This window comes from Maribellus luteus (assembly GCF_003576475.1).
GTDB classification, from domain to species: Bacteria; Bacteroidota; Bacteroidia; order Bacteroidales; family Prolixibacteraceae; genus Draconibacterium; species Draconibacterium luteum.
Window position 1 is genome coordinate 1 of the sequence record NZ_QWGR01000006.1, and the last position, 57,671, is coordinate 57,671.

The 57,671-nt window shown below is 44.9% G+C and carries 49 protein-coding genes (1 of these 49 running past the window's edge); 23 read left to right on the forward strand and 26 right to left on the reverse strand.

Going from position 1 to position 57,671, the window contains the following annotated elements; all coding sequences use genetic code 11:
- Positions 1-1,084: 1,084 nt before the first annotated feature.
- From D1614_RS11915 to D1614_RS11945, 7 genes are all read right to left on the reverse strand, one after another.
- Positions 1,085-2,395: a DUF3570 domain-containing protein gene (locus D1614_RS11915; RefSeq protein WP_119438175.1), complete on the reverse strand. Its 1,311-nt coding sequence runs from the start codon at positions 2,393-2,395 to the stop codon at positions 1,085-1,087.
- Between the two features lie 11 nt (positions 2,396-2,406).
- Positions 2,407-2,622 (reverse strand): DUF4266 domain-containing protein, encoded by a 216-nt coding sequence (locus D1614_RS11920; RefSeq protein WP_119438176.1) that lies wholly within the window; start codon positions 2,620-2,622, stop codon positions 2,407-2,409.
- Positions 2,619-3,602, reverse strand: coding sequence for an FAD:protein FMN transferase (locus tag D1614_RS11925; RefSeq protein WP_119438177.1), 984 nt, complete (start codon positions 3,600-3,602; stop codon positions 2,619-2,621). The genes D1614_RS11920 and D1614_RS11925 overlap by 4 nt, the downstream gene beginning before the upstream one ends.
- Complete coding sequence (locus D1614_RS11930; protein WP_119438178.1) at positions 3,599-4,051, reverse strand: thioredoxin family protein; 453 nt, start codon at positions 4,049-4,051, stop codon at positions 3,599-3,601. The genes D1614_RS11925 and D1614_RS11930 overlap by 4 nt, the downstream gene beginning before the upstream one ends.
- Before the next feature lie 290 nt (positions 4,052-4,341).
- Positions 4,342-5,232, reverse strand: coding sequence for a mechanosensitive ion channel family protein (locus D1614_RS11935; protein WP_119438391.1), 891 nt, complete (start codon positions 5,230-5,232; stop codon positions 4,342-4,344).
- Between the two features lie 57 nt (positions 5,233-5,289).
- The gene (locus D1614_RS11940) at positions 5,290-7,509 is read right to left on the reverse strand and encodes an APC family permease (protein WP_119438179.1); all 2,220 of its coding nucleotides are present in this window, start codon (positions 7,507-7,509) and stop codon (positions 5,290-5,292) included.
- Between the two features lie 75 nt (positions 7,510-7,584).
- A complete protein-coding gene (locus D1614_RS11945) occupies positions 7,585-8,034 on the reverse strand; it encodes a thermonuclease family protein (protein WP_119438180.1) in 450 nt (149 codons plus the stop codon).
- A 149-nt stretch (positions 8,035-8,183) separates the two neighbouring features.
- Between D1614_RS11945 and D1614_RS11950 the strand changes: the two genes are divergently transcribed.
- From D1614_RS11950 to D1614_RS11960, 3 genes are all read left to right on the forward strand, one after another.
- A complete protein-coding gene (locus D1614_RS11950) occupies positions 8,184-9,722 on the forward strand; it encodes an SLC13 family permease (protein WP_119438392.1) in 1,539 nt (512 codons plus the stop codon).
- Between the two features lie 106 nt (positions 9,723-9,828).
- Positions 9,829-11,316, forward strand: a complete 1,488-nt coding sequence (locus D1614_RS11955) for a Gfo/Idh/MocA family protein (RefSeq protein ID WP_119438181.1) — start codon at positions 9,829-9,831, stop codon at positions 11,314-11,316.
- A 69-nt stretch (positions 11,317-11,385) separates the two neighbouring features.
- On the forward strand, positions 11,386-12,816 hold the full coding sequence (locus tag D1614_RS11960; RefSeq protein ID WP_147384187.1) for a hypothetical protein: 1,431 nt from the start codon (positions 11,386-11,388) through the stop codon (positions 12,814-12,816).
- Between the two features lie 51 nt (positions 12,817-12,867).
- On the opposite strand, the gene D1614_RS11965 is transcribed toward D1614_RS11960, so the two are convergent.
- The 8 genes from D1614_RS11965 to D1614_RS12000 form a co-directional block, all read right to left on the reverse strand.
- Entirely contained in the window at positions 12,868-14,319 is a 1,452-nt protein-coding gene (locus D1614_RS11965; protein WP_241558104.1) for a monomeric [FeFe] hydrogenase, read from the reverse strand.
- A 142-nt stretch (positions 14,320-14,461) separates the two neighbouring features.
- Positions 14,462-15,226 (reverse strand): hypothetical protein, encoded by a 765-nt coding sequence (locus D1614_RS11970; protein WP_119438184.1) that lies wholly within the window; start codon positions 15,224-15,226, stop codon positions 14,462-14,464.
- A 400-nt stretch (positions 15,227-15,626) separates the two neighbouring features.
- Positions 15,627-16,895: an NADH:ubiquinone reductase (Na(+)-transporting) subunit F gene (gene nqrF, locus D1614_RS11975; protein WP_119438185.1), complete on the reverse strand. Its 1,269-nt coding sequence runs from the start codon at positions 16,893-16,895 to the stop codon at positions 15,627-15,629.
- Between the two features lie 21 nt (positions 16,896-16,916).
- The gene (gene nqrE / locus D1614_RS11980; RefSeq protein WP_119438186.1) at positions 16,917-17,534 is read right to left on the reverse strand and encodes an NADH:ubiquinone reductase (Na(+)-transporting) subunit E; all 618 of its coding nucleotides are present in this window, start codon (positions 17,532-17,534) and stop codon (positions 16,917-16,919) included.
- 20 nt (positions 17,535-17,554) lie between these two features.
- On the reverse strand, positions 17,555-18,199 hold the full coding sequence (locus tag D1614_RS11985; RefSeq protein WP_119438187.1) for an NADH:ubiquinone reductase (Na(+)-transporting) subunit D: 645 nt from the start codon (positions 18,197-18,199) through the stop codon (positions 17,555-17,557).
- Positions 18,200-18,202: 3 nt separating this feature from the next.
- Positions 18,203-18,901 carry an NADH:ubiquinone reductase (Na(+)-transporting) subunit C gene (gene nqrC, locus D1614_RS11990; RefSeq protein ID WP_119438188.1) on the reverse strand — a complete coding sequence of 233 codons (699 nt, stop codon included), beginning with the start codon at positions 18,899-18,901 and terminating at the stop codon, positions 18,203-18,205.
- Positions 18,902-18,913: 12 nt separating this feature from the next.
- On the reverse strand, positions 18,914-20,095 hold the full coding sequence (locus tag D1614_RS11995) for an NADH:ubiquinone reductase (Na(+)-transporting) subunit B (RefSeq protein ID WP_119438189.1): 1,182 nt from the start codon (positions 20,093-20,095) through the stop codon (positions 18,914-18,916).
- Between the two features lie 120 nt (positions 20,096-20,215).
- The gene (locus tag D1614_RS12000) at positions 20,216-21,562 is read right to left on the reverse strand and encodes a Na(+)-translocating NADH-quinone reductase subunit A (RefSeq protein ID WP_119438190.1); all 1,347 of its coding nucleotides are present in this window, start codon (positions 21,560-21,562) and stop codon (positions 20,216-20,218) included.
- Positions 21,563-21,986: 424 nt separating this feature from the next.
- Here D1614_RS12000 and D1614_RS12005 point away from each other — a divergent pair, with 424 nt between their 5' ends.
- Positions 21,987-23,273, forward strand: coding sequence for a type IX secretion system plug protein (locus D1614_RS12005; RefSeq protein WP_119438191.1), 1,287 nt, complete (start codon positions 21,987-21,989; stop codon positions 23,271-23,273).
- 315 nt (positions 23,274-23,588) lie between these two features.
- Here D1614_RS12005 and D1614_RS12010 read toward each other — a convergent pair whose 3' ends face one another.
- Positions 23,589-25,646, reverse strand: coding sequence for a sensor histidine kinase (locus tag D1614_RS12010; RefSeq protein ID WP_119438192.1), 2,058 nt, complete (start codon positions 25,644-25,646; stop codon positions 23,589-23,591).
- A gap of 359 nt (positions 25,647-26,005) precedes the next feature.
- On the opposite strand from D1614_RS12010, the gene pruA reads away from it, so the two are divergent.
- From pruA to D1614_RS12025, 3 genes are all read left to right on the forward strand, one after another.
- Entirely contained in the window at positions 26,006-27,643 is a 1,638-nt protein-coding gene (gene pruA / locus D1614_RS12015; protein WP_119438193.1) for an L-glutamate gamma-semialdehyde dehydrogenase, read from the forward strand.
- Between the two features lie 102 nt (positions 27,644-27,745).
- Positions 27,746-28,051, forward strand: a complete 306-nt coding sequence (locus D1614_RS12020) for an FtsB family cell division protein (RefSeq protein ID WP_119438194.1) — start codon at positions 27,746-27,748, stop codon at positions 28,049-28,051.
- 85 nt (positions 28,052-28,136) lie between these two features.
- Positions 28,137-28,727: a YqgE/AlgH family protein gene (locus tag D1614_RS12025; RefSeq protein WP_119438195.1), complete on the forward strand. Its 591-nt coding sequence runs from the start codon at positions 28,137-28,139 to the stop codon at positions 28,725-28,727.
- A 115-nt stretch (positions 28,728-28,842) separates the two neighbouring features.
- On the opposite strand, the gene D1614_RS12030 is transcribed toward D1614_RS12025, so the two are convergent.
- From D1614_RS12030 to D1614_RS12040, 3 genes are read right to left on the reverse strand one after another with little or no spacing between them, the layout of a single operon-like run.
- Positions 28,843-29,130, reverse strand: a complete 288-nt coding sequence (locus tag D1614_RS12030; protein ID WP_119438196.1) for a co-chaperone GroES — start codon at positions 29,128-29,130, stop codon at positions 28,843-28,845.
- 30 nt (positions 29,131-29,160) lie between these two features.
- The gene (locus D1614_RS12035) at positions 29,161-29,667 is read right to left on the reverse strand and encodes a thioredoxin family protein (RefSeq protein ID WP_119438197.1); all 507 of its coding nucleotides are present in this window, start codon (positions 29,665-29,667) and stop codon (positions 29,161-29,163) included.
- Between the two features lie 11 nt (positions 29,668-29,678).
- Positions 29,679-30,257 (reverse strand): glutaredoxin family protein, encoded by a 579-nt coding sequence (locus tag D1614_RS12040; protein ID WP_119438198.1) that lies wholly within the window; start codon positions 30,255-30,257, stop codon positions 29,679-29,681.
- A gap of 168 nt (positions 30,258-30,425) precedes the next feature.
- Here D1614_RS12040 and D1614_RS12045 point away from each other — a divergent pair, with 168 nt between their 5' ends.
- Both D1614_RS12045 and dpp5 read left to right on the forward strand, forming a co-directional pair.
- A complete protein-coding gene (locus tag D1614_RS12045) occupies positions 30,426-31,130 on the forward strand; it encodes a NigD1/NigD2 family lipoprotein (RefSeq protein ID WP_119438199.1) in 705 nt (234 codons plus the stop codon).
- 140 nt (positions 31,131-31,270) lie between these two features.
- Entirely contained in the window at positions 31,271-33,358 is a 2,088-nt protein-coding gene (gene dpp5, locus D1614_RS12050; RefSeq protein ID WP_119438200.1) for a dipeptidyl-peptidase Dpp5, read from the forward strand.
- A gap of 52 nt (positions 33,359-33,410) precedes the next feature.
- Here dpp5 and D1614_RS12055 read toward each other — a convergent pair whose 3' ends face one another.
- Positions 33,411-34,235, reverse strand: a complete 825-nt coding sequence (locus D1614_RS12055) for a glycoside hydrolase family 16 protein (RefSeq protein ID WP_119438201.1) — start codon at positions 34,233-34,235, stop codon at positions 33,411-33,413.
- Positions 34,232-35,488: a M14 family metallopeptidase gene (locus D1614_RS12060; RefSeq protein ID WP_119438202.1), complete on the reverse strand. Its 1,257-nt coding sequence runs from the start codon at positions 35,486-35,488 to the stop codon at positions 34,232-34,234. The genes D1614_RS12055 and D1614_RS12060 overlap by 4 nt, the downstream gene beginning before the upstream one ends.
- Before the next feature lie 180 nt (positions 35,489-35,668).
- On the opposite strand from D1614_RS12060, the gene D1614_RS12065 reads away from it, so the two are divergent.
- From D1614_RS12065 to D1614_RS12090, 4 genes are all read left to right on the forward strand, one after another.
- Complete coding sequence (locus D1614_RS12065; RefSeq protein WP_119438203.1) at positions 35,669-36,772, forward strand: Gfo/Idh/MocA family protein; 1,104 nt, start codon at positions 35,669-35,671, stop codon at positions 36,770-36,772.
- A complete protein-coding gene (gene malQ, locus D1614_RS12070) occupies positions 36,759-38,243 on the forward strand; it encodes a 4-alpha-glucanotransferase (RefSeq protein ID WP_206610003.1) in 1,485 nt (494 codons plus the stop codon). Before D1614_RS12065 ends, malQ begins: the two co-directional genes overlap by 14 nt.
- A 1,811-nt stretch (positions 38,244-40,054) precedes the next feature.
- Positions 40,055-40,606 (forward strand): helix-turn-helix domain-containing protein, encoded by a 552-nt coding sequence (locus tag D1614_RS12085; protein WP_119438207.1) that lies wholly within the window; start codon positions 40,055-40,057, stop codon positions 40,604-40,606.
- 11 nt (positions 40,607-40,617) lie between these two features.
- On the forward strand, positions 40,618-42,273 hold the full coding sequence (locus D1614_RS12090) for an AMP-binding protein (protein WP_119438208.1): 1,656 nt from the start codon (positions 40,618-40,620) through the stop codon (positions 42,271-42,273).
- An 88-nt stretch (positions 42,274-42,361) separates the two neighbouring features.
- On the opposite strand, the gene D1614_RS12095 is transcribed toward D1614_RS12090, so the two are convergent.
- Together D1614_RS12095 and D1614_RS12100 are read right to left on the reverse strand one after the other, a co-directional pair.
- A complete protein-coding gene (locus D1614_RS12095; protein WP_119438209.1) occupies positions 42,362-43,165 on the reverse strand; it encodes an alpha/beta fold hydrolase in 804 nt (267 codons plus the stop codon).
- A 43-nt stretch (positions 43,166-43,208) separates the two neighbouring features.
- Positions 43,209-43,922, reverse strand: a complete 714-nt coding sequence (locus D1614_RS12100; protein ID WP_119438210.1) for a pyridoxine 5'-phosphate synthase — start codon at positions 43,920-43,922, stop codon at positions 43,209-43,211.
- Between the two features lie 67 nt (positions 43,923-43,989).
- On the opposite strand from D1614_RS12100, the gene D1614_RS12105 reads away from it, so the two are divergent.
- The 10 genes from D1614_RS12105 (at position 43,990) to murI (ending at position 55,174) form a co-directional block, all read left to right on the forward strand.
- Positions 43,990-44,655 carry a CBS domain-containing protein gene (locus D1614_RS12105; protein ID WP_119438211.1) on the forward strand — a complete coding sequence of 222 codons (666 nt, stop codon included), beginning with the start codon at positions 43,990-43,992 and terminating at the stop codon, positions 44,653-44,655.
- Positions 44,656-44,667: 12 nt separating this feature from the next.
- A complete protein-coding gene (locus D1614_RS12110; protein WP_119438212.1) occupies positions 44,668-45,549 on the forward strand; it encodes an NAD kinase in 882 nt (293 codons plus the stop codon).
- 314 nt (positions 45,550-45,863) lie between these two features.
- The gene (gene porG / locus D1614_RS12115) at positions 45,864-46,616 is read left to right on the forward strand and encodes a type IX secretion system protein PorG (RefSeq protein ID WP_162304481.1); all 753 of its coding nucleotides are present in this window, start codon (positions 45,864-45,866) and stop codon (positions 46,614-46,616) included.
- A 2-nt stretch (positions 46,617-46,618) separates the two neighbouring features.
- Entirely contained in the window at positions 46,619-47,365 is a 747-nt protein-coding gene (gene uppS, locus D1614_RS12120; protein ID WP_119438214.1) for an undecaprenyl pyrophosphate synthase, read from the forward strand.
- A gap of 4 nt (positions 47,366-47,369) precedes the next feature.
- Positions 47,370-50,051 carry an outer membrane protein assembly factor BamA gene (gene bamA / locus D1614_RS12125; protein ID WP_119438215.1) on the forward strand — a complete coding sequence of 894 codons (2,682 nt, stop codon included), beginning with the start codon at positions 47,370-47,372 and terminating at the stop codon, positions 50,049-50,051.
- 67 nt (positions 50,052-50,118) lie between these two features.
- Entirely contained in the window at positions 50,119-50,631 is a 513-nt protein-coding gene (locus D1614_RS12130; RefSeq protein ID WP_119438216.1) for an OmpH/Skp family outer membrane protein, read from the forward strand.
- A gap of 43 nt (positions 50,632-50,674) precedes the next feature.
- Positions 50,675-51,199, forward strand: a complete 525-nt coding sequence (locus tag D1614_RS12135; RefSeq protein ID WP_119438217.1) for an OmpH/Skp family outer membrane protein — start codon at positions 50,675-50,677, stop codon at positions 51,197-51,199.
- Between the two features lie 371 nt (positions 51,200-51,570).
- The gene (locus tag D1614_RS12140; RefSeq protein WP_119438218.1) at positions 51,571-52,212 is read left to right on the forward strand and encodes a porin family protein; all 642 of its coding nucleotides are present in this window, start codon (positions 51,571-51,573) and stop codon (positions 52,210-52,212) included.
- Positions 52,213-52,520: 308 nt separating this feature from the next.
- Entirely contained in the window at positions 52,521-54,332 is a 1,812-nt protein-coding gene (locus D1614_RS12145; protein WP_119438219.1) for a glycosyltransferase, read from the forward strand.
- An 11-nt stretch (positions 54,333-54,343) separates the two neighbouring features.
- Positions 54,344-55,174, forward strand: a complete 831-nt coding sequence (murI, locus tag D1614_RS12150; RefSeq protein ID WP_119438220.1) for a glutamate racemase — start codon at positions 54,344-54,346, stop codon at positions 55,172-55,174.
- Positions 55,175-55,212: 38 nt separating this feature from the next.
- On the opposite strand, the gene D1614_RS12155 is transcribed toward murI, so the two are convergent.
- The 3 genes from D1614_RS12155 to D1614_RS12165 all read right to left on the reverse strand — a co-directional run.
- The gene (locus D1614_RS12155; RefSeq protein ID WP_119438221.1) at positions 55,213-56,301 is read right to left on the reverse strand and encodes a phosphotransferase enzyme family protein; all 1,089 of its coding nucleotides are present in this window, start codon (positions 56,299-56,301) and stop codon (positions 55,213-55,215) included.
- Positions 56,302-56,340: 39 nt separating this feature from the next.
- Positions 56,341-57,240: a nucleotidyltransferase family protein gene (locus D1614_RS12160; protein ID WP_119438222.1), complete on the reverse strand. Its 900-nt coding sequence runs from the start codon at positions 57,238-57,240 to the stop codon at positions 56,341-56,343.
- A gap of 244 nt (positions 57,241-57,484) precedes the next feature.
- On the reverse strand, positions 57,485-57,671 hold the 3' portion of the coding sequence (locus tag D1614_RS12165) for a gamma carbonic anhydrase family protein (RefSeq protein WP_119438223.1). Its footprint extends 329 nt past the window's final position; only the last 187 of its 516 coding nucleotides appear in the window; its start codon lies off the right edge, out of view; the stop codon is at positions 57,485-57,487.

A 57,671-nucleotide genomic window follows, 5' to 3' on the forward strand; every position in this document is an offset into this window, starting at 1 on the left:
GTAGTTTGTTTTTTACTCCGCGATATTTGTTTTAAAAATTTTGATCATTGATTGACTTTAATCCACAATTGTTCGGGTCCGTTCGTATTCGCTGTAAAATTCGGTGATGCACTGCTGCTGTATTTTACTCGAAGCTTGTCGTTCAGAGTTCAGGGCTCAGTGTTGCCGTGCAGCCGTATTGCTGTGATGCTGTATCTTGCTCGAAGCTAGTAGTTCAGAGTTGAGCTCTTCGCCCTTCGCTCCATGCTCCATGCTCCATGCTCCATGCCCTGTGCAATTTAACAGTTTTGCAGTTTGACAATTTTCTTCGAAAGAGCTGGCTTCGCACGCTCGCCATGTCACCAAGGAGGAGGTGTTCCGGCAGCGGACAGCAGTTGACAATTTCCGGTTACGACACCCTATGTCCGCTGCCAAACGAAAACAAAACCGGACGTCATTGCGATTCGTCCGGCAGCCGACGGACGGAGAAGCAATCTGAAGGGTTTTGCGGTACTGCCGTGTTGCTGTATTCTACTCGCAGCTCGTAACTCACAACTTGCAGCTTATTCCCGCATTAAAGCATTTATGCATTTTAGCATTGCCTTCGCAAGGACTGAAGGATTGAAACGGAAAAATTTTCAATGATAAATATTCAATTTCCAATAGCTTGAAGCTCGTGGCTCGCAGCGCTTCTTCTTTGTCCCCATTTTCGAGGGGGACGAGGAATTCCGGAGGCTTCGACGAAGGAATGACGGAGGGGGTGCTGCAGTCGCAGTTTACAGTCTCAGTATTCAGTTAAAGGATAGTACGTGGGAAAAACTCGAAGCTCACAGCTCACAGCTCGAAGCCTGTAGTTCAGAGTTCAGGGGTCAGAGTTGTCCTCCATGCCCTTTGCCCCATGCCCTCTGCAATTTAACCGTTTCACAATTTAGCAATAGCCTGAAGTTCTGTGTTGCTGTGTTGCAGTTTTGTACTCGTAGCTCGTAGCTCGTGGCTTGCGGCTTGCAGCTTATTCTTGCATTCAATCCTTCCATCCCTCAGTCCTTGAACTGATCAGTCCCTCAATCCCTCAGCCCCGCATGCGAATGAACTCATTTTTATCTGATTAGTTGTCAAAAACAAATTTCAACCCGAACGAAAACATCGAGGCGCTAAACTTCGAGTTCCGGTCGTATTTGTTGTATTTCAGATCGACACTTTTCAGCCCGAATTTGTAAATGTGCTTGCTGGTAAACACATCGGTATAGGAGACCCCAATTCCAAAATTGTTGGCATGAAACTTCGACAAGTCGTAATCCGAAGTGTAATATTGTTCGGTTGACAGATGCTGGTTGTAAGGCGCAAAATAATCCGCTGCCGTTTGATCGTAATATCGGTACGACGGATAGATCGTGAATTTGTCCGTAATCTTTACCGGGATTTCGATACTTGCCGTGTTGGAGCTGATTCCCCAGTCGTCGAAATAATAGCGGTAGTAAGTTCTGAGCGTTATCCGCTCGTTTACAAAATAATTGATTCTGCCGCCCAATGCGGTTTTAAAACGCGAGTTGGGCAAGCGTTCAATGCCTTCAGCCAGGTGAAAGTTTTCGGCAAAGGCGTCTTCCACGTCGCTGAAATAAATGCGGTGGAAGGGTGTTGAAAGCAAACCGTCCTGGAGAATAAAATCAGCCGACAAATAGGCATTCATCCGGGACGATAGGATTTGCGAAAATCCAAATCCCGCCGAATAAGAGTTCCTGCCTTTGCTGCTTATCTCCGTAAATTGCGGCTGGTAATTTCCCTGTATCTGAATTCCCTGTATCAACTGATTTCCGGGAGTTCCGCCAATCATCGACGGCCGTAATTCAACCGGATAGATCAGGCTCCAGGTGTCGATGTAAACATTTCCGTGAAGCGAGAATTCGGTGTTCTTTTCGTTGAACAACCAGGTATAGGAGCCGCCGCCGCCCACCGAAGTATAGTCAAACTCGGCAGAAAACGAAAGATCAGCCGACCAAACACGGTTCCGGTCGTCGGAGCTGTGACTGTATCCAACAATGCCGTTGACCCATACATCGCTTCTGGAAGCACCGCTGCTTGCCACAAAAGGATCGGCCGGTTTTTTCCCGTCAAACGGGTCGATGTTGCTGGACGAGGCCGACGAATAAGCCGAGATATTTGCCTGTACTGTCAGTACATCGTCGTCGTTCAGCGGTACACTAACCAGGATAGTGGGAGAGAGGTCCTGCAGGTCTTCGGTTCCTTTTCCGCCGGTAACCGCCGCATTTTCTCCGCTCTGGTCGTAATAGTTCATCAGGAACTCGACTTCGGCACTTTCCAGGACCCGTTTTTTATACGACCCGTTGTTATCTGTTTCGGATTGGGCCAGTAAAGCGCCCGATAAAAGAATTAAAAATAAGCTCAGTACTACTTTCATGCTACCTGAATTTAGTTGCAGCCACATCCTCCGCCGGTTTTGCCACCGTTGGCCCCTGATGCCGCTTCGCGGTACGATTGAAAACTGTTTTGAAATTTATCGATCGAACGCTGGCTCAATGCCATGTCCGGATCGTTGATGTTCACCTTTTCATACTCTTTTAGCACGGTACACGAACTAAAAAGCAGAAGGCCTGCAACCATCCATACCAAAAGTTTTTTTCTCATTCTGTTTCAATTTTTATATTTTCTGATTGATGAATCTTTCCCTGATCATCTACTATAATGCATTCGATATGCGGAAGCTGGTTAATGCGGTCGATACCTGCTTCAATTCCCATTACAAAAACAGAAGTGGCCAGCGCATCGGCCAGTTCGGCTTTTGGCGCAAAAACAGTGGCACTGATAATCCCGGTGGCGGGGTAACCGGTTCTGGGATCAATGATGTGTGCATACCTTTTTCCATTGAAATTCACATATTTTTCGTAGTCGCCTGAAGTAACCACAGCCCCATGTTCGATGGGAAGCAAGGCAAAAGCTTTGTTTTTATCCATCGGGTTGGTAATGGCCACCATCCAGTCTTTTCCGTTGGGCTGCTTACCCCAGGTGTTCATATCGCCCGAGGCATTGATGATTCCTGCCACAACCCCTTTGCTAATCAGCAACTCTTTGGCTTTGTCGGCAGCATAACCTTTGCCGATGGCGCCAAAACCTATTTTCATGCCTTCCTTTTTCAGAAAAACCGTTGAGTTGGCTTCATCCAGAACAATGTTCTGATAACCGACTTTTTCCACCGATGCTTTGATCATTTCTTCTGATGGCATTTCTTTCATGCTGCCGTCAAATTTCCAGATGCGATCCATGGAGGCATAAGTGATGTCGAAGGCCCCGTCGGTTAATTTTGAAACACTGATGGCTCTTTGTATCAGCTTAAAAAGCTCGGGCGAAACTTTTACCGGTTTTTTGCCGGCTGCGGCATTTACGGCCGATGTTTCGGAGTTCGGATCCCACGATGAGATCAGTTTTTCAATGCGTGTAATTTCTTCAACAGCCATATCCATAAACTGGTTGGCTTCGGTTTCGCTGTTGGCCACTACGGTTATTTCAAAACGGCTGCCCATTAATTTGAGCGTGCGTTTATAAGGTTGATTGGCCAGTGAAAAACCGGTCAGAAAAACCAATAATATGGGCCATGCCAAACGCATCATTTCTTGCTGATTGATTCCAGATGTTCGAGGTATTCCCCGGGCGACAGTTTTTTGTATCCTGTTTCCCCGAGTACCTTACCGTTTTTGTCCAGCATGGCTACAAAAGGGAAAAATCCTTTGGGATTGTACTTCTCGGCCAAATGCTTGTTAAATGTAAGCTGTTCGCTGTCGGGCTGGTTTTGTTTTTTACGCGGAAAATCAGCCTTGTAAACCACCCAGTGATCGGCTGCGTAAAGTTTAAATTCATCCGAGCTCCAGATTTCCTTTTCCAGTTTCATACAGGGGGCACACCAGTCGGAGCCCTGAAAAATGAGCAGAATGTTTTTGTTTTCGGCAGCTGCTTTTGCCTTGATCTTGTCAAAGTCGCTTGTTTTTTCCTGGGCTGAAAGTGTGAGGGTAAAAAGTACGAATAGAATACCAATCAAAACTTCGTTTTTTTTGAAATGCATTGTCAGTGGTATTAAGTGAATGATTTTTACGAAATTTTGTTCATATAAACCCCGTTTGGAAGGAATTGTTTTTCCAAACGCTGGATTTAACGTTTCTTAGTGTTATGTCACCTTAATTCAGCTTGCGGAATTTAACAGCCCACAGATAACGCAGATTTACGCAGAAAATGATTTCACCCATTTGAGTGAAATAAAATTTGCGGTAATCAGCGCAATCTGCGTGAAATAATAAGTTCTTACGGAATTAAGGCACCAATTGTTTTTCGGAGAGAATCTATTTTGAGGAACTATTATTCTCCCGCAGTAAAAAAACGCGTGGTAGGATAGGCGAAGTGAATATCTTTTTCTGTGCCAAAGGCTGTTAAAATACGTTGCCAGATCTGGTTTTCAGAACCGCGGCGGGTACGCGGATGGCAGAGATAACGAATGGTCAGCCGCACACCAAATTCTTTTACCGAGGTGTAAACGATGGGAGTGAGGTGTTTGTAGTAAATCATGTAGTTTTTGCTGGCTTCCAATATCTCTTTTTTTGCCTTTTCAGGAATGCCTTCTTCCAGTTCGTTAATGATTTCTTCCAGTATTGTTTTGGCCTTTTCCCAGTTGCTTTCGAAGGTGATGTTTACTTTTATTTCGTTCCAGATGTATTCAAAACCGGCGCTGTAGTTGGCCTGCGGTTCCAGAAAAACCTTTCCGTTGGGGATGTGGACAATGCGCCCGGTACTTTGGTCGGCTTCCACCCAGTTTCCAATTTCCAGGATGGTGAACTGGAACAAACGGATGTCGATAACATCGCCTACGTTGTCGGCAATCTGAACCCGGTCGCCCACGCCGAATGGTTTTCTGAAAATGATAAAAAGCCAGCCGGCAAGGTTGGTTAACGGATCTTTCAGTGCAATGGCAATACCTGCGGTAAAAAGTCCGAGGAAAGTCCCGAATTCCTCAAAAGCCTTAATCCATACTGCCGCAATCATCAACAAACCGATAAAGGGCAAAGTCATCGAGAGCGATCTTTTCCACTGGTAACGCACTTTTACGTCTTCGGTGCGGCGCCAAACCAGTTTTAAGATCAGCAGGCGAAGCGCCGAAAGAAAAATAATGATCAGCACAGAAACAACTACTTTGCTGAATGTCTCTGTGTTTAACCCGATGTGGTGTGTGATAAATTCGTTGAATTGATTCATAATAACCATGTCAGTACAGTCGGTTTAAAATACAAAAAAACAGTTTGAAATTTTAGCTTATTCTATGGCTTTTTGGTTTTTGGAATGAACGAATAGTACCGTTCCCAAATCATCGTATCCCTTGAACAGATCTTCTTTTCCGTGTTTTACCAGTTCTTCCCGAAGACCAATAAGAGTGAGGCCTGCTTTTTGCGAATGTTCCGCAATAATTGTTTTGGCCGAAACACCGGCAGGTTGTAGTATCACCCTTACGTTTTTCTCGTTAATAGGTAACCGCCCAAGAATTATCAGGTTTTTAAGTTCGGTTTTTGTGGTGTTCAGCTCATTTTCTTTGCAAAGTGCGAAGATTTTGATTTCCGTTTTTTTCAAATCGGGGTGTCCCAGGATAATAAAGCTCAACAAGATCATCAGGTTGGAGTTTTCGGTGTCGAGCGAGTTGATCCAGATGTGAATGCCGTTTCGCATGTTCATGGGCTTTTCGGAGCAGGCCAGGATACAAATGTCAAACCTGCCGCTGTTTACCAGTGCAAAGTTTTCCACCACTTTTTTTAGGTTGTCGGGCTGTTCCTTGTCATATTCAAAAATGATCATGTTGTTTTCCATCCCGGCAACACCCGGTATTTGAATGGCCTGCGAAATAGCCGAAGTATAAGACGGAGAAATGATGGTATCCACATAAACAAAGTTGTCCACTTCATTAATGGCCTCCAGAATGTCAGACAGCTTTTTCTCGGCCAGTTTAACCGTATTTTTTGAATAATAATCTTCGATCAGGTGCAGGTAAGTTCCAAAACCATATTTATACGAAATCCAGTTTAGCAGCTGAAAGGCTTTGTTTTTATGAATGGGTTTGCTCGATATGCAGATCGCACTCGGGCGCCATTCCTGTTGCGATACTTTTGTCCGTCTTTTCTGCAACATGATTTGGATGTCGCGGTTCAGCTGAAAAATGGCATTGGCAAAAATGGAAGCAAAGCCCTTCCTGTTTTTATGATAATGGTTGATGTACAGGTAAATCAAGGTCATAACCACAATGGCCAGCAAGGCATAGGCCGTACTTATTTTAAACATTACCCAACCCGAAACCAGGAAGCCCACCAGCGAAATGTACCAGCGCGATTTAAACGTAGGCCGGTACGATGGTGACGATCCAAAATGATTCAGAAAGGATATTAAACAGAGCGATCCGTAGGTGACCATAAAAAACATGGAGATGATGGATGCTACAGCGTTTACGTTACCCAGCGCCACAAATACAAAGGCAATAACCGAAGTTACCAGCGAGGCGTTTTGAGGTTCATTGTCTTTGGGATTTCCCCTCGACAGCCACAGGTTTATTTTTTTCGACGGGAACGCTTTGTCTAAAGCCAGTGCCTGCAACGTACGGGGGGCAACCATAAACGACCCCAGGGCCGAAGAGAAAGTCGACGCTGCCAACCCTAAGGGAATCACTACCGCTCCTGCAATGGCAATGTCTCCCATCACCAATTGCTTGTTCAGCAGATCCTCAACCGGTGCCGATGCCGCCAACTTGAAAATCACAAAAAAGTAAATGATCATTCCGGAAAAGGTTGCCAGAATGGTGCCGAGAGGGATGGATTTTGACGGCTTTTTGAGATCGCCCGAAAGCCCAACTCCGGCGGTCATTCCGGTAAAGGCCGGGAATATAATGGCAAACACCAGGAAAAAGCTTTCAGAGTTGCGAAATTTACTGTCGGCCAGCGAATAGTCGGCATTGGCAGCATGGCTGGTGTCACCAAGAAAGAACATGATCAGCGAAATAAATAAAATAGCCACCACAAAATAGAGCGCTTTTACTCCCAGGTTGGCGCCTTTTTTTACGATCATAACCGCCAGTCCCAGCATTACAGGAAGGCTGATCACCTGACGAGGCAGGATTAGATCAAACTTGCTGGCGAGGAAATTAAAGAAGAACTCAAAAGCTTCAGTAAAGGCAATGGTGTAAAAAGCCACACTGATGGCTTGCGAAAAAAACAATGCGATGCCAATGGTGGCTCCGATGTTTAAGCCAAACGACCGTGAAATAATAAAATATTCGCCACCACCCTCCACGCGCTTGTTGGTGGCAATTTCAGAAATAGCCAGAGCTGTTGGAATGGTTACCAAATGTCCCAAAAGTATGATCAGTACAACTCCCCAAAAACCAAGTGTCCCGACTGCAAATCCGAAACGCAGGAACAGTATCGCTCCGAGTATGGTAGAAATTGCCGTGAAAAATACCGGAGCCGTGCCAAATTGTTTTGTCTGATTTATCATAAAAGAATCAATCTTGTAATACTATAAGACAGATCGAAGATAAAATGTTTTATGTTATTCTGTCAATTGTCCCGATCAATATTCCGCAACAACAGCAAGGCCTTTCTCCACCAGATCGTCGTTTAAGCTTATCAAACTGTCGGCTAAACGAATTACCCCGATGTAACGCCCAAACTTACCCACATCCTTATTGGTTTCAACCATCACTTCGTACTTGTTTTCCTCCATGCGTTTAAGTACGTATTCCTTTGCTTCCATTCCTCTTTTGTATTCTTCGCTGTCTTTCTTTACGTTGTATGTTTCAGGGGTATTAATTCCGCGAAGCCGGATGCGTTGAAGCGTTGTTATTTTAAATCCAAGATCGATCACCAGGTCCAGTGTATCTCCGTCCACAACGCGGTCAACTTTTGCTCGATAAGTGTACATGGTAATGTTTTTTGTATGATTTGTTTTTAGCACATAATTTAAATCAAGATAAGGAATGTAGCGGTAAATAGTAAATTTCCGTTCATATATATTTTTCATAGAAGGAACTCAGAAGCCATTCGTTTTACATTTGATCTTACGGATTTTGTTGGAAAGTGGAGAAGAAATTTCCAATTGTCTTTATCTCTTTTATTGATGTATAACTTATCTTTTACTAACTTATGGCAAATCAAACTGAACGATCTGTTATGCCTAAACTTGCTGAACCGGCTAAAAAGAAATCATCGATCCTTGCATTGGTAGTTGCCCCGCTAATCAGTTTATCCATTATTCTGTTTGCTGATCTGGATCCCGGAAATCCACAGGTTACTTATTGTTTTGCAATTGCCCTGTTAATGGCTGCGTGGTGGATCACAGAGGCTATTCCATTGGCAGTTACAGCTTTGTTGCCGGTGGCTTTGTTTCCGCTTTTGGGAGTGGTGGATGGAAAAACGGTTTCGTCCATGTATTTCAATCACCTGATCTTTCTTTTTATTGGTGGATTTCTGATGGCATTTGCGATGGAACGCTGGAATTTGCACCGGCGTATTGCACTGAAAATTCTGATTCTTTTCGGAATTAGTCCGGGCCGGATTTTACTGGGTTTTATGCTCGCCACTTCCTTTTTGTCGATGTGGATGTCGAACACCGCAACTGCGATGATGATGGTGCCGATTGCTTTGTCAATAATTATGAAACTGGAAGAAAGCCTGGGGAAAAAGAAGATGGGGAAATATGCCATTGGCTTGTTGCTGGGTATTGCTTATTCTTCTTCCATTGGCGGAATTTCTACGCTGGTGGGTACACCTCCCAATCCTTTGCTGGTTAGTGTGGTGGATATCATGTTTCCTGAAATGCCTGAAATATCGTTTGCCGACTGGCTTATTTTTGCATTGCCGGTTACGGTACTGATTTTTATTATCGCCTGGTTGCTGCTTTATTTTATGTACAAGCCCAAAAAAAGCTGGGAGAAACTGCAAATCGATGATTTTAAAAAAGAACACAAGGCTTTGGGAAAAATGAAGACTGAAGAACGCATTGTATTGGCGCTTTTTTCAATACTGGCATTTTTATGGATCTTCCGAAGCGGGTTTAGTATTCAGTCGTTTGTTATTCCTGGGTGGTCGCAATTGTTCGAAAACCCTTCCTATATCAACGACGGAACAGTGGCTATTTTCATTTCTTCGATACTTTTTATGATTCCTTCAAGGTCTCAAAAAGGGGAGCGGATCATGGATTGGGAAACCACCCGGAAGATGCCCTGGGGAATTATTCTTTTGTTTGGAGGAGGATTTGCACTCGCCGAAGGATTTGTGGAATCGGGTTTATCGGTTTGGTTTGGGCAGCAAATGGCCGGTTTAGCGGATGTACAGCCCATTGTCATTACCTTTGTTGATGTTGCACTAATGTCGTTTCTAACTGAGCTAACCTCCAATGTGGCCAGCACCGAAATGATTTTACCGATTCTGGCAGGTTTGGCAACTACCATAAAAATAAACCCGCTGTTGTTGATGATTCCTGCTACATTGGCGGCTTCGCTTGCGTTTATGCTTCCGGTAGCCACGCCCCCCAATGCTATCATTTTCGGCACCAAACGGATCAAGGTAAAAGACATGGTTCGTACCGGTTTTCTGCTAAATCTTGCGGGGATTATTATTGCCACCCTTATTATGTATTTCTGGGGAACGGTGGTTTTTGATATCGACGTTTCCGTTTTTCCTGATTGGGCTGCCGCTGCAATCAAGTAGAGGGTGTATAAAAGTCATAAATTTTTTCATTGATTAAAGTAATCTTTGGAAAAAATTTAATAAGTTTGACATATATTCTGTATAATATCTATAATTTATTATTGTAATGAGTACAAATCGTAGAACGTTTCTGAAGCACATTGGTATGGGAGCCGGTGTTGCTGCAACCACTCCTTTGTTGAGTTCGTGCAACACAACATCGGATGAAGAAAAGGTAAAATTCATCCGCGAATCAGCGGAGCGTGTTCCGGCCATGAATTTCAATATGTGTGGTTATGCTGCACCAAAACTCGATAAAGTGCGGGTTGGTTTTGTTGGAATTGGCGACCGCGGCTCGGGTGCTGTAAAAAGAATGACTTACATTGATGGCGTTGAGATTGTGGCCTTGTGCGATGTAAGACAATCGGCTGTTGACGGAGCGCAAAAAATACTTGCCGAAGCCGGTTTGCCAAAAGCCAAAGAATATGTTGGCAGCGAAACTGAATTTAAAAAGCTGGCAGCAGACGGAATCTGCGATTTGATTTATACCGCTACTCCCTGGGAATGGCACGTGCCGGTAGGAATTGCTGCTATGGAAGGTGGCGCACACGCTGCGCTGGAAGTGTCGGCTGCTAAAACCATGGACGAGTGCTGGCAGATGGTTGAAACGTCGGAACGTACAAAAAAACATTGTGTTATTCTCGAAAACTGTTGCTACGATTTCTTTGAACTGCTTACTTTGAACATGGTTCGCCAGGGTGTTTTTGGTGACCTGATTCATGGTGAGGGTGCCTATATTCATGATTTGGATTACTGGCATTTCAACAAACCGAAGGACGAACAAATGTCGGATGGTGCTTATTACAAAATGTGGCGTTTGCGCGAGAACACCCACCAGGCCAATGTTTATCCAACTCACGGACTTGGCCCTATTTGCCAGGCAATGAATATCAACCGTGGCGATAAAATGGATTACCTGACAGCCATGATCTCAAACGATTTTACGCTAAAAAACAGAATAGAAGAAAAGGCGAAGGAAGATCCGTTCTTTGAACAGTTTGTGGGGCTGGAAATGCGCGGAAACATGGACATGCAAATGATCCGCACCAACAAGGGAAGAACCATCCTTATTCAACACGATATTTCATCACCCCGTCCGTATTCAAGAATACATATGTTAAGCGGTACCAAGTGTTTTGCCCAGAAATGGCCTTTGGAGCATATCGCTTTTGGTCACAGCGTGGCTGACGAGGCCAAAAGAAAAGAGCTGGAGGAAAAATATACTCCGGAAATTGTTCGCAGGGTAGGCGAAATGGCCAAACAAGTAGGCGGACACGGAGGTATGGACTTTATCATGGACTGGCGTTTGATCGATTGCCTGCGCAACGGGCTTCCGGTTGATATGGATGTATACGATGCTGCAGCCTGGAGTAGTATTTGGCCTCTAAGTGAATGGTCGATCGCCAATGGCTCAAAACCAATTGAAATTCCTGACTTCACACGTGGAGCATGGAAAACAAACAAACCGGTTGAACCTGATTTCTCAGCCGGCGGAGGAAACACTAAAGTACGCAATCTTGTAGATGCCAACGCTGAAGGACAGCTAAGCGTTTAGTAGTATAATTTTCATAGAAATTAATGGGAGCCGTTTCCTTTTGGGAACGGCTTTTTTTTACTGAAAAATATGAATATAACTAAGTATGTTTTAATAATGATGTGCATTGCTCAGGTTGCCTGTACTAATGCAGATAAAAAGCTGAAGAAGGCGGATAGAATACATGTTGTAACCGATTTGTCGCACGAGTTTTCGTTTTATGCCGATAACCGGTTTCATCAGCAATATTTGCCCGGACAAAAATGGGCAACCAACTGGTGTAACTTACACAATTTCGATTTTTCGAATGCAAACCTGCTCGTTTTACTGGATTGTGATGACCGGATTGCGTACAACGAAAAAGATTTAAATACAATTTCTGATTTTCTGCACGACGGAGGAGGTGTAGTTATATTCGGTACCGAAAGCAGCAAATCGCAAAACGATTTATTACGAACATTTGGTGCCGGGTTTACCGGTGTTGCCCAATTACCGTTAATAGGATCGGAAGCAATTGCACAAAGCGAATTTATTTCGAATGGGGCATCAGTACTGTCACTTGAAAAACCTGCAAGCTGGGAAGTTTTGATTCATGATGCCGTTGATAAAGCGGTGTTGGCCCGCAAAAAAGTAGGGAAAGGAACCTTGCTGGTATCGTCGCGTTCTTTAGCCGGAAATCACCCCAGTGCCCGCGATTCGATCAATAAAGAAATGTGGGTGCCATTATTGCAGGAGGTTGCCTCCGGGAAAAGTGTCGATCCATTAAAAGCTTTCAATTCGAGAGGTATTGAAGACCTGGAACACAACGACGATCATGGTACATTTGAATTGAGTTACAATGATTATATGCAACCGTATGCAGAAGCCATGGTTAATGTATACAAACGTTCTTTTCCTTACATTGAGAAAAGAATGGGTGTCGCACTTTCTCCGGGAATGGCATCAAAAATAACTTTGCTGGCAACTGGCGGTGGCGGTTTCTCGAGTGGCTCTGTTGTTGCGCTTGCGGTTTGGTGGGGAGGCTTTCCGGATAAAGAAGACAGCATGATTGAATTCCTGACGCATGAATCAGTGCACTCATGGGTGTTGCCATTTGCCGAGGTTTGGAATGAACCCATTGCTACGTATGTTGGCAACCTTGTTATGATGGATATGGGCTACGGCGAAGAAGCCTTGAAACGTATTGAGCAAACCATTCAACGTGCTATGAAATACGACCCGGATATGAAAAATTATGATATCAGGGGCGAATTGACCGGCAAAGGAGAAGAGCTTGATAAAGGTGCTAAAAACAATATTCATTGGGGAAAAACTTATTGGGTATTTGAGCAGCTGCGAAAAGAAAATCCCGATTTTCTGGCTGATTACTTCAGGTTGAAACGTCAGTACGCCACCAAAGATAAAATTAGTGAATACGATATGAATAACACCGTTGCCTTACTAAGTATGGCCATGAAAAAAGACTTGTTTACATGGTTTAACAAACATGGAATGCCTGTGTCAAAAGCAAGGCAGAAATAGAGGTTGTGCTGTAGTTTCGTACTTCTATGTAGAGAGCGAACGGAACTAAAATTATTTCAAATTCACATTAAACAACTTACGGTTTCCGGCCAGTTCACCTAACGAGGCCGGGCCGTTTATACAGCCACCTTCGCAACACATAACCTCAATAAAATTGGCAGGCGCTTTTCCTTTGGCGTAGGCTTTCAGCATTCCCAACGCTTTTTTATCGATGCCGTTTATGGCCAGTTCGTCAATTTTTATGTCGGGGCGCTCGGCTTTCACCGCAGCAGCTACTCCGCCTGACAAGGCAAAGCCACGGTCCAGTGTTTTGGCGTTATTGCGTTTTTCATTGTCGGGCAACTTGCCAAGGTCGATATCCAGTGCCACAATCATCGCATTCAGCTCTTCAAACGACAATACCAGGTCTACTTTATCGTTTTTGCGGGCTTCTTTTCGTTTGCCAATACAAGGGCCGATAAAAACGGTCTTGGTTCCCGGATACTCTTTTCGGGCAATGTCGGCAGCGTACATCATGGGCGACGGAGTGTCAGACACAAAGGGGCGAAGACCGGGAACGTGCTTGTCGACGGCTTCCACGTAACTGGGGCAACAACTGGTGGTCATAAAAGGCTGTCCGTGTTCAATACGCTCGGCAAACTCGGCCGATTCATGAATTACGGTTTGACGGGCTCCATCGGCCACTTCCACCACTTCGTTGAACCCGATTTCTTTCAGCAGGCTTTCAATCTGTCCGGTGGTAAGGTCGAACTGTCCGTGTATCGCCGGTGCAAACAAAGCAGTGAGGTGTTCTTCGTTGCGGATGGCCATCATCACATCAATGATTTGGCTGACTTCGAAAATACTGCCAAACGGACAAGCTACGAGGCATTTCCCGCAATAGATACACTTTTCATCATCAATGCGCTCAACACCGTATTCGTCTTTCGAAATAGCACCAACCGGACATGCCGCTTCACACGGAATAGGCACGTGAATAATGGCGTGGTACTGGCACTGTTTCTTACAAATGCCACAATTGATACAGCTCGCCGGATCGATTTTTGCCTGTCCGTTTTGCATGCTTACTGCGCCTTTCGGGCAATTCATGATACAGGGGCGTGCCACACAGCCACGGCATAAATTACTTACCACGTACTGCGCTTTCACACAGCTGGTGCAAGCTTCGTCAACTACGGTAAGTATTTCGTTTTTTAACGATGGACGTTCTTTGGCCTGCTTAGCATAATAACGAAGCGGCGTAAGTTCGTCTTGCTCTTCATCGACTGTAAATCCAAGCAGGGGAAACATTTTGTATTTGATCACTGCTCTTTCCTTGTGGATACAACAGCGGTGCTGTGCAGGCTTTCTTTTGGGCGCCATTTTTATCGGAATCCGATCAATCTCGTCTTCCAGCCGGCCATCGGCAAAAAGTTGTACAATCTGTCGTAGTAATTCACGGCGGATGATGTGTGTGTTGCTTGTATAGCCCATTTCCCTGCTTTGATGTTTTTGATGGCGCAAAAGTAGTATTTTTTAAACTACGATCATTCGATTCGCTAATTTGCCGATACTAGTTAAGACTGGGTTAACGAAATTGTATTTTAAGTTCACTTAAATGAATAATACCCTGATTTAATACTTAATAGCCCTTTTTTTTCGCCTGTTAAAAATGTTGCACCAAAGCTGATCTCCACCATGAAAAATAAGTGGACTCCAATTCTTTTTGGCTGGGAAAAGGATAGAATAAAAAGTTGCTGCTGTCGCCGATAAAAAAGCCGTCTTCAATGGTGCGGTAGGGCAGTTCGCTTTGTCGCACCCGAAGCACGGTTTTAGTAAGCCGTTCCGAAGTCTCATTTAACTTTACCAGGCATTCGCGCAGGTGGGCCGGATTTCGGTACGGCAGGTTATTAAGTGGCAGGGTAGGGTCGTTGGCCAATTGGTTGAGCTGTAACTCTACAAAGAACAGTTTGGGCACCGAAACCGGTGTTGAACCATTGGTGAGGTGTTGAATAAACTCGGCCGGATTGAGCTTACTGGCTACCATGGTAGAAAACGGATTGTATTGCTGGTACAAATGGATGTCTTTTGGGGTTTTGGCTGCATATTTAGCGGCGCGTATTTCCAGCACTTTACCATCGTCGGTGGCCAGGTAGAGATTCTTCAAGGCATCGAGCGGAATGGATTCAAACACACGATAGATCGATAAATAAACCGATCTTTTGGGTTCTCCGTTTTCATACGGTACCAGCTTTTCTCTTACATAATCCAGCGGCAATTGAACTTTCGAAGGATCGATTTCAAAGTATACCGACTGCGAACGCAGGTTTTTCTTGGTACCTACGGCCAGGTAGTTCCCAAATTCAAACGGCCTTAGGTGCGATGCGATCAGCGACTCGGGAGTAGCAACCAGGTAATAATGATTTTCCATGGCTATGAATTTTAGTTAGTTGATACTTTGTTCATCTGCACCCTCAAAAAAGAGAAGTGCAATGCACCCGGGTTTACGAAAATGTGGCCGGTGAGGTTAGAAAAAGGGTGGGAGAGTTTTTATAGCAGTTCATTGGATGAGGATTGGGAATAAAAGAATCATGATTCCGGGGAGTCATCAACAGAAATGAAAGTAAAGATGGATAGTCGTATCCGGGATCTGTTTTTATTTTTTAATGTAGAATATTCAATGTTGAATTCCCAATATCCAATTTCCCGGACTTTGTTGGATATTTTACATTAACAATTGAGAATTGGATATTTTTTTGAATTGACTTTCAGAAAAAAGCCACCTCTCAATTGAGAAGTGGCTTTTATATTTTTTGAAATACTTAGCTGAATTAGCTTCCGAAATCGTCGAACAGTACGTTTTCATCCGGAACACCCAGGTTGTAAAGCATTTTTTGTACGGCATCGTTCATCATTGGCGGCCCACACATGTAGAAATCGATTTCTTCGGGCTCTTCATGCTGACTCAGGTAGTTGTCGTGAATTACCTGGTGCACAAATCCTGTTTTATAGCTAACACCCAATTCATCGGCAACAGGGTCCGGTTTGTCGAGTGCCAGGTGGAACTCAAAATTCGGGAAGTTCTTTTCTATTTCTCTGAACTGGTCATAATAGAAAACTTCTTTCCACGAACGTGCTCCGTACCAGAAAGTAACTTTCTTTTTGGCTTCTTTAACCGTATGGAACAGGTGGAATAAGTGAGAACGCATCGGGGCCATTCCGGCACCACCACCCACAAACATCATTTCGCTGTCGTTGTCTTTCAGGAAGAATTCTCCGTAAGGACCCGATATGGTTACTTTGTCACCCGGTTTCAGGTTAAAGATGTACGATGAACATACACCCGGATTTACCTTTTTAAAGCCGTTGCTGGCACGGTCCCACGGTGGTGTTGCAATACGGATGTTCAGCATTACAATGTTTCCTTCAGCAGGGTGGTTGGCCATTGAATAAGCACGGAAGGTTGGTTCCGGGTTTTTCATTACCAAATCAAACATGCCGAATTTTTCCCACTCTTCGCGGTATTCTTCCTCAATGTCCATGTCTTTGAAGTTGACATCCACTTTTGGAACATCAATCTGGATATATCCTCCTGATTTAAAGTCGAGCGTTTCGCCTTCCGGAAGTTTCACCACAAATTCTTTGATGAAGGTTGCCACGTTGTGGTTCGAAACCACGGTACATTCCCATTTTTTCACGCCCATCACTTCGTGCGGCACTTCAATGGCCATGTCTTCCTTCACTTTTACCTGGCAAGCCAAACGCCAGTTTTCGTTTTGTTCTTTGCGGGTGAAGAAGCCGGTTTCGGTAGGAAGGATAGACCCGCCTCCCGATTCTACCTGGCAACGGCACATGCCGCAGGTACCACCGCCACCACAAGCTGATGGCAGAAGAATTTTATTGTTTCCCAACGTAGTAAGAAGGGTGTTTCCCGGTTCGGTTTCCAAAACTACGTCTCCTTCGTTGATGTTTACCTTAACAGATCCCGACGGAGTAAGTTTTTTCTTGACATAAAGCAAGATGGCCACCAAAAGAATAATAACGCTCAGGAAAACCACTACACTGGCAAGAACTACAGTTGTTGTCGATAGTATTATCATTGTCCGTTTGTTTATTCAATTTTACAATTTAATACCCATGAATCCCATGAATGCCATCCCCATCAAGCCTGTAACAATGAAGGTGATTCCCAGCCCACGCAAGGGAGCCGGTACATTGGAATATTCAATTTTTTCACGGATAGCGGCAACGCCAACAATAGCCAGGAACCAGCCTACGCCCGAACCTAAACCATAAACCGACGCTTCGCCAATGTTTACAAAGGCTTTTTGCTGCATAAATAGCGAACCTCCCAAAATTGCACAGTTAACAGCAATAAGAGGAAGGAAAATTCCCAGTTGGGTGTAAAGAACCGGAGCGAATTTCTCCACTACCATTTCCACCAGCTGTACCATTGATGCAATGATGGCAATAAACATGATAAAAGACAAGAAGCTTAAATCCACGTCGGCCAGCGAAGGGCTGAGCCAGGTAAGTGCTCCTTCTTTTAATACGTAGTTTTCGAGCAGGTAGTCAACCGGAACGGTAATACCCAACACAAAAATTACTGCTATTCCCAATCCGGCAGCCGTACTCACTTTTTTCGAAACAGCAAGGTATGAACACATGCCCAGGAAGTAGGCAAATACCATGTTTTCGATGAAAATCGACTTAACAAATAAATTTATTAGATTTTCCATGATAATCTGATTTCTATGGGTTAGTTTTCAATTAGTTTACGATTACGGCTACGTTGTACCCATATAATAATTCCAACAGTGATCAGTGCCATCGGAGGCAGGATCATCATACCGTTGTTCGCATAGAAACCACCGTTTGTAATGTACCAGCTGTCAGGAATAACCTGGAAGCCAAATACCGAACCGGAGCCAAGCAGCTCGCGGAAGAAACCAACAATGATTAATATTACTGCATAACCGGCACCGTTTCCGATACCATCGAGGAACGATTGCCAAGGCCTGTTACCCAGGGCAAAAGCTTCGAGCCGTCCCATGATGATACAGTTGGTAATAATCAAACCAACAAATACCGATAATTGCTTGCTTACATCGTAAACATAGGCTTTTAGAATCTGGTCAACCAGAATTACCAATGAAGCGATAACCACCAGCTGAACAATAATACGAATCCGGTTAGGGATGGTATTTCTCAACAACGAAATAATAACGTTTGCAAAAGCTAAAACGATGGTAACCGAGATCGACATTACCACGGCAGGTTTTAGCTGGGCTGTTACCGCCAGTGCCGAACAGATCCCTAATACCTGCACGGTAATCGGGTTGCTGCTATTCAGCGGATCGGATAACAGTTTTAAATTTTTCTTTGAAAATAATGGTTCGCTCATGGCTTAAGATTTTTTCTTTTTTAAGAATTCTTCATATCTGGCAAAGTCGTCGAGGAGCATTTGCTCAAGCCCTTTACTGGTGATGGTACCTCCTGAGATGCCATCTACTTTGTGGTCGGCGGGAGCATCCTGTCCAACTTTTGCTACGATAATGGAAACCAGTTGACCTTTGTTGTCAAAAAGTTTCTTACCAATAAATTGTTTCTCGAATACCGGGGTGGAAATTTCAGCACCCAATCCGGGAGTTTCCCCCTGGTGGTCGAAGTTGGCACCGTAAATGGTGTTCATGTCTTCGTCTAAGGCAACAAAGCCCCAGATAGGTCCCCAAAGACCTGCCCCGCGCAGCGGAAGCACATATTTGATGCCCTGTTCTGTTTGACATTCAAAAACCGGCAAATGCATTTCTTCGACGGGTTTTGCGTACTCCCTTTTCAGGTCGGTGTTAAACGCATCGCCTTCTACTTTTTCGCCGCTTACATTTACAACGTATTCGTTTACTATCTTTTCAGCATAGATCTTTTCTGCATCAGCAGGAGTACTGGCAATGTTTACCGATGCCAGGATACTTTGCTTTTTCTCCACCTCGATGTTCCGTACCTGTTGGGGCTTAAGCGCCATGGCAACGGAAGCCAGAATCGCTGCAACCAGGACTACCATGATTGCGGCGTATAAAACTGTATATGTATTACCGTTTCTGTTCATGATCTTTAATTTTTAAGCAGTTCTTCCACTAACGGTTGCACGTTTCAGTCTTTTCTTAATGTGGCCCTGAACAACATAATGGTCGATCAGCGGTGCAAAGGTGTTCATTAACAGAATGGCAAGCATCATTCCCTCCGGATAGGCGGGGTTGACAACGCGAATCAATACTGCCAGAATACCAATAAGGAAACCATAAATCCATTTTCCGCTTACGGTTTGCGAACCTGAAACAGGATCGGTGGCCATAAAAATGGCGCCAAACATAAATCCACCCAAAATGAGGTGATGCCAGAACGGAATTGCAAAGAATACCTGGTTGGCTTCAGAAAGGGAAGCGCTACCGGCAAAAGCATTCAGGATAAGTCCCATAACTGCACCACCGGCAATGGTCGAAAGCATGATCCTCCAGCTTCCGATTCCTGTAACGATTAGAAGGACTGCACCGATTAAAATAGCCAGTGTTGAAGTTTCGCCGATCGATCCGGGAACCAGTCCGAAGAAAGCATCGGAAGCAGTGTAGGAAATAACTCCGGAAGCTGCATCGCCCAGCGGAGTCGCACAGGTGATGGCATCAGTTGCCTGACTGCCGGCTACCCACACTTTAATACCCGACATTTGCGCCGGGTAGGCAAAGAACAAAAAGGCACGTGCTACCAGAGCCGGGTTCCAAATGTTCATTCCGGTTCCACCAAATACCTCTTTCCCGATGACCACTGCAAAGGCTGTTGCCACGGCAATCATCCAAAGCGGCGTTTCAACTGGCATTACCAGCGGAATAAGCATCCCGGAAACCAGGAATCCTTCCTGTATTTCGTGGCCGCGAATTTGCGCAAACACAAACTCGATACCCAAACCAACGCCGTACGAAACGATGATGATCGGAAGTACTTTCAGCAAGCCGAAAAGGAAAATTTCAAAAAAACCGGTTGAAGCAAGTTCATCGATTGCTTTGAAGTGTTGGTACCCGGTATTGTACATCCCCATAAGGATGGCCGGCACCAGTGCCAACACTACCATTCCCATGGTACGCTTCAGATCGATGTAATCGTGAATGTGCGTTCCCGATTTGGAAGTGTTCTTTTGAACAAAGAACAGTGTGAAGAAACCATCGTGTACGGAATGAAGCCAGTGGTACTTGGCGCCTTTCTGCACATAAGGTTTCGTATTCTCAAAAATGTTTTTTATAAAATTCATTTCATTTTATTGTTTACATTCCATTGTATTCGATAAAACTTGCCCGTGTATTCGTCATTTCAGAATAACAGTAAACAGGTTTGCTTCATCTTTTAAGATTGAATTGATTACGTGTAAAAATTAACCAAGTTCTTTAATCATAATGTTGATCCCGTCGCGGAGAATCTTTTGCACTTCAACTTTTGAAGTACAGGCATATTCACAAAGGGCCAGGTCTTCTTCTATTACCTCGTAAATACCCAGTTGCTCCATTTTATCGATATCGTTCACCAGGATCGCTTTCAGCAGGTGAACCGGCAAAATGTCGATCGGAACCAGTTTCTCGTACTGACCTGACATGACAAATGCACGCTCGCCACCGTGTAAATTGGCGTTAAGTGTGTATTCTTTTTTCGGGAACAGTTTGCCTAAAAATGCTTTGGATGCACTGAATTTATCAAAACCAGGCGATGCCCAGCCCATAAATTCATATTCATCACCTTCCGGAATCACAGTTATCTGCGAGTCGTAGAACCCAAAGTATTGCTGAGGACCTACTTTTTTACCGGTAAGCACGTTTCCGCTGATAATACGCAGATGGTAGTTGGCTTCCACCAGTCTTTCCTGTACAAGCGAAGCTACCGGTGCACCCACAACCGTTTGGTAATACTTGGGCGCTGATACTTCCGAGCCGGTTAGCGCTACAATTCTGCTGAAATCCACATTTCCGGTCTCAAAAAGACGGCCGATCAGCAGAACGTCCTGTACGTTTAATGTCCATACCACTTCGCCTTTGTTAAGCGGCTTGGTATTGGCAATTTGTACTCCAACGTTTCCGGCAGGGTGCGGCCCTTCGAATGTGTTGATCTCTACATTTTTTACGCCGGTAAATGCTGAGTTTGCATTTACTCCCAGGTAAACTTTTCCCTCGGTAAGTTTGGCAAGGGCGTTTACTCCGGTCTGAAACGTCTCAAGCTGTCCTGCAATTACAAAATTGTAATCGGGTGCCAGTGGCGCCGTGTCGAATGTTGAAATGTAAATCGATAGCGGTTTTTGATCGGGAGATGCAATCACTCCGTACGGCCGCTTTTTAATAAATGGCCACAAACCACTTTTCAGTATCTGCTCTTTAACCTCTTCTCCGGATAAAGTGTTCGGGTCAGCTTTCTTGAAAGAAGCGGAACCTGCATCTTTATCTGTCTCAATTACTACTTCCAAAATTTTACGACGCTCACCACGGTTGATTGAAACCACTTTACCGCCAACAGGGGCCGTAAAGACAATTTCAGGGTGGTATTTATCGTAAAAAAGCGCATCGCCTGCCTTTACAATGGCATCGGCTTTAACACTGAGTTTTGGAGTAAGTCCGGGAAAATCGGTTGGTTTCAGAGCGACTGTTGCCGGGACCGGCAATTTTTCGAGTACCTTTTCAGCACTGCCTTTTAGCTTAATGTTCAGCCCTTTTTTTAACCTAATCACTTCTGACATATTGATTTAAGACTAAGAATTATTTCAGGTTGGCAAAAGTAATAATTAATTGCTGTTAGACAATGCGAAATAGTAAAGAGTTGTTATCAAAGTATGTGAATATATTAATAAGTTAAGTTGATTTGGAAACTGTCAAATAATCAGTGCATTTATATCTTTTGAAACAGGAGAAAAGGCTTCAGATTAAATTAACATTTTTGAGCTTATTGTATTTTGGAATATATTTTGACAGATTTACCGCTTTTATTTGAAATTCATAAATTTGATATTTGCAGAAAAATAAATGAAAACGGAACGAATTTTTATTTTGTAAGCAGTGGTGTGCAACAGTTTAAACTTTAGTTCGTTTGACTTTTTGAGTAGTTTTCTGCCCGGTTTTATTTCTCCGATATTTGGAGAAAGATACTATAAAATACAACTGAAAATGAGAAAATTCCTGACTCTGATAATGGGTTGTTTGGCCCAGTTCGCTTTTGTGAATGCTCAAACCAACGATTTTTATTATGAAACAGCTGTTTACAAGGAAGAAATAAAGTCGGCTAAAATGTTTCGTGAAGGCTTTGTTTTGTCGAATCCGGTTCTGGGATTAAACGAAGACCAGCGGTTGGTGATGAAATTTGACGATCTTGTGACAGATGTAAAAGACTATTATTATACCATCATCCATTGCGATGCCGACTGGAAAGAGAGTTTTATTCCGCAACCTGATTACCTTGAAGGTTTCCCGGAAAATCCGGTGGATGATTATGCAAAGTCGTTTAATACCACTTTCGATTACATTAATTACCAGATCGTACTGCCCAACGAACACGTGCAATTCAAAGTTTCAGGAAATTACGTTTTGGTGGTGTTTGAGGATAACGACAAAGAGAAGGTTGTGCTGACGCAACGGTTCTACATTTACGAAGAAGTGGTTGATATTGCCGGTACTGTGAGGCGGGCAACTACCGATGCATTTAAAGGCGAAAGCCAGGAGATAGATTTTACGATTAATCATCCCAACCTGGCCATTTTGAATCCGCAGGAAGAAGTGAAAGTGGTGATTATGCAAAACGACCGCTGGGATAATGCCATAAAAAATCTAAAACCGCTTTATATCCGCGACGGGCAATTGGTGTATGATTATAACCGCGAAAATGTTTTCAAAGCAGGCAACGAATTCCGGTATTTCGATATTCGTTCCAATCGGTTGAACGGGGAAAATGTGTTTTCTACCGATTTCTTTCGCCCGTATTTCCACAAAACGCTCAAAACAGATGAAATCAGGGCCAATAAAAGGTTTTTCCCTTACAAGGAAATGAACGGAAAGTATTCCGTCGAAAGTCAGGATCAGGAAGTGCGCGATTATGATACCGAATGCGATTATGTGTTTGTTCATTTTAGTTTGCCCATGGAATCGCCGCTGGTAGGAGGGACCGTTAATGTGTTTGGTGCACTCACCCAGTGGAACGCGAACAAAGGAAACGAGATGACCTACAATTTCGACAATAGCACCTACGAATTAACACTCCTTTTAAAACAAGGCTACTATAACTTTATGTATGTGTATGTGCCGCAAGGGGCGCGGGTAGCCGATCATACCAATATCGAAGGCAGTTTTTGGGAGACCGAGAATGATTACCAGATTTTTGTGTATTACCGCGATTTGGCGGGGCGCTACGACCGACTGGTGGGTTATCGTCAGTTAAATTCGGTGGTAAACAGGTTTTAGACAACATTCATAATTTTATCTATAGTTGGCCTGCATTTTTAGGCGGAAAGTACCTTTGTTTCTGCCTTGTTTTAAATTGTCCTTACACAAATATGAATTGGAAGAAGCTGGAGAATAACAAATAAACAATAAGGAATAAAGAATGGGGAAGTGTTTGTGGATGAGTGATTTGTGCTAATGCTTCTTGATTTTTTATTCCATATTCGTTATTAAAAAACATTCCTGTTTTCTTCAAATTCCGGAAAGAAAAAGATATGTAATAGAAGGGGGCAAAAGAAAGATAACAGAAGTAGACAAGCGTTGAAAGGCCGAGAATCAACTTACGATCTTCATATAGCCTTGCCCGTCGCTGAATGGTATTGAAAACCAGAACTGGCTTCCCTGTTCCAGGGTGGAATCAAACTCGAGTTCGCCTCCCAAAAGTGCCACGTAATGTTGGGCAATCGGCAAGCCGATTCCGGAACCTGAGGTCGTTTGGTTGATGGCATTGGGAATCCGGTAAAAACGACTGAAAATGTTTTCAAACTCTTCTTTCGGGATGCCAATACCGGTATCAGCAACCACAAATTTTATGTATTCGTTCCTGATCATTTCGTAACCAATGGTTACAGTTCCTTTGGTGGTGTATTTTACAGCATTATCGAGCAAGATCATTAATGCCTCTTTTAGCAGTTGGTTGTCGGTGCTAAAGCCAAAATCGGGGTTGTGAACATCCAGGTTCATGCGAATGCGAACGTCTTTTGAGTCGGGGATGTGTGGCGCGTATTGGTTGTAAATGTCGCGCAGCAGCCCGTTAATTCTGCAAAATGCATGCTTCACCTCAATCGCTTCCGTTTCAATTTTGGAGAGATGGATGGTGTTGTCGATCATGTTCAGCAATTGTTTCCCGTTTTCGGTGATGGCGTCGGTCAGTTCCAGCCGGTCAGTCTGTTCCATCTCAGCGTCCGACAACATCCGGGTAAAATTGGTGATGATGTTCATCGGTGTCCTGATCTCGTGCGACAGATTGGCCAGGAAAGCCGATTTTAAGCGATCCGATTCCTCGGCGCGTTTCAATGCCTTTTCAAGTTTGAACTCCGCAGTTTTTCGCTTGGTAATATCCCGGGCCACCGAAATAACCGAATGCGCATTCAGTTTGGCCAGCCGCATTTCAAACAAAAAAGTTCCGTTGGGTGTATTCAGCGAATATTCGATACTCTCGATCGAGTTGGACCGGATACAATTCTGGATACAGGCATATATTTTATTGGCCAGGTTCTCGGGAAAACCCGTGTTGAATATCGAGCTTCCGATAATGTTGGCATCTTCCACTTTAAACAGGTCGCTTTCCTTGATCACAAAGTCTTCGTAAATGCCGTCCTTGTCAATAACAAAGAAAATATCGGGGATGGCTTCCAGCAACACTTTGTAGCGTCGTTTGTTGGCTTCCAGTTCTGCCATTTTCTTTTTTACCTTGGTGATGTCTTCAAAAATCAGGTAGTATAGATTGTAGCTTGGGTTTATAACATGGATTTTAAACCATTTGTCGATATGTGGCGCCTGTATTTCCGAAATTCCCTTTCGGCTGAAAAGCACCGTTTTGTTCACGTCCAGCTTTCCTTTAAATATAAGGTTGAAAACATAATGTGCATCCTGTCCCTGAACTTCGTGCAGGTTAAGTTTGAAAGCTGCTTCAAAGGCATTGTTTACTTTGTCGATTACCAGCCTTACCACATTTCCGCCTTCATCGCGCTCGGCACTAATGCGCGAGATCAGAAAAGGAGAATTCTGAATAACCCTGTTTAAGCTTACGGTCTGTCGCTGAAGTGCTTCTTTCAGACGTTCAATAGCGTGATTAAAGTGTCGTCTGAGATAAAAAGTGGACAGGAAAAACGCGAGAAAAACAAAAAACGGATTGGTAACAATGGGATCAAAGTAGCTGAACGAATCCAGCAAATGATCGGCTATGAATAATTGAAGTCCAATGGTTGCTACCGATAATAAAAAGTAAAGCAGAATTTTACTGTCGTTATTGGAAAAGAAATAGAGGAAAACCAGCCCAGCAATAAGCCACCAGGTGGAATAATGAATGGTTTCGACCGGGGGAAGGTGAGCGCTGAATTCTGAAATATAGTAACCGTAAATAAATACCGGTGTAAGAAAAACGATGTTAATGGCGCAGTTATTTTTCCCGTTTAGCACACACACAACCGATAAAATAGATGCGGCCAGCAAAAGAAAGTCGCAAATGAGACACAAAGTTGCATTGGGAACAAAAAGATGACTTATCAAAATAGCAAGCATGATACCGCCGATCGAACTCCATATCATCAGCAGGTAAAAAAGCTGCTTTTGTTTAGCCTCAGGGAGCGCAGCCCAAAACCTATCACTCAATATTTTAGATAATCTTTTTAACAATAAGGTAAAGGTATTAAAAATGTGTCAAATCACATTCAGAAGATTTTATTTCGCTAATATATAATTTCCATTGGTGAAAATAATGGATTTGTGCACTTCTCTGTGAAGTCAGTTTAATCCGCCTGATTGGGTTGGAATCGCACGGAAAATTGCCCTAAAAGTTGCCTGGGTATTCTACTCCGCTGTGGGCGAAAGTTTTATGTTGCGTTGTATTGCCTGATAATTGGTTATTCCGGGGAGTTTTTGGCAAGCCCTGATATTTGTTATGATTTGGGCGGGCGCTATTTTATAGTTTTGTAGCAAACGAAGGAATTTTGTAACAAAATAATAGAATTATGCCAAAAGGAATTTTTAATGTACCGGTTGCCAAAAACGAGCCGGTTTTGAGTTATGCTCCCGGATCGCCGGAGCGAAAAGAGTTGCAGGCAAAATTAGCCGAATTGCGTGCACAGGAAATTGATCAGCCCATGATTATCGGAGGAAAAGAAGTTTATACCGATCGTAAGGTTCGGATGTCTCCTCCGCACGATATTAAGCACACGCTGGGGTATTTCAACCAGGGAGATGCTTCGCATGTGGAGATGGCGATTGATGCGGCTTTGGTTGCACGTGAGAAATGGGCGAACATGTCGTGGCAGCACCGTGCTTCTATTTTTCTGAAAGCAGCCGATCTTCTTGCAGGTCCTTACCGTGCAAAAATCAATGCGGCCACTATGCTGGGGCAATCAAAAAATGCTTTTCAGGCCGAGATTGACGCCGCTTGTGAATTGGCCGATTTCTTCCGCTTTGGGGTACAGGTAATGACTGATATCTACAAAATTCAGCCGGAATCTGCCAAGGGAATGTGGAACTACAACGAATACCGTCCGCTCGAAGGATTTGTATATGCTTTAACACCTTTCAATTTTACGTCGATTGCCGGTAACCTTCCGGCAGCACCTGCATTGATGGGGAACGTAGTTGTTTGGAAAGCTTCAAAAACAGCCGTTTATTCAGCAGGGGTAATCATGGAGATTTTCCAGGAAGCCGGTTTGCCGGATGGAGTTATCAACCTGGTTTTTGCTTCAGGTCCTGCTGTGGCAGATATCGTTCTTACGCATCCTGATTTTGCCGGAATTCATTTTACCGGTTCAACGGGAGTTTTCCAAAGCATCTGGAAAAAGATTGGCGAGAACATTTACAAATACAAAACTTACCCAAGAATTGTAGGGGAAACCGGCGGAAAAGATTTCATTTTTGCTGATAATACCGTCAACAAACGGGCACTTGCCATTGCCATGTTACGGGGGGCTTTCGAGTACCAGGGGCAAAAATGCTCTGCTGCTTCGCGCGTTTATGTTCCTGAAAGTATCTGGCCCGAAGTAAAAGAAATTTTCGGTGCCGAGCTGGCTACCGTTAAAATGGGACCTCCGGAAGACTTTACCAACTTTGTTAACGCGGTAATCGACGAAGATTCTTTTGACAAACTAAAAAGTTTTATCGATGGCGCGCGTGAAGACAAAGATGCGGAAGTGATTTTTGGCGGAAACTGCGACAAATCAGTAGGTTACTTTATCGAACCAACGGTAATTCTTGCTAAAAAGCCGGATTATATTACGATGCAGGAAGAGTTGTTCGGTCCGGTGCTGACCGTTTACGTTTATGACGACGAAAAACTGGATGAAACTCTGGACATCCTGGACAAAACATCGATCTATGCCTTGACCGGTGCTGTAATGTCGCAAGACCGTTACAACATCGAGAAGATCACGAAACGCCTCGAAAATGCTGCCGGTAACTTCTATATCAACGATAAGCCAACAGGAGCCGTGGTTGGACAACAGCCATTTGGCGGAGCACGTGGTTCGGGTACCGACGACAAAGCCGGTTCGATCTTTAACCTCCTTCGCTGGACCTCTATCCGTACCATCAAGGAAACCTTTGTTCCACCGGTAGAATATACCTATCCGAATTTTCAACAGGATAACGAATAAAACATACCAACTTTAAGTTGTTCATAAAGAGGAATCGAATTATTCGCTTCCTCTTTTTTTTGAGCCAAACGATCCTTATTTTTGTGCATCAATTTGTTATAAATGATCAGGGAACTGTTACAGTCGGGGGCTTCTAAAATTTTGGGCAATAAGTATTTAATTGCTTCGGTTGTCTTCTTGGTATGGATTCTTTTCTTCGACGAAAACAGTATCACGCGTCATTTAAAAGACCGGCGGCAGCTGAGCGAACTGGTTCAGCAAAAAGAGTATTACGAAGAGCGGATTGCAGCCGATAAGCGAAAATACGAGGAGCTTCACAAAGGAAAAGCTGAACTGGAAAAATTTGCCAGGGAGCAGTATTACATGTCCAAACCCGACGAAGATGTTTTCATAATTGTGGAAGAATAGAACATTTTTGGGGCCTGCCTGTTTCTACTCAGTAAGAATAATCAACTATTTGATGCATAGTAATATTTTCTTATATTGCTGTTAAATGGCTAGTAATCTCGACATATTCAAAATTAAAACGAACAACGTTGCACCACAAAAAGGGCGTATTCTGATTGCTGAACCTTTTTTGTCGGGCAACTATTTTAACCGCTCGGTGGTATTGCTGGTAACGTACAGCGAAAAAGGGGCAGTGGGTTTTATTTTGAATAAAATGGTCGAGTTCCCGATCAACGAAGCGTTTCCCGATTTCCCAGATTTTGATACCCAGGTATACCTGGGCGGGCCGGTGGCTACCGATTCCATTTATTTTATTCACAAGCTGGGCGACCGCATACCCGGAAGTATCCATGTGATGGGGAACCTTTACTGGGGGGGAGATTTTGAGGTTATAAAACGGGAAATACGCTTGGGTACCATTGATTCTTCCGAGATACGTTTCTTCCTGGGCTATTCGGGTTGGGATGCCGGGCAGCTGGAAGAAGAACTAAAAGATGACTCGTGGCTGGTGACCGATGTCGATCAGGAGTCGGTGATGGGAGAGATGGATCCCAATTCCTGGTTCCGCTTTGTAAAAAGGGCGGGAGCCCGCTATTCGGTCTGGAAAAACTTTCCGGAAAATCCTTCGATGAATTAATTTCTGAAAGCTTTCAATTTGATCCAATAAAAAAGCCGCTCCCGGTAAAGGAACGACTTTGTATGTCGATATCTGAAAAATGTTTTGGCAGATTTTGTAAAATCCTGAATTCAGCTTAAATCGATTCGGTAACTACAACTTTCGACAGGATTTCGGAATACGGCAACAACAGGAATTTTTTTCCGTTGAAGTCGATTTCGGTACCTGCATACCTTTTGTAAAGAACCTCGTCACCAGGTGCTATCTCTGCATTTTCGATGTTACTGATTGCGACAACCTTCGCAACTTCCTGTTTTTCTTTGGCAGAGTCGGGAATAATAATCCCTGAAGCGGTTGTTTGTTCTGATTTGTCTTCAGTGAGTTCCAACAACACATTCTGGTTAATGGGCTGTAATTCTTTCATTTTACACGTGATTTTAAAAATTATACCGTTTTAATTATTCGCCAAAAGCAATTTATCGATGTTTTGTGCAAACATCTTCTTTGTGTCTTCTTTGGTGCGCGCAATGCCCGAAGTCATGGTTGGTTTGCCGCTCATCGGGATGTAAAGAAAAGCCGGAATTCCTTTCACGCCAAAAACAGCAGCCAGTTCGCGCTCTACCTGTGTATCAATTTTGTAAATGTGAACTTTCCCGTTGTAATCTTTGGCAATTTCTTCCAGGATTGGGGCAGCTGTGCGGCACGGGCCACACCAGTCGGCATAAAAATCAATAAGTGCCGGCTTGTCACCCTTGTATTTCCATTCCTGCGGCGATGCTTCATAATCCCATACTTTTTCCAGGAACATGGCTTTGGTAAGTTTTACACTGCCTCCTTCTTCTGCAGCTGCAATAACAGCAGACTTTTCTCCGTCGTTTTTATTTTCCGATTTTGCCTGGCAATTGCTAAATCCCAACAAGATTCCACCGGCAATAACAATGCTTAAAAGTGCTTTTTTCATCTTATTTATATTTAATTTATTTCGAGTAAATTGTTAATTGTTGCTTTGTCAAATCCTACCACCATCCGGCCGTTTATTTCGGTTTGCGGCACTCCCTGCTGTCCGCTTTTTTTCATCATTTCGGTGGCTGCTTTTTCATCTGCCGCTACGTTTATTTCGCGGTAAGCAATGCCATGTTCCTGAAAATGCCTTTTCACCGCTGTGCACCAACTACAGGTAGGAGTGGTGTAAACTAGTACGTTTTTACGCGCTTTCGAAGTTACATTTTCTTTTGAAACCGCGCCTGCCTGCACCGCCAGGTTTTTATATTGTTCCGGGGTTTGACACCCCCTGACAATGTTTTTCAGCTTCCCTTTTTCGAAACATAAAAGGGAAGGAACACCTGTTACCTCATATTCGAGGTGAATGTCGCGAACATGATTCACATCAGCCGAACAAAGAACTTTTTGGATGGGCTCCGGGGTGAGTTCGCTAAGGTTTTTATACGCGCAATCACTTTGCTCCGAGCCTTTTCTATACAACAAAAGCCACACACTTTCGTTCTTTGCCAGTTCATCTTTTAACGATTGAAAAGAGTCAATTTCTTTCATTTGACAAATATATGTAAATATTTAGATGTGTGCATAACAATTGTTGTGCCATAGTCTGAGCAGCACTTTTACCTGCCAAAATGATAAATAAGCAGATTTTTTTTTCAGATGACGCAACCTTTTGGTCAGAATTTAAATCTTGGTGATGAGAATTAAAATTAAACAGTGATGAAAAAAGTAGTATTTGGGTTATTGATCGCGATGAGCTTTACGCTCGTATCGTGTCTCGATGATGATGACGGATATTCATTGGGGAATTATTGGATAGGTTTTGGGATTTTACAGGAGGAAGATGGGACTTCCGTTTTTGCCATGGATGATGACACTAAACTAAAACCCATAGGTTGGGATCATCATTCGGGATGGAATGATGATTTTACGCCTGGGTCGCGGGTTTGGATCAACTATACCGTACTGGGGGATGATAAAGACGAAGACGGAAAGATCTCTACTTATTTTGTAAGAGTGAACGAAGTACGCAAGATTTTGAAAAAAGGAATTTTGGATCTGACTCCTGAAAATGCTGATAGTATCGGGAATGATCCGATTATCGTGCAGGATGTTTGGATGACAGACAGTTTGCTGAATTTCCAGTTAAAATACTGGGGATACCACAAAGTTCATTTTCTGAACCTTGTTAATAATCCTGACAATACGTCTTCGGAAGAAGGGACAGTGAAACTTGAATTGCGTCATAATGCCAACGGCGACGCAGAGTCTTACCCGTATTCGGCATTCGTGTCGTTTAGTTTGAACCAATTGCGTGTGGAAGGCATGGATTCCATTAAAGTGGAAATTACATCCACTGACTATGAAGATGTAGACCACACTTATAAAAAGGTGTTCAACTATTCGGATCTCGAGTTGCCATAGCCATAAAAACAATTAAACATTCGATTAGAATCAGGGAAGAGGTATCGTGAGGTACCTCTTTTTTTGTTGATAATGATGGCAGTAATCATTGTTAAGCTGCCTGTATTTTATTTAATTTGAAACTTCATTTCGAAATAAATATGATGAGAACTATCGCAACAATTTTTATGCTGACGGTACTTTTGTACAGTTGCCAGCAAAAACAACAGGTAAAGGAAACAACAAAAAACTACGTTCCTGAAACCCCTGTCCTTGAGTCCGACAAAATGACACCGGAAGTATTGTGGTCGTTTGGCCGGTTGGGAGGTGCACAGGTTTCGCCCGACGGGAAAACAGTGCTTTACACGGTTACTTATTACAACATTGATGAGAACAAATCTTACCGGGATGTTTATACTGTTCCGGTGTCGGGCGGTGAGGCAACAAACATTACCAACTCGGTGGGGAACGAATCGAACGTTGTTTGGCGGCCCGACGGGAAGAAGATCGGATATCTATCCGGTGCTTCGGGCAGTGTGCAAATGTGGGAAATGAATCCCGACGGAAGCAGTGCCAAACAGATCTCGGATATTGAAGGTGGCATTTTCGGATTTCAGTATTCACCCGACCAGGCTAAAATTTACTACCTGAAAAGCGTAAAGCTCGATCCGAGCGTTCAGGACCTTTTCCCCGATCTGCCAAAAGCCAATGCACGAATTGAAAACGATATTATGTATCGTCACTGGGATACCTGGCACGATTATACCTACCAGCACATTTTTGTGGCCGACTATTCAGGAAAGATCCGCGAAGGAAAAGACATTATGGAAGGCGAGCGTTTTGATGCGCCAATGAAGCCTTTTGGCGGTACCGAACAAGTAGTTTGGAGCACCGACAGCAAAACCATCGCTTACACCTGTAAGAAGAAGGTGGGAAAAGAATACGCACTTTCAACCAACTCTGATATTTATTTGTACAATACCGAAACCGGGAAAACCATCAATTTCACTTCAGGAATGATGGGTTACGACCAGAACCCGGTGTTTTCGCCCGATGGCAAATACATGGCCTGGGAAAGCATGGAGCGCGACGGCTACGAGGCCGACAAAGTGCGGCTGTTTGTGGCCGAGCTTGAAACGGGCGAGAAAAAAGACTATTCCGAACATTTTGATCAGAATGCAGCTGGCTTGAATTGGAGTGCCGACAGCAAATCCATTTATTTTATCAGCGATATTCATGCTACCGAAGAAATTCACCGGCTTGATTTGGCAGATGGTTCGATTGCACGCTTAACAAATGGTGTGCACGATTACCACAGCGCAACGCCGGTAGGAGATAAGCTTTTGGCTGAAAAAGTTTCGATGTCGCAACCGGCAGAACTTTATTTGGTTGACCCGCTAACGGGTAAAGATGAAGCCCTGACAACGGTTAATAAAGGCATCTTGGATCAGCTGACCATGGGTAAAGTAGAAAAGCGCTGGATGGAAACCACCGACGGAAAACAAATGGCCGTTTGGGTGATTTACCCGCCGCATTTCGACCCGGCAAAAAAATACCCGACTTTGCTTTACAACCAGGGCGGTCCGCAGGGGACGGTAAGCCAGTTTTGGTCGTACCGCTGGAATTTCCAGATGATGGCGGCCAACGATTACATTATTGTAGCGCCCAACCGCAGAGGATTACCCGGTTTTGGTCAGGAATGGAACGAGCAGATTTCAAAAGATTATGGCGGCCAGAATATTGAGGACTTGCTGACAGCTATCGACGTAATGGCCCAAGAGCCTTATGTGGATGAAGCACACCTGGGAGCGGTTGGGGCCAGTTACGGAGGTTTCTCTGTAATGTACCTGGCCGGTCATCACCAGGGGCGTTTTAAAGCTTTTATTGCACACGACGGTATTTTTAACTTCGAGCACATGTACACCTCCACCGAAGAAATGTGGTTTGTAAACTGGGACTACGGCGGTGCTTACTGGGACAAAACCAATGCAGCCGCTCAGCGTTCGTACTCTTTCTCGCCTCACAAATATGTTCAAAACTGGGATACTCCGATCCTGATCGTTCAGGGTGAAAAAGATTACCGCGTTCCGGCCGAGCAGGGAATGGCGGCATTTAATGCTGCCGTGTTGCGCGGCGTGCCTGCACAAATGCTGTATTTGCCCGAAGAAAACCACTGGGTACTGCAACCACAGAACGGAATTCTGTGGCAACGCGTTTTCTTTAACTGGCTGGATAAGTATCTGAAATAAACAATTTCACAGCATAAAGAGAATCGTCATCTGTAAAAGGGTGGCGATTTTTTTATTGGTACACTTTTACCCAATCCACGATCATGCTCACCGGCAGGTCTTCGGGGGTGATTTCGCCCACCCAGGAACCGCCAAGCTGCTGGTCGATCAGGATGTAAAAGGGTTGATCGTAGGGCCACTGAGTGGAATCAACATCCGCAACCCGCGGATAGGTGAAGGTATTTTCCCCGTTCAATAAAAACTCGAGTCTGTCGGGATACCATGCCAGCCCGAACACGTTAAAAGCAGCCGTGTCGATTTCAGCGGTGCCGTAATGCGGCGGATTGTCTTTCTGCCCAAGCTCGAGCGTGTAATACGAATGCGTGGTCTGGTATATTTTTGTATCGTAATTCAGGTGTTCCATTATGTCGATCTCTCCGTTTCGCGGATAATTACCGTATTTCTTTTGTTCGGCCAGCATCCACATGGCAGGCCAGGCACCACGGGCATTTTCCAGCTTGGCACATATTTCAATTTTTCCGTACTGAAAAGCAAATTTTCCCTTGGTGTAGATACCTCCGGTTAAATAAGGCCGGGGATCGCTGATGGTGTCCGTATTCTGAATGCCGTTCAAGTAAATACACCCGTTTTTGAAAGAATAGCAAGCCGGATCATCCGACATATGTTTTCCCCAGTCGGCATTGTTGGGGACTATTTTTGTCCATTTCTGCGTATCAAGTTCGGCCGCGTTAAAGTCATCTTCCCAAACCAATTCCCATTCTTGGTCACTACGGTCGGCATTCTGTATAAAAATGTACAGGTTTTCGACGGTATACGGCTTTTTTTGAATACAGGAAGTGAAGAGAAGTAAGAACAGGAAGACTGGAAATAATTTCATTTTGACTCTGGTTTTAGTAGCAATTGCATTGAAGATGCAGCCGTTGCCCCGCCTTTTTCCCGAATCAGATCGCGCGGTGTATCATCGCCCACTTCATAGGTGAAAGCCTCGGCATGAAAGGCATGGAAAATTGATTCGGAAGAGCTGATGTGAGGTGCATCCTTTTCGTTAGGCTTTACATTAGGCGTATAACCCGGTATCTGCCCAGCTGTGGCTGCTATGATTTTCGGAACCAATCCGGGCATATTGCCGTTCAGCTTGGGTGAAATGGTGTAGTAAATATCCTCGAAGGTAGAGTGAAAATCGATGGCCAGGTAGAATTTACCTCCCTTGATGACTTTGTCCTGCATAAACCGGCGGATAAGTTGGGTTTCCGGTTGCCGGAAAGCTTCCCAGTCGCGGTTCAGGTCGATGCCACCGGCATTGTGCCGCCAGTGACCGAGATCCACTCCGTCGGGGTTTATGCACGGAACAACATAGGTCAGGTATTCGTTTCGGAAGCTTTGCGTAAGTGAATCCGAAGCACACAGGCGTTCCACAAAGGCTTGCATCGCCAGCCAGCCTGTAACTTCCGGTGGGTGCTGTCTCGACAGGATCATCACCATTTTCTTGCTTTCCGGGTTGCCTATCTGCAAGAGGCTGATGGATTTCCCGTTCCGGCTTTTGCCTATTTCCTGTTGTGTTACAAACGAAAATGTGTCCAGTTGCGCTTCCCAGCGGTCGATGTCTTTCGAAACAATCAGTTCCTGGGCCGCAATCCAGGTGGTGTCTGAACTCACCGAAAGATCAAACTCACAAAACGTTGGTGCAAGCTTTCGGGAAAGCGAAACCGAATCAAGCTGGTAACTCGCCGAATCTATTTTTGCCCAGGTTTTTTGGTCGCGGCTCAGTTTGGGGTAGTAACGATGGCTGACTCCTTCGTTGTAAGTAATTTTAACGCGGATGTTTCTTGGGGTGTCGCTCCACACCTTAAACGCATACCACGGGCTGGCGTTAACCGGCGTATTCTCGGGCGTGATCAGTACCGTTACATGGTCTTCACCGGTCATGGCGATGCCATTCAGGCGGGCGCCGTCAAATTCATTCGAAAAGTGCAGCCCTTTCCCAATGTGATACGTTTGCTTCCATTGATATTGAATAGGGCGGGTTTCGGTATTTACCCGCTGAATGGCTTCCTGGCCTTTCCATTGTTTATCTCCACACGACCAGAAAATGGCCCAAAGAAAAATGAACAAATACCATCGTTTCACCATACCAATCAGAATAATGATTTTAATGACTAAACATAAAAAAGTAACGGATTGTTGTCTCGTTTACTTCATTAGCAGGCTTAGATTATTCAGCTCTTTTAACAGCTGTATCATAATTTTGGTTAAAGCTAATCATTTTCAATCAAAACTTTAATTTTGCAACACAATCAATTAAATGAAAAAATGCAAAAGATACACGTTGGTTTTATAGGGGCAGGCGGCATTGCGCAGGCACATGTTTATGCAATCGAGGCTTTAAAATTTTATTACAATGAGATTCCTGAGATTATTCTGGAATCAGTGTCTTCGGCAAGGCCCGAAAGCAGGGAACGGTTTGCGCAAAAATATGGTTTTCGTGAGGCGCAAAGCCAGGAAGCATTTTTTGCCAACCCGAAACTCAATGCCGTATTTATCCTGGGGCCCAATAAAGTCCATTTCGAGCATTTTGAAAAAGCATTGAAAATGCCGGGTGTCCGGTATATTTATCTTGAAAAACCGGTGTGTTCGTCGTTGAAAGAGGAGCAGAAAATGAAGGAATTACTTGCAGAAGCCGGTTCGTCAGTGAAGATCCAGGTGGGATTTCAATATTTGCAAACCTCGGCCGTGCGCGAAGGCTTGAACTTCTGGAAGTCGGGGGCGCTGGGCAAACCCGTTCATTTTGATTTGAAATATTACCACGGCGACTACCTGCACGAAGAGTACCGCAAAAAAAGGGTAACGCGCCTTACTCCGGCACCCGATGGCGGTGCAATGGCCGATCTGGGCTCTCACGGAATCAGCCTGTTGATGGCTTTTATGGGCGAAGAGATTCAGATTACCAGTGCTTTGCAGGCAGGCGATTTTGAAGGCGTTCCTGCCGGTTCCGACCTGTTTAGTTCGCTGTCGTTGTTCGAACCGCAAACCGGCGCGGTTGGCAACATGTCGGCAAGCCGCATTAGTTCGGGCTCCGGCGATTTGGTGCACCTCGAAATTTATGCTGAAAAAGGGGCGTTTCGCTACTCGTCTCAGCACTCCGAATATTACGAATATTACCTCGAAGGCTCCAATCAGTGGGTAAAGCAGATTGTGGGCAGCCATTATAAACCGATCACCAGCTTCCCGTCGGGACACGTGCCTCCGGGCTGGTTGCGTTCGTTGGTGCATGCGCACTACCTGTTTTTCTCGGGTGATGATGCCGCTGCCAATATCGCCGATTTGCGCCACGGACTGGCCGTGCAACGCATTGTACGGGAAACAGCTGATCATCTGTCCACTTTCAGAAAGAAATTCAAAAATGAACAAGCGTAAAAGCGGAATATTGCTGCACATTACTTCCCTGCCGGGGAAGGAGGGGATTGGAACGCTGGGAGCGGAAGCTGTTAAGTTCGTCGATTTCCTGAAAGAAACCGGGCAAAAAATTTGGCAGATACTTCCGCTGGGGCCGGTGGGCTACGGAAATTCGCCCTACCAGTGTTACTCCGCTTTTGCGGGAAATCCATTGTTGATCGATCTACAGGTATTAAGCCAGGAAGGCTTAATTCCGAATGAAGACCTGGCCGCAGTTCCGCGATTTCCGGCAAAAGAAGTCAGTTTCGATAAAGTGGAACGCTGGAAAATGCCGCTGCTTCGCAAGGCTTTTCAGGTATTCAGGGATCGAAATTTTGAAAGGTACCGCGACGAATACGGACGTTTTCTGGACGAGCACAACTGGTGGCTGGGGGATTATGCCCTGTTTATGGCTGCCAAACAGCATTTCAATAACGACGACTGGCACCTTTGGCCGCGGCCCGTTAAGTTCAGGGAAGAAGCCGGGTTGAACGATCTGAAGCAGGAACTGGCGGAAGAAATTGAATTCCGGAAGTTTTTGCAGTTTGTGTTTTTCAGGCAGTGGCACGCTTTGAAAGCTTATGCCAACGATAACGGTGTGGAAATACTGGGCGATGTGCCGTTGTATGTTTCGGGCGACAGCGCCGATGTGTGGGCGAATACCGATATTTTTGTGCTCGACGAAAACCTGCAACCCACGGAAGTGGGAGGCGTTCCGCCCGATTATTTCTCGGAAACCGGGCAGTTGTGGGGAAACCCTGTTTTCGATTGGGAGCGTCTGCAAAAGCGCGGTTACGATTGGTGGGCTGCGCGGCTGCACTTTAACCTGCGGATGTTTAACCTGGTGCGGATCGATCATTTTCGGGGACTGGAGTCATTCTGGTCGGTGCCGGCCGGCGAACAAACAGCTATCAACGGCGAGTGGATTCCGGCGCATGGCCACAACCTGCTGAGTTTGATCAAAAGTCATTTGGGAAAACTGCTGTTTATTGCCGAAGACCTGGGAATCATCACACCCGAAGTGGACAAGCTGCGCGAAGACTTTGGATTGCCGGGGATGAAAGTGCTGCAATTTGCGTTTACCACCGATGCTGAAAATAAGGATTTGCCACACAATTACGGGAAGAATTTTGTGGTGTACACCGGCACACACGACAACAATACTACACTTGGCTGGCTGAATGCGTTGGAAGGGGAGGAGAAGCGTTGTGTGAAGCAATACCTGAAAGGCGAAGGCAAGGAAGCTTTGGCGGAGTTGCTGGAAATGGCGCTGGCTTCGGTGGCACGAACTGCCGTGGTTCCCATGCAGGATGTGCTGGAACTGGGCGAAGAAGCCCGGATGAATACGCCCGGAACACCCAGCGGAAACTGGGCCTGGCGGTTTCGCTGGAGCGATTTAAAAACCCATCAGAGAAGATTGCTGAAATCGTTAATAGAGAAATACAACCGGTAAAGCTCAAAAGGTTACCGATACCGTTTTTTGCTTTCCAAGCCCGGTAATCAGGCTTTTACCCTTGGTAATTGCTTCTTTTCCCAAACGGATCATAGCTTTTACCTAAAGGATTGTTTCGCTACCCAAGGTAATCTCTATCATCCTGGAGGTAATGGTTTCGATTACCCCGGTAACCATAGCTTTTACCTAAAGGATTGCTTTGATCCTTAAGGTAATCTCTATAATCCCGGAGGTAATCAGGCTGATTACCTGGGTAAAAACTCCTGTCCCCAAGGGATTTCTATGTTACCCGAGGTTTGAAAAGCGCAGAAAGTGCCTGTTGGCGAGAGATGCAGGAGTTACTCGTATTTCCGGAATGGTTTTCCGATACCGGAGGTATCACATATTTGTAGCTTTGAAAGAAATGCGTTCGTGCGACTCCGGCCGGAGTCGTATTTGCGATTCATTGTTTTTGCTATCAACATTTGAATCCTCCGGATTCAGTTTATTCGCGTTTAGCATAAAATGCGAGCAGCCAGTATTCAGTCGCAGTTTGAACAGAAGCTTTTTCCAAAGTTTCAAACTTTGGAAAAGATTATCCTAACAGATTAGTTGCTTGCGATGTGATTGTACCCCACGAAAACAGGAAATTATCGCCGGTTTAGCGCACTTGCATAGCCGGAACATTACACCCCGGTAAATCAAAATAACCAGGCGCGGAAACAGAAAAACCAGTGCGAAACGGAATTTACGGGGTACGATTGCATTCCGCTGTGGAAATTTGCATTCCGCTATGGGAAATTGCATTTCTCCGAGGTTTTGTTGCATTCCGCAGTGGGAATTTCCATTCCGCTTTGGTTTGGCGCATTTCGCGTTGAAAATTTGCATTTTGATATTGGTTGGCCGCATTTCGCGATGGTGAGAGCCGCTTTGCCTTGGAATTTTCTTATTTCCCGAAAGAATGGATGTCACCGTAACAAAACCATCATGATTACGGGAATCACCAACAGAAATGAAAGTTAAAATGTATACTCCTATCCGGGATTTGTTTTTTTATGCAGAATATACAATGTAGAATTCCCAATATCCAATTTCCTGCATTTTGTTGGATATTTTACATTCAAAATTGAGAATTGGATATTTTTTAAGATTGACTTTCAGCAAAAAACTTCCACAAATACATTTGAACAAATCTCTATGGTCCGCTGAGGAGCAGCCTGATTGCTTCGAAAAAATTCTTGTATCCCGGGATTTTAGGTTACCCGAGGTTTGAAAAGCGCAGAAAGGGGCTGTTGGTAAGGGATGCAGGAGTTACCCGGATTTCCAGACTGGTTTTCCGATACCGGAGGTATCACATGTTTGTAGCTTTGAAAGAAATGCGTTCGTTCGACTCCGGCCGGAGTCGTATTCGCGATTCATCGTTTTTGCTATCAACATTTGAATCCTCCGGATTCAGTCTCAGTTTGCAGGGATTGAAGGACTGAAGTACTGACGGATTGAATTTTAAACAGCCAGTGACCAATAGCCAATGGCTAGTGGCTTGCAGCTAGTGGCTTGCAGCTTATTCATGCATTAAAGCATTTTAGCATTCAAGCATTGAGTTGAAGGACTGAAGGATTGAAGGACTGAGTGACAGTACAGAATTTTCAATAATCAATATTCAATTGCCAATGACTCGCAGCTAGTAGCTAGTAGCTTGCAGCTAGTGTCTTGCAGCTTCTTGCTCTTTTCTGATTTATTTGTAAAAAGAGGAGGTAACTTATCGGCTGAAGGTCCCTGTTTATCGGGCAAAACAAGTATATTTAGCCAAAACTAAATCAATTAAAACCAACATGAACGAACAGATTCGCGAAATTGCATGGCGGTTAAGTGGCTTGCGCGAGGTGCTGGATATCCCGGTGGAGGAAATGGCGGCAACCTGCAAGGTTTCGGTAGAGGATTACCTGGGCTATGAAAGCGGTAATACCGATATTCCGATTGGCGTGCTGCAAAACGTGTCGAAAAAATACCAGGTGGGTTTAACAACTTTGTTGTTTGGCGACGAACCCAACATGAAATCATATTTTCTTACCAGGGCAGGGCAGGGACCAGCCATTGAACGCACGAAGGCCTATAAATACCAAGCGCTTGCTGCGGGGTTTGTGGGGCGAAAAGCCGATCCCTTTATCGTAACCGTGGAGCCGGAGGAGGACAAACCGGTGCATTTAAACAGCCACAACGGACAGGAATTTGACCTGGTACTGGAAGGACGAATGTTGCTGACGGTTGGCGGGCACGAACTGGTACTGAATGAAGGCGACAGTTTGTATTTTGATGCGACGCTTCCGCATGGAATGAAGGCGCTTGACGGGAAAAGAGTGCGGTTTCTCGCAACAATTTTTTAAAACAGAAAGGCATGATTGAGAACTATTTAAAACAGACGACCTTTACTGATTTCGAAGATTTTAAGGCCAATTATAAATTGATTATCCCTGACGATTTCAACTTTGCGTATGACGTGGTGGACGGATGGGCGGCAAAGGAGCCGCAACGAAGAGCTTTGCTTTGGACCAACGACCAGGGAGCGTGCCGCAGCATTACTTTTGGCGAATTAAAGGAAATAAGCGACCGCACGGCGGGGTATTTTTCGTCGCTCGGAATAGGAAAAGGCGATATGGTGATGGCGATTTTAAAGCGCCGGGTGGAGTTTTGGTTTACCATTATCGCGCTGCACAAAATCGGGGCGGTAATTATTCCGGCAACTCATTTGCTTACCCAAAAGGACATCGTTTACCGTGCCAATGCGGCAACGATTAAAGCCATTGTCTGCGATGGCGACGAGCTGATTATGGATCATGTAAATGCAGCCATGCCGCAGTCTCCTTCGGTAGAACACCTGATTTCGATTGGCCCGCTTATCCCCGAAGGCTGGGGAGATTTTCAGCAGGGAATTGAAAGTGCCACGCCTTTTGAACGTCCGGCGGAACCAACCAAAAACAGTGATCCGATTATCGTGAGTTTTACTTCGGGAACCACCGGCGATCCGAAAATGGTGGTGCTCGACAGTGTGTATCCGCTGGGGCACATTGTTACAGCAAAATACTGGCAGAACCTGCACCCAAACAGTTTGCACCTGACGATTGCCGATACCGGCTGGCTAAAAGCGGTCTGGGGAAAACTCTATGGTCAGTGGCTGGTGGGAGCGAGCGTGTTTGTGTATGATCATGAAAAATTTACGCCGTCGGCCATTCTGGAAGTGCTTTCGAAACACCGGGTAACGTCGTTGTGTGCGCCGCCAACTATTTTTCGCTTTCTGATCCGTGAAGACATGAGCCGGTACGATCTGTCGGCGCTCGAATGGTGCACGATTGCCGGAGAGGCGCTGAACCCGGAAGTTTACAACCGGTTTTACCAGTTAACGGGTATAAAACTGCGTGAAGGTTACGGACAAAGCGAAACCACGCTTTCGGTGTTTACTTCGCCCTGGGTAGAACCCAAGCCCGGTTCGATGGGCCTTCCCAGCCCTCATTACGAGATGGAACTGCTTACTTCCGACGGACGTCCGGCAGAAGCCGGCGAACAGGGGCAGATTGTGATACGCTACGATAAAAATTACCCGGCGGGACTGTTTAAAGGGTATTACCGGAATCAGCAACTGACCGGCGAAGCCATGTCGGAAGGGATTTATTATACCGGCGATCTGGCGTGGAAAGATGAGGATGGCTATTTCTGGTTTGTAGGCCGTGCCGACGATGTGATCAAAAGTTCGGGTTACCGCATCGGCCCGTTCGAGGTGGAAAGTGCCTTGATGACGCACCCGGCGGTGGTGGAATGTGCGATTACCGGCGTTCCGGATGAAATCCGCGGACAGGTGGTAAAAGCCACTGTCGTTTTGGCAAAGGAATACAAAGAGCAGGCTGGAGAAGGGCTGGCACAAGAACTACAGGACCATGTAAAACAGGTTACGGCACCGTATAAATACCCACGGGTGATTGAATTTGTAGAGGAGTTGCCTAAAACCATCAGTGGCAAAATCCGCCGCGTGGAAATCCGCGCCCGCGACCGCCGATAAATGGCTCGCGGGAATCCAACAGAAATGAAAGCATTAGTAGTTTGTGACTTTAATTTTGCTTCATGGATATTTAGAATGTACTATTTTCTCAGCAGCAAAGCATTACTGCTTCCATAAATTTTTTGGGTTGTTCGGCATGAAGCCAGTGCCCCGCGCCGGGAATGTCCACGATTTTGGCTTCGGGGTAAATTTCTTTGATCAGGGTTTCGTCCTCGGGCAAAATGTAGCGCGACAACATGCCACGGATAAAAATAACCGGGTAGGCCGTGATCGGCGTGCGGTCGTCAAGCCAGTTCAGGTTAACCCCGCCGACTATTTCATCCAGGTGATCGTACAGTACTTCCACGTTTACCCGCCACTGGTAGCGTTTGGTGGCTTTGTTTTTCTCCACATTTTTCAGCAAAAACTGCCGGATGCGGGCATCGTCCAGTTTCTCTGCCAAGAAATCATCCACATCGGTTCTGGATTTAACCTGCGAGAAATCAATTTCCTGCATGGCCAGCAGAATATTCCGGTGGAGGTAAAACTGGCTGTCTTCTTTCAGTAAAAGGTAATCTTTGGGGGCAATGTCGGCAATCACCAGTTTTTCGACGCGCTCGGGGTAATCGGCGGCAAACCACATGGCTGTTTTTCCGCCCATGCTGTGCCCGAGCAATGTTGCTTTCTCGATGTTGTGCCGGTCAAAAAACTCGAGCAAATCGGCCCGCATGTCGTTGTAGGTATGCGACGCGGCAAAGGGAGAGCGCCCGTGGTTTCGCTGGTCGAGCATGTAAACCGTGTGCTTTTCGGCCAGACGTTTTCCAATGTTCATCCAGTTGTCCGACGAACCGTATAATCCATGAACCACCACTAACGGCGATCCGCTGCCTTCTTTTCTGTAAAACAATTCCATACGATAGTCGCAGTTTTCAGTCTCAGTAAACAGTTTTGTGTTCCTACTTTAGACAGTCGAGGTATTTCTGAATGGTGGTTTCGAGTCCCAGGTAGAGTGCATCGGCAATCAGGGCGTGTCCGATCGAAACTTCCTTCAGGTTGGGTATTTTGTGGTACATAAACGGCAGGTTTTCGAGGCTGAGATCGTGCCCGGCATTTACATCGATCCCCAGGTTTTCTGCCACCTTGGCTGCCCGTACGAAAGGCTCGATTGCCTGGTTTTTGTCGATCGGGTAGAGCGTGGCATAGGGTTCGGTATACAGCTCAATGCGGTCGGTACGGATTTCTGCAGCACCTTCCACCGCTTTTTCTTCCGGATCAACAAAAATGGACGTTCTGATTCCGTGCGACTGAAGACGGGCAATCACTTCTTTTAAAAAGCCCATGTGTTTCCAGGTGTCCCATCCGTGGTCGCTGGTCAGCTGGTCGTTCGAATCGGGAACCAGCGTTACCTGGTCGGCCTGAACTTCGATCACCATTTTCAAAAAATCTTCACTGGGGTAGCCTTCAATATTAAACTCGGTTGTAATCAGCGGTTTAATCTCGTAAACATCCTTGCGGGTGATGTGCCGTTCATCGGGGCGTGGATGAATGGTAATTCCCTGTGCTCCAAATTGCTGGCAGCGGATGGCTGCGTCTTTCACACTTGGCATACTGCCGCCACGTGAGTTTCTCAGTGTGGCAATTTTATTTATATTTACACTTAGTCTGGTCATTCCTTAAAATTTTTGGAACGCAAGTTACAATTTTCGGGTATAACCAGTAACGATAAACCGTAAAGTTTTGTTGGCAGATCGACTCATATCAGATGCAATTATTCCGGTGCGCAGCAGCGATCCCGGGAAGAAAGCCTTGAATTACATGGATGTAAACCGTGTGTCGCATATCCCGGTTGTGGACGAATCGAAGTACCTGGGCCTGGTTTCGGATAAGCTGATTTACGACCTGAATCTGATGGACGAACCGATTAGCCGGGAACTGGACAAGCTGGATACAACTCATGCACACATCGATCAGCATATTTTTGAGCTGGCAGTACTGATGTACAAACTTAAAATTAGTGTTTTGCCGGTACTGGATAAAGACCATTATTACATGGGGTCGATTACCTTGTATGACCTGGCCAGGAGATTTGCCAGTTTGTTTTCGCTTCAGGAGCCCGGTGGCGTGCTGGTTTTGGAAATGAATGTGAATGATTATTCGGTGGCACAAATCACCCAGATCATCGAAAGCAACGATGTGAAAATTCTTAGTTTTTTTGTAGACCGCAGGCCCGGAACCAACATGCTTGATGTGATTATTAAACTCAATACAGAAGAACTTTCGGCGGTGGTGCAGGCGCTGATGCGTTACGATTACAATGTAAAGGCCACTTACCAGGACCGCTCGATGTTGAACGACTTGTACAAAGATCGTTACGACCAGTTCATGAAATTTATGAATATTTAAAGCAACTCTTAAATGAAGGTAGCGGTTTTTGGAACCCATGTTTCGGAGCATTTTACACCTGTTTTGCAGGATTTCTTTGGCTTTCTGAAAGCACACAATATACAGGTGCAGGTGTACAAACCTTTTTACGACCACCTGATAAAGGATATAAATGCAGATGTTTATTATTCATCGTTCTTTCATTCGCATGATGATTTTGACAGCGGAAATGCATTTATTTTCAGTGTGGGAGGCGATGGTACCTTTCTTCAGTCGGTGCTGCACATACGCAATTTCGAGGTGCCGGTAATTGGAGTAAATGCCGGGAGACTGGGGTTTCTGGCCGATATATCAGAAGACCATATGAGGGATGCCCTGATCCATATCTTTAAACACAACTATAAAGTAGTGGAACGTTCGATGCTCGAAATTGAGTTTTCTGACCGCGAAAACCTGGATTTTAATTATGCGCTGAACGAAACTACGGTGTTAAAGACTGATAACTCGTCGATGTTAAACGTGATGGCTTTTATTGACGGGGAGTTTCTGAATAATTACTGGGCCGACGGTTTGATTGTAGCCACCCCAACCGGATCAACGGCTTATTCGCTGAGTGTTGGAGGCCCTATTTTAACACCCGACTCCGAGAATTTTATAATAACTCCGCTGGCACCGCATAACCTCACCATCCGGCCGATTGTAGTACCCGACAATTGCGAAATTGTACTTAAAGTGGAAGGTCGTGGCTCCAATTACCTCATTTCGCTTGATTCGCGTTCGGAGGCAGTCGAGTTTTCGACCCTTATCAAAATCCGTAAGGCATCCTTCAAATTAAAAACCCTGCAGCTTCCTGAACAGCCCTTTTTCAGCACCTTACGGAATAAGTTGATGTGGGGCGTTGACCGCCGAAATTGAATTTCATCCAATGCTTAACAATTTTTAATCTTTGTTTGTGTTTTATAAGAGCGACAGGTTATGTTATTTTTAGAATTATATTACTTTTGTAGCTTTTGAAAAACGAAGGAAAGATCGATTTTTTCGATTAAAAATGTTGAAATTCAGTTGTTTATGAAAGCTGCTGGCCGGGAGTGAAAAGTTGTAATTTAACCCCGTTTTTTTGATCCTAACGAATCTGAAACAAAGCCAAACCTTTCTAAAAGCAATTCGGCAACAAGGATAAAAATAACATGCCTGAAATCAGAGTTAAAAAAACGAAATGGAATGCCAATATGAAAAGACTAGCATTGGTGTTTGCAATTGTTTTGATGACGGTATCAGGACATGCACAAAGAACAGCCGACATCGGGATTTGGGGCGGAACGTCAACCGTTTGGGGAGACATGGATAACAACGCCGCATTTGAAACATTCAACCCTACTTTCGGGGCTTATTTCAGGTATAATTTTAATGCGCGGGTGGCATTAAGAGCCATGTTCCTGACCGGAAGCATGTCGCGCGAAGGCACAGTGGAGGAAGCTCCCTGGGAATTTGACAAAAGCGCCCAGGACCTGACATTGCAGGCCGAAATTAATTACCTGAAGTACATTCTGGGGAAGAAGAAACTCCGTTTTAGTCCTTATGTTACCATAGGCGTTGGGGTATCGTATTTCTCTTACACATTTCGTCCCGAAGACGTTTATGTGTTTAATCCCGATCATCCCGAGATTGAGATTGACGGTAGCGGAAATTTTGTGGCCCGCGGGGAAGAGTCGGAAGTGGTACCCACCATTCCGTTCGGTTTTGGTTTTAAATACACCATTGGCGAGCGTTTGGGATTGGGAATTGAATACCAGATGCGGAAATACATGAGTGACCGCCTGGACGACCTGGATGATCCGCTGGCATATAAAAACGGGAATGAGGAGGTCTCATATAACCAGAATAGTCATAACAACGACTGGGTAGGTTATTTGGGCGTTCACCTTACTTACAAGATATACATTGGCAAGAAAGCTTGCCCGGCTTACGAAAGCAAACAATAAAAATGGAATCGTTCAGAAATAAGATAGATATCAACAACATACCACAGCACGTTGCGATCATCATGGATGGGAATGGCAGATGGGCTGAGCGGCATGGCAAGGCCCGTATGACAGGGCATGAACATGGCGTGGAAGCTGTTCGTGCGGTTGTGGAAGGAGCCGGGGAAATAGGGGTGAAGCATCTTACGCTTTATGCCTTTTCTACTGAAAACTGGAACCGCCCCAAAGCAGAGGTCGATGCCTTGATGGGCTTGTTGGTACATGCCATTGAGATGGAAACCGATTCCCTGATGAAGAACAACGTACGTTTGGATGCCATTGGCGATATTGAAGCCATGCCCGATCCGGTACGTAAACAACTGGAACAATGTATCCTCCGGCTGAGCAAAAATACCGGGCTGAACCTGATTTTAGCCCTGAGTTACAGCGGACAGTGGGATATTCTGAATTCCGTTAAGAAAATTGCAAAAGACGTTGTTGAACATAAACTGAAACCAGAAGAGATAAATAATAAACTGTTCAGAAGTTATTTGTCCACATCCGGCGTGCCGGATCCGGAATTGCTCGTCAGAACCAGTGGTGAGTACCGGATCAGTAATTTTTTACTGTGGCAGATTGCTTATTCTGAATTGTATTTTACTTCAAAGTTATGGCCTGATTTCAGGAAAAATGACCTTTTTGAAGCGATCGTAGATTACCAGAACAGAGAGAGAAGATTTGGAAAAACAAGTGAACAGTTAATGAGCTAATTTTATGATTAAACTACAAAAGTCGATAATAGGGCTTTTATTCCTATTTGTAACTTTTTTACCGCATGCAAAGGCGCAGGAAGCCGATAGTACCAACTTTTCGGTGTATTATTCCAGTGCCAGGAAGTACACGATTGCAGACATTCAGGTCTCCGGGATTCGTTACCTGGATAAAACCGTGTTGATTCAGTTATCCGGGCTTACCGTGGGCGATTATGTCGAGGTGCCAGGAGATAAAATTACCGAAGCAATCAAAAAATTATGGCAACAGGGTTTGTTTTCGGATGTGAAAATAACCGCCACTAAAATTGTAGAAGGAGACATTTGGCTTGATATCTATTTACAGGAGAGGCCCCGTCTGTCGGATGTTAATTTCTACGGTGTTTCCAAATCAGAAAAAGACGACATCACCGAAAAGGTTCTTTTGTTACGCGGAAGCCAGATTACCGACCACCAGGTAAACAGTGCACAACGTACCATTAAAGGAATATTTACCGCGAAAGGCTTCCTCAATACCGATGTAAACATTGTTCAGCGTGATGACAGCACGCAGAACAACAGCGTTGTCCTCGATATATATGTGGACAAGAAGGAAAAGGTAAAAGTCAACAACATCGAGATTGAAGGAAACGAAGCCTTGTCGGACAATGCCCTGGAAAAAGCGATGAAGAAAACCAACGAGAAGTCGTTGCGTAATTTCTTCAAAACCAAAAAGTACCTTGAAGAAGAGTACGAAAAGGATAAGGTAAACATGGTTGACAAATACAACGAAAAAGGATACCGCGATGCCGTGGTTACCAACGACTCTGTTTTCCAGGTGCAGGTGGGGAAAAAGAACAAGACCCGTGTCAATATCGACATGACGGTGGAAGAAGGAGACAAGTATTACTTTGGTGATATTAAATGGGTGGGGAACACCGTTTACCCGTCAGAGTACCTGAGTACAGTGTTGGGAATTAAAAAGGGAGATGTCTTCAACCAGAAGATTCTGGATAAACGCTTGTTTGACAACGACGAAGGTTTGAACAACCTGTACCTCGACCAGGGATATCTGTTTTTTAACCTCGAACCGGTGGAGGTGAATGTTAACAAGGATACCATCGATTACGAGATGCGTATTATGGAAGGCAAACAGGCTACCATCAACGAAGTACGCATTGTGGGGAACACCAAAACGCACGAACACGTGGCTCGTAGAGAAGTTCGTACTTATCCGGGCGATCTTTTCAGCAAAACATTGTTGATGCGTTCGTATCGTGAATTGGCGCAGCTCGGGCATTTCGACCCGGAAGCGATTAATCCCGATGTGCAACCTCACCCCGAAGACGGCACGGTTGACATTGAGTACCAGTTGCAGGAAAAAGCCAACGACCAGATCGAGCTTTCAGGAGGTTGGGGAGCCGGTATGTTTGTTGGATCGGTAGGTCTGAAGTTTGCCAACTTTTCGGTGCGTAACATCTTTAACAAGGAAGCCTGGCGTCCGCTCCCGACCGGCGACGGACAAACGCTTAGTTTGCGTTATCAAACCAGTGGAAAATACTACCGTACGGTAAGTTTGTCGTTTATTGAGCCCTGGCTGGGAGGTAAAAAACCGAACTCTCTTTCGCTGTCGCTTTCGCATTCAAGAATCAACTACAGCGCCAATAAATATTACCAGTCGTACAATCCTTACGGTTACGGCGGTGGTTATGGCGGTTATGGCGGTTACAGTGGATATGGCGGCTACAATCCTTACGGTTATGGCTACGGAAGTTATTACCCCAGCTATAACTATAACTACGGATCGGAAAGCGATAACGAAGATGAAGCCCAGATTTGGGAAACAACAGCGTTGGCACTCGGATACGGTTACCGGTTGTCGTGGCCCGATGACTACTTTACTGTGTACCACGAAGCTTCGCTCGAACACTATAATTTAAGGAACATGGGAAGTTATTTTGCGTTCCTGGCCGACGAGGGCGGACAAGTAAACGGAACATTTAACAACCTGGGGTTTAAAACCGTTGTGGGCCGTAGCTCTATCGATAACCCACTGTATTCACGTAGGGGGTCTAATTTATCACTGACCTTGAAAATGACACCGCCTTATTCATGGTTTACCAATACCGATTACTCGGACGAGAACCTGTCGAATAAAGATCGCTACAAATGGATCGAATACCACAAGTGGTTGCTAAAAGGACAAATATATAACCCGCTGACCAATCCTAATTCAGATCATACACTTGTACTGCGTACAGCCTTTGAGATGGGATTCCTCGGATATTTCGACAAGGGAAGACAATCGCCGTTCGAAGGATTTATCGTGGGTGGTTCGGGTATGTCGGGCTATAACATGTACGGAACCGACTATGTGGCTTTAAGAGGTTACAAGGATTACAGTTTGAGTCCTTCCAGCGGGTCGAAAATGTACTCGAAATTTACCATGGAACTTCGTTTCCCGATCACCCTGAAACCAAGTGCTACGATTTACGCACTGGCTTTTATTGAAGGTGGTAACACCAGTATGTCGTTCCAGAATTATTCTCCGTTTAATTTGCATCGCTCCGCAGGGTTGGGGGTACGTATTTTTCTCCCGATGTTTGGTTTGATGGGGATCGACTGGGGATACGGATTTGACGATATACCAGGCTATTCAGACGCTGCCGGAAGCCAGTTCCACTTTGTTATCGGACAGCAGTTCTAGAAAAACGTTTTACGATTTGGCATAAAATATGATAGATCGACACCAGAATAATTTAAATTGATTTACCATGAAGAAATTAATTTTGACAACAGCCATACTTATTTCGTTCGTGTTTGCATCGCAGGCACAGAAATATGGTTTCATCGATTCAGAATACATAATGGAGAACATTCCTGCCTATACAGCTGCCCAGGAACAGTTAAATCAGCTGTCGTCGCAATACCAGAAAGAACTGGAGGCGATGCATGCCGAAGTTGAGCAGATGTACCAGGATTTTCAGGCCGAAAGTGTGTTGCTTTCAGAAGATATGAAACGGAAACGCGAAGACGTGATCATCTCGAAAGAAAAGGATTACAAACAACTGCAACGGAAGTATTTTGGCCCCAGCGGCGATTTGTTCAGCAAACGCCAGGGACTGGTAAAACCGATTCAGGACGATATTTTTAATGCCGTTCAGGAGATCGCAACCGAAGGCAGTTATGCCGTTATTTTCGACAAAGCCGGAGGCACTACTTTGTTCTTCACCAATCCGAGGTACGATTTGAGTGATCAGGTTTTACAAAAACTCGGATATAAGTAAAATAAAATTATATTTGCAAGCAAAAATTTAGACCACGCTAATTATGAAAGATTTAATGAAATTACTCGCAGTGCTCCTGTTTACTGTAACCGCTGCTACTGCTGCTAACGCACAGACTTTGAAGTTCGGACACATTGACCTGCAGGGACTGATACAAGTAATGCCCGAGAGAACGACTGCTGAAGAAGAATTCAATAAATTCCAGGCCGAATTGGAAGAGATTTTGGGAGATATGCAAACGCAATATCAAACCAAATTAGGCGAATTTGAACAATTGGGTGCCGATGCTTCTGAAATTAAAAGAAATGCAAAGGTAACTGAGATTCAGGAAATCCAGCAACGTATTCAGAACTACCAGGTAACTGCTCAGCAGCAACTTCAGCAAAAACAAGGCGAACTTTTACAGCCGGTTTTCGACAAAGCTGAAAAAGCCATCGAAGAAGTGGCCAAGGAAAAAGGTTTGATCTACGTATTTGACGCAGGTGTGGCCAACCGTACCATTCTGTACAAATCAAATCAAAGCCTGGACCTGCTTCCCTTAGTAAAAGCAAAATTGGGAATTCAGTAAGCAATTTCCTTTAAGATATAAAAGCCATCCGTCAGCCGACGGGTGGCTTTTTTTATGACCAATATCCTCAAGGTATCGAAGAGACTTTCGCTATCGAAGCGCTCAGCAGTTTAAACCCGTTTAGCGCCTGTTTTCGAACTGAAGGAAAGAGTGCTAGAACGGTTACACACTCGCCGGATTCTTCAGATCGTTTTTGAGATAATCGGTCGCTGTTTTCTTGAATTTTATGTTTATTTTTAATCCGCTGGTTAACAGAATATCAACCAAAACCCGATGCATTGAAAACAATACCAGGTAAAGCCGAAAGCCCTTTAAACCCTTTGCTGGCGCGGATAATAACAACCTTGCAGTAAAACCTAAAAAACAAGCATATGAAACGAATGATGACCACCATCGGATTAATTGTGTTTGCCGCAGTTTATCTGAAAGCACAAAGCCTTGAGCTAGGCGTAAAAACAGGCGTGGGCATGGCCGGCACCCGCATTACCACGCTTCCTGAAAACGTAAAGCATTCGGATATTTTTTCCCCGGTGCTGTCGTACAGTGTAAACGGAAGCCTTTGTTACCAAAGCAAAGGATGGTTGGGAATTACCGCCGAACCCGGAATTGTAAAGAAAGGCTGGTTGACGAACAAAGGCGAGGAGCTTGAAAATAAAATACGCTTACACTACCTTCAACTGCCTGTTTTGGTCGACTTCCATGCGACTGACAAATGGGTGTTTTCCATAGGCCCCGAGCTGAATTACCTCGTAAAGGCAACAAATAAATCGGCGTACGGAACAGAAAATATTACCGACTTAAACCGGAAATCGGAGCTGGCAGCGGTGATCGGGTGTGCCTATAAATTGGGCGGTAAGCTCGAGCTTGGCCTGCGTTACAGCCACGGACTAACGCAAACATCCGACAACGTGTTTTGGGCCGGTGAGACGCAGGGCGACAGTCAACCAGAAATGAAGGATTACAATCAATACCTGCAAATGTATCTGAAAGTGAACCTGAAAAGGCTGCGGTGAGCGTGATCCCGTTTCAGCGCGTGGGCCAACAGATTGGCTTTGGGGCGATTTTCCTAGCTTCAGATAATAAATAACCGCCAAAAACTCGCAAATAAAGGGCCACTTGTTGTACAACAGGTGGCTTTTTTTCGTCGGGCAGGTGCTTGCGGGCATCTATCTGGTTGATATTCCACAACATCGCAGCAGTAAGGCTTTCAGTAAAGTTTTTCGGTATTTCGTGTTGTTCGGATAGACGATATCAATTATATTTAATGGCAGTAATAATGTACTTTGCAAGGCCTTTTCAATCATGTCTAAAACTTTACGAAATGGAAGATAACGCAGCTCTGAATAATACGAAACTATTTGAGATAGCCTGGGAGGTTTGTAACCAGGTGGGAGGAATTTATACCGTAATACGCTCCAAAGTGCCGTCGGTGATCAAGAAATGGGGGGTTGACAATTATTTTTTGGTCGGTCCTTATTTTGAGGAGCAGGCAGCTGCGCATTTCGATCCGGCAACCGACTACTCAACCCCGATCGGGAAAGCCGTATTGGAGATGCAGTCGAGAGGCTTTGATGTGCATTACGGGAAATGGATTGTTTCGGGACGCCCGAATGTGGTGTTATTTAACCCGTATTCGGTGTACGACAAACTGGGCGAGATCAAGCACTTCCTGTACCAGGATTATCACATTTCGATCCCCGACGGGGATGAGTTGCTGGATAAAGTGGCGGCCTTTGGTTTCCAGGTGAAAGAGTTCTTTCATTATTTATGCAACAATGGTTTCTGCGGCACCAATACCATTGCACATTTTCACGAGTGGATGGCCGGGATTCCGATTCCGGGAATAAGAAAGTCGAACCTGAATGTTAAAGTGGTTTTCACCACGCATGCCACTTTGCTGGGGCGTTACCTGGCCATGAACGACCATGAGTTTTACGACCATCTTCCGTTTTACAACTGGGAGCAGGAAGCCAATAAATTCAATGTGCGCCCTATTGCCGAAATCGAAAGGGCTTCGGCACATGGTGCCCATGTTTTTACTACAGTGAGTGAAGTCACGGCCCGCGAATGTGTATACTTACTCGGACGCACCCCCGACAAAATATTGCCCAACGGACTAAACATCCAGCGTTTTGAGGTTTTGCATGAGATGCAGAACCAGCACGTGCAGATAAAAGACCGGATTCACGAATTTGTAATGGGGCATTTTTTCCAGAGCTATTCGTTCGACCTCGATAAAACCCTGTACTTTTTTACTTCGGGGCGTTACGAATACCAGAACAAGGGCTACGACCTGACACTGGAAGCGCTGGCGCGTCTTAACTGGAAAATGCAACAGGCGGGGTCGGACATGACCGTGGTTTCGTTCTTTATTACCAAGCGGCCGTTCTATTCTTTCAATCCCGAGGTGTTGCAGTCGAGGGCACAGATCGAAGACGTGCACCGCGTAGCTGAAGAGATTAAAGAGCAGGTAGGGAAGCGTTTGTACAATAAAGTTACCACCGCCAGTGGTTCGTATGCATTTCCTGATTTAAGTGAACTGGTGGATGATTACCTGCGGTTGAAACTGCGCCGCAACGTGCAAAGCTGGAAAACCAACAGTTTGCCAAAAGTGGTAACGCATAGCCTGGTGGATGATGCAAAAGATGAAATCCTGAATTTCCTGCGAACTTCCAATCTGGTCAACCATCGTCACGACAAGGTGAAAATTGTATATCACCCCGATTTTATTGCGACTACCAATCCGCTGTTCAGGATGGATTATACGCAGTTTGTAAGAGGTTGTCACCTGGGGATTTTCCCGAGTATGTACGAGCCTTGGGGCTACACACCGCTCGAATGTCTTGCCAGTGGGGTGCCTTCGGTAACCAGTAACCTGGCCGGATTTGGTGATTATGTTGTTAATAACCTGCCTCAGCACGATGAACAGGGAATGTACATTATCGACCGGACCGACGGAAATTTCCACCGGACGGCGGAGGAACTGGCCAACATGCTGTTTGACTTTGTAAACATGACGCGGCGCGAAAGGATTGCCCTTCGTTACCGGTGCGAGGAAGCTTCGATGCACTTCGACTGGTCAAATCTGGGGAAATATTACGACGACGCTTATAAACTTGCCCTGGAGCGCTAACAAAATAGAATATGAAATACGCCCCGATTGGTGTTTTTGATTCAGGATACGGCGGCCTGACAGTTTTGAAAGAACTGGTGGATACGCTGCCTGAATACGATTTCCTGTACCTGGGAGACAATGCCCGCACGCCCTATGGTACCCGTTCGTTTGATGTGGTTTACAAATACACGCTGCAATGTGTGAAATACCTGTTTTCGCAGGGGTGTCCGCTAATAATTATTGCCTGTAACACGGCTTCGGCCAAGGCGCTTCGCAACATTCAAATGCTTGATTTACCCACCCTGGCACCCGACAACCGGGTACTGGGAGTTATTCGCCCCAGTGTGGAGAAAGTAGCAGAAATTACACAAAACGGACATGTTGGCGTGTTGGGTACGGTAGGTACGGTAAGTTCAGAATCGTATCCCATTGAACTGGAAAAGTGGTCGGGTGGGAGAGTGAAGTCAACCGTGCAGGAAGCCTGTCCCATGTGGGTACCCATTGTGGAAAACAACGAAATTGAAACCGAAGGGGCAGAGTTTTTTGTGAAAAAGAACATCCTGAATATTCTTCAGAAAGATAAAACGATCGATACGCTGATTTTGGGGTGTACGCACTATCCTTTGCTGGAAGATCTGATTCGAAAATATGTTCCGGAGCAAATTGAAATATTAAAGCAGGGACACATTGTGGCGGAAAAGCTGACCGATTACCTGGAGCGGCATCCTGAAATGGAAGTGCGTTTGTCGACAGGAGGAAGTATTGACTACCGAACCACTGAATCGGCCGGAACTTTTGAAAGCAAAGCCTCTCTTTTTATGGGACAGGATGTAAAAGCTTCCACCATCGTTTTACCCTAAGAAAAAAGCCATCCGAAAATCGAATGGCTTTGTATCTTTTAACCCGCAAATTCTGTAATTGCCTGTTGCATTTGCCCGTACTGTTCTTCCATGCTTTGCAGAAGTTTGTACTGGGCGCGTGTCCGGATCAGGTTATGCTCGGGCGATTTGGTTTTGTAATAGTTATCGCCGTCAATATAATCCATCAGGAAACGAAGCACCTGTTCGTAGGTGATGTACTTGGCCGAAAAAGCCAGGTATTCCAATTCTTTTTCAGTTAAGAAAGAGCCGGCTTCTTCGAGGTAGCCCTTGGCAAAAGCCTTGTATATTTCAAGGTTCATTGAAACATTGTCGAGGTTCTCGTCATCTTCCAAACCGGTGTTGGTGTAGAAACGCATGGCATCGCCAAAATCGTTCAGAACGGTACTGCTCAGAACAGTGTCGAGGTCGATCACACAAAGAACGTCTCCTTTTTTGTCAAAAAGAATGTTGTTGATTTTGGTGTCGTTGTGGCTGATACGAGTCGGAATAATCCCGTCTTCCACCATTTTCCAGAAATTCAGCATTTCTTCTTTCCGGTCCTCAATCCACGCAATTTCTTCAGCAACCTGTGCTTTTCTTCCCACCGGGTCTTTGCTCAACACGGCATCCCACTGTTTAAAGCGGTAACGAATGTCGTGAAAGCCTGGAAGTATGTTTACCAAAGGTTCATTCAGGTCAGCAACCAGCGACTGGAATTTGCCAATTCCTTTTCCACCGGCGTAAGCCAGTTCCGGAGTTTCGGCAGCATCGTAAGCAATGGTATCATTAATAAACAAGCAAACCGCCCAGTATTCATCTTCTTCGTCCAGAAAATAAAGCTTCCCGTCGTTGGCCGGAATGATGGTCATTGCTTCCCGTAAGGGATCTCCGCCAGCCTGCTCCACTTTCTTTTTGATGTGCAAACAAACTTTCTGGATGTTATCCATCATCGCCGGAATAGGCGAGAAGATATTCTTATTCTTGCGCTGAAGAATGTAGTTGGGAGAATCGCCAACGGTTTTGATGATGAAAGTGTCGTTGATAAAGCCTTCGCCAAGTGGCTTCACTTCTTCAACCTGTCCTTCCAGTCTGAAATTCCGTGCGATTGCGGTTAATTCAATACTCATTAATGATTTCTTTTATTGATTTGTACTATAGTCAGTCAATTACCAGAGCTTCTCAGGATATTCTCCGGCATCGATCAGGTTTCTTATTTTGTTAACAACCAATGGCTTGTCTTCCTTGTAAGTAACACCAAACCAGGGCGAATCAGCTTCCAGCACTTTTACGCTGGCTTCACCGTCGCTAATCAGGTCGAACACCACTGAAGGGATGAACATTTCCGACTTGGGTTTTGAAATTTCTGTTTCGAGGAAATCCACAAAGCGTTTTTCAAGCGTTGCAAAAATAGTGGGTTTGAAGCCCCATATATTCATCGACGCACTTTCGTTGCCTGTGAGCGGTTTTTCCGAACCATCTTCTTCTACCGAGTAGGCAGCCTCCTCTTTTTTGAAGATTTTGGTAGTCTCTACAATTTTAACAAGGTTGCTATTTTTATCCACTTCACATAAACCCCGCGAAACCGATCCGTGGTCAGAAAGGGTGTTTCTAAGTTGGTAACCAACCATTGAATATTCAGAATCGTCAGTTGAAGAAGTCAGGAAATCAGCCATTACCTTGTAAGCGTTTTTTCCATAGAAGTCATCGGCATTCAGAGCGCAAAAAGGTTCTTTAACCGCGCCTTTTGCTACCAGAATGGCGTGGGCGGTTCCCCAGGGTTTTTCACGGCCTTCGGGCAATGTATAGCCTTCCGGAAGCATGTCTAACTCTTGGTACACATAATCAACCTCGATTTTGCCTTCCAGTTTTTTATCAAATTTTTCTTTGAACGCCTCAGCAAAGCTTTCCCTGATAATAAAAACGACCTTGCCAAAACCGGCGCGAATAGCATCGTAGATAGTATAGTCAATAATCGCTTCACCGTTTGGCCCCACTGGCTCAACTTGTTTAAGACCTCCGAAACGGCTGCCCATTCCGGCAGCAAGAATTAATAATGTTGGTTTCATTTTAGTTTGTTATAAGTGATTCATAATCGTAATCCTCATTGGGTGTCAACTTCTTTACAAAGTTTAACACGGAAGGGATGTATCGGATAAGAATAACACAACTACGAAAGAATAAAAAGTTATCGAAAGTAAAAAATATTTTCGGCAGAGATTTTAAAAATATTAAAAAGATTTATTCTTGTTGTGTTATTATTTTTAAATGTAGGTGTATCCAAATGTACTTTCACCTATTTGATAGGTGCAGCTACTCTTTGTACCAACTGGCATACATACTGTAGGCATTGGCAATTCTGTTTACTTCCCCGTGTAATAGCTCCGGGCTGATGTCTTTTACTTTTTTTGCAGGAATTCCGGCATAAACAGTGCCCGATTCAACAATCGTTCCCTTGGTTACAACCGAACCGGCAGCAACAATCGAGTTGCTTTCAATT

Coding starts and splice junctions, on each gene's coding strand:
- D1614_RS11915 (WP_119438175.1), bottom strand. CDS start 2,395: ATGAAAGTAGTACTGAGCTTATTTTTAATTCTTTTATCGGGCGCTTTA.
- D1614_RS11920 (WP_119438176.1), bottom strand. CDS start 2,622: ATGAGAAAAAAACTTTTGGTATGGATGGTTGCAGGCCTTCTGCTTTTT.
- D1614_RS11925 (WP_119438177.1), bottom strand. CDS start 3,602: ATGATGCGTTTGGCATGGCCCATATTATTGGTTTTTCTGACCGGTTTT.
- D1614_RS11930 (WP_119438178.1), bottom strand. CDS start 4,051: ATGCATTTCAAAAAAAACGAAGTTTTGATTGGTATTCTATTCGTACTT.
- D1614_RS11935 (WP_119438391.1), bottom strand. CDS start 5,232: ATGAATCAATTCAACGAATTTATCACACACCACATCGGGTTAAACACA.
- D1614_RS11940 (WP_119438179.1), bottom strand. CDS start 7,509: ATGATAAATCAGACAAAACAATTTGGCACGGCTCCGGTATTTTTCACG.
- D1614_RS11945 (WP_119438180.1), bottom strand. CDS start 8,034: ATGAAAAATATATATGAACGGAAATTTACTATTTACCGCTACATTCCT.
- D1614_RS11950 (WP_119438392.1), top strand. CDS start 8,184: ATGCCTAAACTTGCTGAACCGGCTAAAAAGAAATCATCGATCCTTGCA.
- D1614_RS11955 (WP_119438181.1), top strand. CDS start 9,829: ATGAGTACAAATCGTAGAACGTTTCTGAAGCACATTGGTATGGGAGCC.
- D1614_RS11960 (WP_147384187.1), top strand. CDS start 11,386: ATGAATATAACTAAGTATGTTTTAATAATGATGTGCATTGCTCAGGTT.
- D1614_RS11970 (WP_119438184.1), bottom strand. CDS start 15,226: ATGGAAAATCATTATTACCTGGTTGCTACTCCCGAGTCGCTGATCGCA.
- nqrF (WP_119438185.1), bottom strand. CDS start 16,895: ATGATAATACTATCGACAACAACTGTAGTTCTTGCCAGTGTAGTGGTT.
- nqrE (WP_119438186.1), bottom strand. CDS start 17,534: ATGGAAAATCTAATAAATTTATTTGTTAAGTCGATTTTCATCGAAAAC.
- D1614_RS11985 (WP_119438187.1), bottom strand. CDS start 18,199: ATGAGCGAACCATTATTTTCAAAGAAAAATTTAAAACTGTTATCCGAT.
- nqrC (WP_119438188.1), bottom strand. CDS start 18,901: ATGAACAGAAACGGTAATACATATACAGTTTTATACGCCGCAATCATG.
- D1614_RS11995 (WP_119438189.1), bottom strand. CDS start 20,095: ATGAATTTTATAAAAAACATTTTTGAGAATACGAAACCTTATGTGCAG.
- D1614_RS12000 (WP_119438190.1), bottom strand. CDS start 21,562: ATGTCAGAAGTGATTAGGTTAAAAAAAGGGCTGAACATTAAGCTAAAA.
- D1614_RS12005 (WP_119438191.1), top strand. CDS start 21,987: ATGAGAAAATTCCTGACTCTGATAATGGGTTGTTTGGCCCAGTTCGCT.
- pruA (WP_119438193.1), top strand. CDS start 26,006: ATGCCAAAAGGAATTTTTAATGTACCGGTTGCCAAAAACGAGCCGGTT.
- D1614_RS12020 (WP_119438194.1), top strand. CDS start 27,746: ATGATCAGGGAACTGTTACAGTCGGGGGCTTCTAAAATTTTGGGCAAT.
- D1614_RS12025 (WP_119438195.1), top strand. CDS start 28,137: ATGGCTAGTAATCTCGACATATTCAAAATTAAAACGAACAACGTTGCA.
- D1614_RS12030 (WP_119438196.1), bottom strand. CDS start 29,130: ATGAAAGAATTACAGCCCATTAACCAGAATGTGTTGTTGGAACTCACT.
- D1614_RS12035 (WP_119438197.1), bottom strand. CDS start 29,667: ATGAAAAAAGCACTTTTAAGCATTGTTATTGCCGGTGGAATCTTGTTG.
- D1614_RS12040 (WP_119438198.1), bottom strand. CDS start 30,257: ATGAAAGAAATTGACTCTTTTCAATCGTTAAAAGATGAACTGGCAAAG.
- D1614_RS12045 (WP_119438199.1), top strand. CDS start 30,426: ATGAAAAAAGTAGTATTTGGGTTATTGATCGCGATGAGCTTTACGCTC.
- dpp5 (WP_119438200.1), top strand. CDS start 31,271: ATGATGAGAACTATCGCAACAATTTTTATGCTGACGGTACTTTTGTAC.
- D1614_RS12055 (WP_119438201.1), bottom strand. CDS start 34,235: ATGAAATTATTTCCAGTCTTCCTGTTCTTACTTCTCTTCACTTCCTGT.
- D1614_RS12060 (WP_119438202.1), bottom strand. CDS start 35,488: ATGGTGAAACGATGGTATTTGTTCATTTTTCTTTGGGCCATTTTCTGG.
- D1614_RS12065 (WP_119438203.1), top strand. CDS start 35,669: ATGCAAAAGATACACGTTGGTTTTATAGGGGCAGGCGGCATTGCGCAG.
- malQ (WP_206610003.1), top strand. CDS start 36,759: ATGAACAAGCGTAAAAGCGGAATATTGCTGCACATTACTTCCCTGCCG.
- D1614_RS12085 (WP_119438207.1), top strand. CDS start 40,055: ATGAACGAACAGATTCGCGAAATTGCATGGCGGTTAAGTGGCTTGCGC.
- D1614_RS12090 (WP_119438208.1), top strand. CDS start 40,618: ATGATTGAGAACTATTTAAAACAGACGACCTTTACTGATTTCGAAGAT.
- D1614_RS12095 (WP_119438209.1), bottom strand. CDS start 43,165: ATGGAATTGTTTTACAGAAAAGAAGGCAGCGGATCGCCGTTAGTGGTG.
- D1614_RS12100 (WP_119438210.1), bottom strand. CDS start 43,922: ATGACCAGACTAAGTGTAAATATAAATAAAATTGCCACACTGAGAAAC.
- D1614_RS12110 (WP_119438212.1), top strand. CDS start 44,668: ATGAAGGTAGCGGTTTTTGGAACCCATGTTTCGGAGCATTTTACACCT.
- porG (WP_162304481.1), top strand. CDS start 45,864: ATGAAAAGACTAGCATTGGTGTTTGCAATTGTTTTGATGACGGTATCA.
- uppS (WP_119438214.1), top strand. CDS start 46,619: ATGGAATCGTTCAGAAATAAGATAGATATCAACAACATACCACAGCAC.
- bamA (WP_119438215.1), top strand. CDS start 47,370: ATGATTAAACTACAAAAGTCGATAATAGGGCTTTTATTCCTATTTGTA.
- D1614_RS12130 (WP_119438216.1), top strand. CDS start 50,119: ATGAAGAAATTAATTTTGACAACAGCCATACTTATTTCGTTCGTGTTT.
- D1614_RS12135 (WP_119438217.1), top strand. CDS start 50,675: ATGAAAGATTTAATGAAATTACTCGCAGTGCTCCTGTTTACTGTAACC.
- D1614_RS12140 (WP_119438218.1), top strand. CDS start 51,571: ATGAAACGAATGATGACCACCATCGGATTAATTGTGTTTGCCGCAGTT.
- D1614_RS12145 (WP_119438219.1), top strand. CDS start 52,521: ATGGAAGATAACGCAGCTCTGAATAATACGAAACTATTTGAGATAGCC.
- murI (WP_119438220.1), top strand. CDS start 54,344: ATGAAATACGCCCCGATTGGTGTTTTTGATTCAGGATACGGCGGCCTG.
- D1614_RS12155 (WP_119438221.1), bottom strand. CDS start 56,301: ATGAGTATTGAATTAACCGCAATCGCACGGAATTTCAGACTGGAAGGA.
- D1614_RS12160 (WP_119438222.1), bottom strand. CDS start 57,240: ATGAAACCAACATTATTAATTCTTGCTGCCGGAATGGGCAGCCGTTTC.